Annotated in this window: 48 protein-coding genes and 2 other annotated features (1 of these 50 cut by a window edge); of the genes, 2 read left to right on the forward strand and 46 right to left on the reverse strand. The window is 35.5% G+C overall.

All coding sequences use genetic code 11. From position 1 onward, the window contains the following. Positions 1-88: 88 nt before the first annotated feature. From NiCM35_RS07860 to NiCM35_RS08045, 38 genes are all read right to left on the reverse strand, one after another. Positions 89-1,852, reverse strand: a complete 1,764-nt coding sequence (locus NiCM35_RS07860) for a peptidoglycan D,D-transpeptidase FtsI family protein (RefSeq protein ID WP_433779151.1) — start codon at positions 1,850-1,852, stop codon at positions 89-91. A gap of 95 nt (positions 1,853-1,947) precedes the next feature. Beyond that, positions 1,948-2,424 carry a transcription elongation factor GreA gene (greA, locus tag NiCM35_RS07865; RefSeq protein ID WP_047944032.1) on the reverse strand — a complete coding sequence of 159 codons (477 nt, stop codon included), beginning with the start codon at positions 2,422-2,424 and terminating at the stop codon, positions 1,948-1,950. A 411-nt stretch (positions 2,425-2,835) separates the two neighbouring features. Beyond that, positions 2,836-3,471, reverse strand: a complete 636-nt coding sequence (gene udk / locus NiCM35_RS07870) for a uridine kinase (protein ID WP_095331717.1) — start codon at positions 3,469-3,471, stop codon at positions 2,836-2,838. 5 nt (positions 3,472-3,476) lie between these two features. Beyond that, positions 3,477-4,745, reverse strand: a complete 1,269-nt coding sequence (locus NiCM35_RS07875; RefSeq protein WP_095331715.1) for a peptidase U32 family protein — start codon at positions 4,743-4,745, stop codon at positions 3,477-3,479. A gap of 21 nt (positions 4,746-4,766) precedes the next feature. Then, entirely contained in the window at positions 4,767-5,696 is a 930-nt protein-coding gene (locus tag NiCM35_RS07880) for a peptidase U32 family protein (protein WP_095331713.1), read from the reverse strand. Between the two features lie 2 nt (positions 5,697-5,698). After that, positions 5,699-6,340, reverse strand: a complete 642-nt coding sequence (locus tag NiCM35_RS07885; protein ID WP_235850302.1) for an O-methyltransferase — start codon at positions 6,338-6,340, stop codon at positions 5,699-5,701. Between the two features lie 309 nt (positions 6,341-6,649). Beyond that, positions 6,650-7,801, reverse strand: a complete 1,152-nt coding sequence (mltG, locus tag NiCM35_RS07890; protein WP_095331711.1) for an endolytic transglycosylase MltG — start codon at positions 7,799-7,801, stop codon at positions 6,650-6,652. 180 nt (positions 7,802-7,981) lie between these two features. Beyond that, positions 7,982-8,269 (reverse strand): DUF1292 domain-containing protein, encoded by a 288-nt coding sequence (locus NiCM35_RS07895; protein ID WP_047944340.1) that lies wholly within the window; start codon positions 8,267-8,269, stop codon positions 7,982-7,984. A gap of 12 nt (positions 8,270-8,281) precedes the next feature. Next, on the reverse strand, positions 8,282-8,698 hold the full coding sequence (gene ruvX / locus NiCM35_RS07900) for a Holliday junction resolvase RuvX (protein ID WP_095331709.1): 417 nt from the start codon (positions 8,696-8,698) through the stop codon (positions 8,282-8,284). A gap of 4 nt (positions 8,699-8,702) precedes the next feature. After that, positions 8,703-8,969 (reverse strand): IreB family regulatory phosphoprotein, encoded by a 267-nt coding sequence (locus tag NiCM35_RS07905; protein WP_047944338.1) that lies wholly within the window; start codon positions 8,967-8,969, stop codon positions 8,703-8,705. A gap of 74 nt (positions 8,970-9,043) precedes the next feature. Then, positions 9,044-11,671: an alanine--tRNA ligase gene (alaS, locus tag NiCM35_RS07910; protein ID WP_123260802.1), complete on the reverse strand. Its 2,628-nt coding sequence runs from the start codon at positions 11,669-11,671 to the stop codon at positions 9,044-9,046. Between the two features lie 85 nt (positions 11,672-11,756). Further along, positions 11,757-11,988, reverse strand: a binding site (T-box leader). A 59-nt stretch (positions 11,989-12,047) separates the two neighbouring features. Then, complete coding sequence (locus NiCM35_RS07915) at positions 12,048-13,127, reverse strand: AI-2E family transporter (protein ID WP_095331705.1); 1,080 nt, start codon at positions 13,125-13,127, stop codon at positions 12,048-12,050. Positions 13,128-13,428: 301 nt separating this feature from the next. Then, positions 13,429-13,560 carry a YrzQ family protein gene (locus tag NiCM35_RS07920; protein ID WP_082138431.1) on the reverse strand — a complete coding sequence of 44 codons (132 nt, stop codon included), beginning with the start codon at positions 13,558-13,560 and terminating at the stop codon, positions 13,429-13,431. A gap of 56 nt (positions 13,561-13,616) precedes the next feature. Continuing rightward, the gene (locus NiCM35_RS07925) at positions 13,617-13,805 is read right to left on the reverse strand and encodes a YrzR-like zinc ribbon domain (protein ID WP_047944344.1); all 189 of its coding nucleotides are present in this window, start codon (positions 13,803-13,805) and stop codon (positions 13,617-13,619) included. A gap of 298 nt (positions 13,806-14,103) precedes the next feature. Further along, positions 14,104-16,530 (reverse strand): SF1B family DNA helicase RecD2, encoded by a 2,427-nt coding sequence (recD2, locus tag NiCM35_RS07930; protein ID WP_433779155.1) that lies wholly within the window; start codon positions 16,528-16,530, stop codon positions 14,104-14,106. 43 nt (positions 16,531-16,573) lie between these two features. Beyond that, entirely contained in the window at positions 16,574-17,224 is a 651-nt protein-coding gene (locus NiCM35_RS07935) for a tetratricopeptide repeat protein (protein ID WP_095331701.1), read from the reverse strand. Positions 17,225-17,394: 170 nt separating this feature from the next. Next, positions 17,395-18,510, reverse strand: coding sequence for a tRNA 2-thiouridine(34) synthase MnmA (mnmA, locus tag NiCM35_RS07940; protein WP_095331699.1), 1,116 nt, complete (start codon positions 18,508-18,510; stop codon positions 17,395-17,397). A gap of 47 nt (positions 18,511-18,557) precedes the next feature. Further along, positions 18,558-19,700, reverse strand: a complete 1,143-nt coding sequence (locus NiCM35_RS07945) for a cysteine desulfurase family protein (RefSeq protein ID WP_123260800.1) — start codon at positions 19,698-19,700, stop codon at positions 18,558-18,560. Between the two features lie 142 nt (positions 19,701-19,842). Then, a complete protein-coding gene (cymR, locus tag NiCM35_RS07950) occupies positions 19,843-20,262 on the reverse strand; it encodes a cysteine metabolism transcriptional regulator CymR (RefSeq protein ID WP_095331695.1) in 420 nt (139 codons plus the stop codon). Continuing rightward, positions 20,262-20,945 (reverse strand): YczE/YyaS/YitT family protein, encoded by a 684-nt coding sequence (locus tag NiCM35_RS07955; protein WP_095331693.1) that lies wholly within the window; start codon positions 20,943-20,945, stop codon positions 20,262-20,264. The genes cymR and NiCM35_RS07955 overlap by 1 nt, the downstream gene beginning before the upstream one ends. A gap of 268 nt (positions 20,946-21,213) precedes the next feature. After that, on the reverse strand, positions 21,214-22,356 hold the full coding sequence (locus NiCM35_RS07960; protein WP_123260799.1) for a M20 peptidase aminoacylase family protein: 1,143 nt from the start codon (positions 22,354-22,356) through the stop codon (positions 21,214-21,216). Positions 22,357-22,397: 41 nt separating this feature from the next. Then, entirely contained in the window at positions 22,398-23,198 is an 801-nt protein-coding gene (locus NiCM35_RS07965; protein WP_164463667.1) for a GNAT family N-acetyltransferase, read from the reverse strand. Positions 23,199-23,217: 19 nt separating this feature from the next. Then, positions 23,218-24,339 carry an o-succinylbenzoate synthase gene (gene menC / locus NiCM35_RS07970; RefSeq protein WP_433779274.1) on the reverse strand — a complete coding sequence of 374 codons (1,122 nt, stop codon included), beginning with the start codon at positions 24,337-24,339 and terminating at the stop codon, positions 23,218-23,220. 719 nt (positions 24,340-25,058) lie between these two features. Beyond that, the gene (locus NiCM35_RS07975; RefSeq protein WP_123260798.1) at positions 25,059-27,290 is read right to left on the reverse strand and encodes a helix-turn-helix transcriptional regulator; all 2,232 of its coding nucleotides are present in this window, start codon (positions 27,288-27,290) and stop codon (positions 25,059-25,061) included. A gap of 151 nt (positions 27,291-27,441) precedes the next feature. After that, positions 27,442-30,549, reverse strand: coding sequence for an alpha-mannosidase (locus tag NiCM35_RS07980; protein ID WP_341123045.1), 3,108 nt, complete (start codon positions 30,547-30,549; stop codon positions 27,442-27,444). A gap of 6 nt (positions 30,550-30,555) precedes the next feature. Beyond that, the gene (locus tag NiCM35_RS07985; protein ID WP_095331683.1) at positions 30,556-31,386 is read right to left on the reverse strand and encodes a carbohydrate ABC transporter permease; all 831 of its coding nucleotides are present in this window, start codon (positions 31,384-31,386) and stop codon (positions 30,556-30,558) included. Positions 31,387-31,396: 10 nt separating this feature from the next. Continuing rightward, a complete protein-coding gene (locus NiCM35_RS07990; RefSeq protein ID WP_206426390.1) occupies positions 31,397-32,299 on the reverse strand; it encodes a carbohydrate ABC transporter permease in 903 nt (300 codons plus the stop codon). 106 nt (positions 32,300-32,405) lie between these two features. Next, positions 32,406-33,779 carry an extracellular solute-binding protein gene (locus tag NiCM35_RS07995; protein ID WP_123258035.1) on the reverse strand — a complete coding sequence of 458 codons (1,374 nt, stop codon included), beginning with the start codon at positions 33,777-33,779 and terminating at the stop codon, positions 32,406-32,408. A 313-nt stretch (positions 33,780-34,092) separates the two neighbouring features. Next, positions 34,093-35,376 carry a replication-associated recombination protein A gene (locus NiCM35_RS08000; protein WP_095331677.1) on the reverse strand — a complete coding sequence of 428 codons (1,284 nt, stop codon included), beginning with the start codon at positions 35,374-35,376 and terminating at the stop codon, positions 34,093-34,095. Between the two features lie 101 nt (positions 35,377-35,477). Further along, a complete protein-coding gene (locus NiCM35_RS08005; protein WP_433779160.1) occupies positions 35,478-36,428 on the reverse strand; it encodes an ABC transporter permease in 951 nt (316 codons plus the stop codon). After that, entirely contained in the window at positions 36,428-37,345 is a 918-nt protein-coding gene (locus NiCM35_RS08010) for an ABC transporter ATP-binding protein (RefSeq protein ID WP_095331673.1), read from the reverse strand. The genes NiCM35_RS08005 and NiCM35_RS08010 overlap by 1 nt, the downstream gene beginning before the upstream one ends. Before the next feature lie 17 nt (positions 37,346-37,362). Further along, complete coding sequence (locus NiCM35_RS08015; RefSeq protein WP_095331671.1) at positions 37,363-38,055, reverse strand: ABC transporter ATP-binding protein; 693 nt, start codon at positions 38,053-38,055, stop codon at positions 37,363-37,365. After that, entirely contained in the window at positions 38,056-38,433 is a 378-nt protein-coding gene (locus NiCM35_RS08020; RefSeq protein ID WP_095331669.1) for a GntR family transcriptional regulator, read from the reverse strand. A 6-nt stretch (positions 38,434-38,439) separates the two neighbouring features. Beyond that, positions 38,440-39,201 carry a hypothetical protein gene (locus NiCM35_RS08025; RefSeq protein ID WP_095331667.1) on the reverse strand — a complete coding sequence of 254 codons (762 nt, stop codon included), beginning with the start codon at positions 39,199-39,201 and terminating at the stop codon, positions 38,440-38,442. Positions 39,202-39,447: 246 nt separating this feature from the next. Then, on the reverse strand, positions 39,448-40,215 hold the full coding sequence (locus tag NiCM35_RS08030; RefSeq protein ID WP_095331665.1) for a tRNA threonylcarbamoyladenosine dehydratase: 768 nt from the start codon (positions 40,213-40,215) through the stop codon (positions 39,448-39,450). Between the two features lie 423 nt (positions 40,216-40,638). After that, entirely contained in the window at positions 40,639-42,408 is a 1,770-nt protein-coding gene (aspS, locus tag NiCM35_RS08035) for an aspartate--tRNA ligase (RefSeq protein WP_123260792.1), read from the reverse strand. A gap of 131 nt (positions 42,409-42,539) precedes the next feature. Continuing rightward, positions 42,540-43,814: a histidine--tRNA ligase gene (gene hisS / locus NiCM35_RS08040; protein WP_095331661.1), complete on the reverse strand. Its 1,275-nt coding sequence runs from the start codon at positions 43,812-43,814 to the stop codon at positions 42,540-42,542. Between the two features lie 98 nt (positions 43,815-43,912). Then, positions 43,913-44,147: a binding site (T-box leader), on the reverse strand. 82 nt (positions 44,148-44,229) lie between these two features. Continuing rightward, a complete protein-coding gene (locus tag NiCM35_RS08045) occupies positions 44,230-44,406 on the reverse strand; it encodes a hypothetical protein (protein WP_164463668.1) in 177 nt (58 codons plus the stop codon). Between the two features lie 203 nt (positions 44,407-44,609). On the opposite strand from NiCM35_RS08045, the gene NiCM35_RS08050 reads away from it, so the two are divergent. Beyond that, positions 44,610-46,154 carry an N-acetylmuramoyl-L-alanine amidase family protein gene (locus tag NiCM35_RS08050; RefSeq protein ID WP_095331659.1) on the forward strand — a complete coding sequence of 515 codons (1,545 nt, stop codon included), beginning with the start codon at positions 44,610-44,612 and terminating at the stop codon, positions 46,152-46,154. A 140-nt stretch (positions 46,155-46,294) separates the two neighbouring features. On the opposite strand, the gene dtd is transcribed toward NiCM35_RS08050, so the two are convergent. From dtd to NiCM35_RS08085, 7 genes are all read right to left on the reverse strand, one after another. Further along, positions 46,295-46,735 (reverse strand): D-aminoacyl-tRNA deacylase, encoded by a 441-nt coding sequence (gene dtd / locus NiCM35_RS08055; protein ID WP_095331657.1) that lies wholly within the window; start codon positions 46,733-46,735, stop codon positions 46,295-46,297. A 12-nt stretch (positions 46,736-46,747) separates the two neighbouring features. After that, the gene (locus tag NiCM35_RS08060) at positions 46,748-48,943 is read right to left on the reverse strand and encodes a RelA/SpoT family protein (protein ID WP_095331655.1); all 2,196 of its coding nucleotides are present in this window, start codon (positions 48,941-48,943) and stop codon (positions 46,748-46,750) included. 300 nt (positions 48,944-49,243) lie between these two features. Beyond that, positions 49,244-49,756, reverse strand: coding sequence for an adenine phosphoribosyltransferase (locus NiCM35_RS08065; protein WP_095331653.1), 513 nt, complete (start codon positions 49,754-49,756; stop codon positions 49,244-49,246). Next, on the reverse strand, positions 49,747-52,110 hold the full coding sequence (gene recJ / locus NiCM35_RS08070) for a single-stranded-DNA-specific exonuclease RecJ (protein WP_123258039.1): 2,364 nt from the start codon (positions 52,108-52,110) through the stop codon (positions 49,747-49,749). The genes NiCM35_RS08065 and recJ overlap by 10 nt, the downstream gene beginning before the upstream one ends. A gap of 218 nt (positions 52,111-52,328) precedes the next feature. Next, positions 52,329-52,628 (reverse strand): LapA family protein, encoded by a 300-nt coding sequence (locus tag NiCM35_RS08075; RefSeq protein ID WP_095331649.1) that lies wholly within the window; start codon positions 52,626-52,628, stop codon positions 52,329-52,331. Between the two features lie 137 nt (positions 52,629-52,765). Further along, on the reverse strand, positions 52,766-55,018 hold the full coding sequence (gene secDF / locus NiCM35_RS08080; RefSeq protein WP_095331647.1) for a protein translocase subunit SecDF: 2,253 nt from the start codon (positions 55,016-55,018) through the stop codon (positions 52,766-52,768). A 356-nt stretch (positions 55,019-55,374) separates the two neighbouring features. Next, positions 55,375-55,680 carry a post-transcriptional regulator gene (locus NiCM35_RS08085; protein WP_095331645.1) on the reverse strand — a complete coding sequence of 102 codons (306 nt, stop codon included), beginning with the start codon at positions 55,678-55,680 and terminating at the stop codon, positions 55,375-55,377. Positions 55,681-55,937: 257 nt separating this feature from the next. Here NiCM35_RS08085 and spoVB point away from each other — a divergent pair, with 257 nt between their 5' ends. Further along, complete coding sequence (gene spoVB, locus NiCM35_RS08090; RefSeq protein WP_123258040.1) at positions 55,938-57,482, forward strand: stage V sporulation protein B; 1,545 nt, start codon at positions 55,938-55,940, stop codon at positions 57,480-57,482. Positions 57,483-57,566: 84 nt separating this feature from the next. On the opposite strand, the gene NiCM35_RS08095 is transcribed toward spoVB, so the two are convergent. Continuing rightward, positions 57,567-57,671, reverse strand: the end of a protein-coding gene (locus NiCM35_RS08095) for a DUF421 domain-containing protein (protein ID WP_095331641.1). The gene runs 537 nt beyond the window's last position; only the last 105 of its 642 coding nucleotides appear in the window; its start codon lies beyond the right edge, outside the window; the stop codon is at positions 57,567-57,569.

A 57,671-nucleotide genomic window follows, 5' to 3' on the forward strand; every position in this document is an offset into this window, starting at 1 on the left:
AGTTGATTTAACTCTCACTTTTCTTCTTTCACTGTACATATTTTAACATGGCAGTACACTTTTAGAAAAGCAAGAACCTATTGGCGTACTAGCGAGCAGCATTTTGCTGCTTTTTATCGATTCCTTTAACTACCTCTGCAAATAGTTGGTTGACCCCGCCTTCGTCTGAATAAACATCTAAATTCACTGTTACTAAGGCATATTTAGGCTTCTCATAAGGAAAATAACCTGCAAACCATTTATTATGTAACTGCTTCTCCTCTTTATATACGCCTGTTTCTGCCGTTCCTGATTTTCCAGCAATTTCATAGGGAAGATCTTGAAACCATCTGCCAGTTCCTTTATTGTTTGTAACAACTTCTCTTAAAAGTTTTTGGAGCCTTGAGGCGGTATAAGGAGATATTTTTCCTCCATCTAACTCTTGCTTATCAAAGGAATAAAAGGTTGTGCCATTTTTGTATTGAATATCTGAAACAACTCTGACACTTTCCTTTTCTCCTCCTCTAGCAATAGTCGCCATCATATTTGCCACTTCTAATGGTGTAACCCGTACCTCATGCTGTCCGATTCCCGTTAATGCAACATAGTTCTTATCCTTTTTCGCCTCCTCATTCAAAAACACTCTTCCCATTTCTTCGCCACTAAATTGTTTAAAATCAGGAGAATGAAAAACACTGCCTCGCCACCCCACCAGGCTAGTCAATGATAATTTAGCTGCATATTCCTCGATTAAATTTTCATCTATATCACTTAACTTCTTCGCTATTGTCCCAAAGGTATTGTTGCAACTAACTGCAAAGCTATCTGTAAAATTTAACATTCCATGCTGATATGTTAAGTCCTCTTCGCCATTGATTTTCTTGCTGCAATCATATTGCTTATTGTTATCATCCAATTTATTGTCGATCGCAGCTGCTGCAATGACTGTTTTGAAGACAGAGCCGACAATCTGCTGTTTTAGCATATAGTTATTAACTCCATCTGTCTGATAAGGATCTTCTGCATTTATCTTCGGCCTAGAAACCATTGCAGCAATCGAATTATCCTCTAGATCTAACAGAACTAGTCCACCTTTCTTTATGCCTTGTTCATCTACTAAATCTTCTGCCATCTGCTGTAAATCTGTGTCTATGGTTGTGCGGACATTTACAGGATAAAACGGATTTGCAGGTTCTACATATTTGACATTTAAGCCAAAGAGTGGTCCTCCTTTTGCATCTACATGATAGACAAGCTTCGATTCGCCATCAGGCAAAAGAAATTCATCAAAGCTTCTTTCTAAGCCTGTTAAACCAATTAATGTAGAACCTCCTAGCTTTCTATCAGGATATCGCTTTCCTAATTGCTCTTCATTTTGACCAGTAATCCCTAGCAGTTGTTCGGCGATACTATTATTGATATGAAACTTTTTCTCTGCGGCAAAAACACCTGGAATCTTCAGCTGATTGATAGCAGACATTTGCCTGCTTGTTAATTCCAATGGTTTCTTTCCTCCAAAAACAACCGGATCTTTTGCATCGATAATACTATTCTTTACATTGTATTCACTTGTCCCAATAATATCCGCTACTTTTTTGCTATCCCAATCCATTTTTTTTAAAAAAGGAAATAATATTAAAACTGCTTTTGTCTGATGTGTTAGCGAATTTCCATTTTTATCAAGAAAGGTTCCCCGACCATTGTCCAAAAGCATTTCTTGTGATCTTTGTTTTACACTTGCTTCCACCAAATTAATATTATGCTTAGTGAAATGATTTGTCTCTATTAACTGCACTTGTATTAGCCTTCCTAGCAATATACATAAAGCAAATAAAAAAAGGATACCGATGCCAACTATTCTTTTTCTCCACATAAATAAAACACCTCATCAAAAGTGTTGACGAGGTGTCCCATTTATAAACAAGTCCATGATAACTTTTTATTCCGTTATCCATTCCATTAAATTACTTATTTAATTGTAACGATTTGTACATTCATTTCTCCGCCTGGAGTCTGTACAATTACTTTATCGCCAACTTTTTTGCCAATTAAGCTTTTAGCGATTGGAGAATCGTTTGAAATCTTCCCTTCGAATGGATCTGCTTCCGCACTACCAACGATTGTATATGTTTCTTCTTCACCGTCTGGAAGCTCGACGAATGTAACAGAACTACCAAGTGAAACAGTGTCGCGATCTAACTCATCTTCCGAGATAATTTTTGCATTTCGAATCATATTTTCGATCGTAGTGATACGACCCTCTACAAAAGCTTGTTCTTCTTTCGCAGAATCATACTCTGAGTTTTCGGATAAGTCACCGAAACTACGTGCAATTTTAATACGTTCTACAACTTCTTTACGTTTAACTGTTTTTAACTGTTCTAGTTCCTGTTCTAATTTTTCTTTACCTGCTAATGTCATTGGAAATTCTTTTTCGATTGCCAAAATCTTCACTCCTTCAAGTATGGGATTAATGAATAGCCATGAAACTATTTGTAAAATCCCTAATAATTATGTATTTAAAGATAATAGCACGACATCTTAGAAATGGACGCGCTTTTTTTTCTAATAGAATGAGTTTAATACGGATTGAAGAAAAAAGAAAGCATTTTCTATTAGATTGCCTGTAATGATTTAACATTTTTTCACTAATTAGCGATTTTTGTTAAAAGAATGATTATTTTTATGAAATTAACAATAGGATAAAAATTATCAAATATCATTACAGAGAGCTCTTTTATTTATCCCATTATTTTAACCCATTGGTTTCTTGCATAATCCATATTTGGAAAAATAGGCTGTCTATAATGGAACAGCCTATTTCCCAGAAATTTTTCATGAATACTTTCTATTGTTTCATAAAAGTGATTTTTGTTCAAGAATTGTTTGAATTTTTGTAACCATAAGATCAATGGCTACGTGATTATGACCGCCCTCAGGAATTATAATATCTGCATATCTTTTTGTTGGTTCAATAAATTGATTATGCATGGGACGAACTACATTAACATATTGTTCAATTACAGAGTCAATCGTTCTTCCTCTTTCTTTGATATCCCTCATTAATCTTCTGATAATACGTAAATCCGCATCTGTGTCAACAAATAACTTCATATCCATTAAATCACGAAGACTTTCATCCTCCAATATTAAGATACCTTCCACAATGATTACATCCTTAGGTTCAACTAGGATAGTTTCATCGGAGCGGGTATGCATGGCATAATTATATACTGGCTTTTCCACTGCTTCATAATTTAATAATTTTTGAATATGATCAATTAATAATTCTGTATCAAATGCTAACGGATGGTCATAATTCGTTTTTAATCTTTCCTCAAATGGTAAATGAGATTGATCTTTATAGTAATAATCTTGTTCGATCATTAAAATCGAATGTCCTTTAAAATGGTCAAATATAGCTTTGGTCACACTTGTTTTTCCAGATCCGGAGCCACCTGCGACACCAATAACTACTGGTTTCGGCTGCATGCTTATTAAAGCTCCTTTCGCATCATATTATTTGGATAAACAGGGTGGTCCACTTTGAATTTAACAATTTGTAAAGGATGTCTTGCAGCATCGATTTCTTTTCCGTCTGCATCCCAAATTTTATCAACAACCATTGTAAAATTATCAATTTCCGGACCAAAAAATTCCACTTCCTGCCCCTGTTTGAAGAAGTTTCTTTGTTGTAATGTTACTATTTTTGTCTCTTCATTATAATCGAGCACTAAACCAGCAAAGTCAAAAGTGGTCTTTTTGCTATGATTTCCAAACATTTGCTCTTTATACCCTGGCTGACCTTCAAAGAAAGCAGGTGCTGTATCTCGATTTGCACATTTATCTAGTTCTTTAAGCCATTCCTCTTGAATGACAAAATGATCTGGATCTGCACAATAGGCATCAATCACTTTTCGGTAAACACTAACAACTGTAGCAATATAATGAATGGATTTCATTCTACCTTCAATTTTTAAACTGTCTATGCCTAGTTCAATCATACGTGGAATAGATTCGATAAGCTTTAAATCTTTTGGACTCATCGCAAAAGGAGCATCACCTTCAGAGAATAAAGGCTTTTCCTCCGCACCATCTAGCTTGTACAAATCATAATCCCAGCGACATGATTGACAACAGCCGCCGCGGTTAGAATCTCGAGCCGTCATATGATTACTCAATGTACAACGACCAGAATATGCGATACACATTGCGCCATGAATGAATGTTTCGATTTCGATATCTACTTTTTCTTTCATTTCTTTTATCTCTTCTGCACTTGTTTCACGGGCAAGCACAACTCGTTCTAAACCTTCTTCCTTCCAATACTGAACTGCCTTCCAGTTAGAAAGAGATTGCTGTGTACTTAAATGCACTTCTATTTCGGGTGCTACTCTACGGCATGTCTCGATAATTAATGGGTCTGCCACAATAATTCCATGTACACCTGCTGACTTTAAGCCCAGTAAGTATTCTTCTAAACCGTCAATATTTTCATTATGTGCAAATATATTGGTAGTAACATATATTTTTGCTTGATATTTCTTAGCAAACTCCACTCCCTCTTTCATTTCTTCAAAAGTGAAGTTTCCAGCATTCGAACGAAGCCCATATTCTTGTCCACCAATAAAGACAGCATCTGCACCGTATGTAACAGCAATTTTTAATTTCTCTAAATTACCAGCAGGTGCTAGCAGTTCCGGTTTCTTTACAATTACTCTTTTTCCATCTCTTATTTCAGAAATAGGATCTTTAACTAATGTCATTTTCCCTTCTCCTCCACTTGTTTAGTAAACCGTTTCTTTAAAGAAAAATCCTGTGTCCAATGGTCTATTAGGTGGTTGAATTTTTTCTATCTCAGCAAGTAAATGGTCTTTTTCTTCTTCATATCGATCTGGATCATTTAAATACAAAGTTATTGCTTGATAATATAGTCCAGTAACGGCAATAATATAGCTTGGTTCTTTCAAAAGACCGTCGATTTTGAAAGAATCAATGCCAGCATCCAATAGATCTGCAAGCTCATCAATGATACAAATGTCATTTGGACTCATAATATGTGTCCCATTTTCATCCTGAAAAATTGGATATTTATTTTCTCTTTCTTTATCATGCAGAAAGAAGTTCTTATCTGATTTACTTGCTTCCAATTCCACTTCTTTCCCTTGATATTGAAAGTAATGTTCTAGTAAAGTACGTTTTGATTGAAACATCGTCGTCATTCCATGAACTTGGATTTCAATCTCCACTTCTGCATTTTCTTTTGTTTCAATGATGGCGTCCATGCTAATTTCTCTTGCTAGGACCGCTCTTTTTGCACCTTTGCGTCCCCAATAATTACATGTGTACCAGTTTGTCCCTGTTGTTTCTGTACTCCAATGCAATTTCATATTTGGCGCAACTTCTCTGGCAATCATTAAAACAGCTGGATCGCCATAATATATTGCATCCGCATTTACAGCCACTAAAAACCGCAGATATTCTGTTACATCCTCGATTTTATCATTATGAAAAATTGCATTTACAGCCACATATACTTTTTTCCCTCTTTGGTGTGCGATTTCAATCGCCTTTTTTACATCGTCCCGATTAAATTCACCGGCTAATCTCAAACCAAATTTTTGTTCTCCGATAACAAAAGCATCTGCTCCATTATCAATAAGCGGCTCTATATCGTTTATACTGGTTGGCGTTACTAGTAATTCCGGTTTTTTCATTCTTATCCCCTCTTTTTACTAATTGCAATACCGTCTCCCACAGGCAAGATTGCTGTGTGATAATCCTGATTTCCCATAAGCCATTGATTATAATTTCTTATTTTCCGTACTAATTGACGAAGATTTCTACTATCTATCTCTTCTGCTGCCACTAAACCATGAAATAATATATTATCTGTATACACGATTCCGTCATTCGATAACAAAGGGCTGTAAAGATCGAAAAACTTTTGATATTGTCCCTTTGCCGCATCGATAAAGATAGCATCAAACGGTCCATATTGCTCAACTATGGAACCTAATTCAAGGGCATCACCTTGTAAAAGGACAATTTGTGCTTCAAGCTTAAACTTTTCGACATTTTCCTTCGCTACTAAATACCTTTGTTCATCTCTTTCCAACGTAACTATTTGAGAAGATGGTAATGCTTCCGCCATTCTTATGGCAGAATATCCTATCGCCGTGCCAACTTCTAATATTTTTTTAGGCTGCTGAATTCGTAGTAATTGTAATAATGTTTCAATCCCTATTAACTCCATAATGGGAACTTCATTTTGTTTCGCATAATGTTCCATTTCACTAATCTGGTTATTTCTTTCTGGAATTAAATTTTCAATATACTCCAGGATTTGTTTATTTTGCAAGGATGAGTCCCTCCTAATTAATCCATAAAGCCCTATCCTTTTTTCTTCTACCTAAAAATAGTTAGCTTCTTATTAAGAACCTAACACATCAAAAAAGTGTATATAATTTGGGTATTTCATTAAATGTATACTCAAAAACACTTGTACCATTTTATCATAAAATATAGGAGAATGCTAATAAATCTTCAGATATCAACAGCAATCCATATAAAAGATGACAATTTTTCGAACAAAATAACGTAATTTCAAAAAAAGACTACAGTCCAAACATCTTTTTGTTTGACTGTAGTCTTTTTTTGTTGAAGAATGTTAGTCATTCTCTGTAATATATTTTGCTTTCAATTCATTATGTTCATTAAGCGATTTAGAAAAGTACACTTTCCCATCTTTTGAAGCTAAGAAATAGAGATAATCTGTATCATCCGGATGCAATGCCGCTTCCATAGAAACAGTTCCTGCATTGGCAATAGGTCCAGGTGGTAAGCCTACATTTTGATAGGTATTATAAGGTGAATCTACCTCTAGATCTTTATAATAAACTCTATCCTTATGCTCTCCTAAAGCATAAAGTACTGTCGGGTCTGTTTGCAATGGCATCCCTTGTTCGATACGATTATAGAACACACTGGCAATTTTCTTTCTATCCACATTTTTGGTTGCTTCTTCTTCAATTAACGAAGACATTGTTAAAAATTGATGGACGGTTAATTTATCTCGTTCAATTTCCGTTTCATATGCTTTTACTACACTTTCTGTTTTATCAAGCATTACGGAAATGATTGCTTCCAATGTTGGCTTTTCTTCATAATAAGAATAAGTTGCAGGAAATAAATAACCTTCTAGCGGATATTTGATATTTTTCGCCCAAATTTCTGTTGTTAATAAATCTGGATATTTGGCCATTAGCCCTTTGATAAATGCTTCATCGTTTAATTGTTTCCAAACCTCTTCTTCCTTTTGGTTTGTCTTCTTCGCGATAATAGCGGAAATTTCTTTTAATTGTCTTCCTTCAGGTATCGTCATGGTAAAGACCGGTTCTTGCATAATTTTTCCGGTTTTCAAGCTGTCAATAATCTCTTGAATCGACATGGATGGATTCATATGATATTCTCCAGCCATGAAATTCGACTCATTTTTAAATTTCACATAATATTTAAACACCTTTGCGTTTTTTACAAGCCCCTTATCTTCAAGCAATTGGGAAATAGTGCTTACACCAGACCCAATCGGGATTTCCACTACAATATCTTTATCACTATCTGGATTAACTGGTTTTAATGCTGATTTTATGTAAAAGTAACCAGACGTCCCTACAACTGCTACAATCATAATTAATACTAAGGCAACAATGACCACGACTCTTCTGACTAATTTTGCTTCTTGTTGTCTCTGATTTAAATTAGCTATAAATAACTCCTTCTTACTATTTATTGTATTGTTCTCGTCTTTATTATTCGTCAATCTTTTCCCTCCTTGACACACACCACTCCAACATTTTTTACATATCTCGACCTATTATACTATATTTTGCTAAGAAAGTTGTAGCTTTTAGTGAAATTTACATACTACTGAAAGCTGGACTAGTAGTTAACAAAAAATAAAAAAAGAGCCCAAAAGGACTCTCTTTTCTTCTATCCGTTATTACTCTTCTTCTTGTTCAGCAAGGAATGTATTTAACATTTCTTCGACTAAATCCCATTCTTCTTCAGTTTCAATCGGAGATAGTTCACCGTCGCCTGTTTCTTCATTTGGAATGAAGGAAGATGCGTGGATGTCGATTTCTTCATCATCGCTTTCATCTCCAAGAGGATAATATAATACATATGATTTTCCAAATTCATCTGATTCAAATGTAAATAGAATCTCACATAATTGTTCATTTCCTTGTTCGTCTACAACTGTAATTGTATTAGTCTCACCGTGTTCCATATTTCCACCTCATTATTTTTGACTGTCTAAATATCCTTGCAAAATGATAGATGCAGCCATTTTATCGATTACTTTTTTACGTTTTTTTCTACTAACATCTGCTTCCAATAGAATTCTTTCAGCAGCCATCGTTGTTAGTCGTTCATCCCAAAAAACAACCGGCAGTTCAAATCGTTCTTCTAAAAGCTGCCCGTACATTTGACTAGCTTCTCCACGAAAGCCTATGCTGCCATTCATATTTTTAGGAAGTCCAACCACTATTTTACCTATATCATACTCAACAATCAAGGACGCAATACGGTCAAGCCCAAATTGTTCTTTCTCTTCATCAATTTTAATTGTTTCAATTCCTTGTGCTGTCCATCCTAAAGCATCACTAACAGCAACACCTACTGTTTTTGAGCCAACATCTAAGCCCATTAATCGCATACGTCTATTCCTCTCGTTGCTGTTTTAAATAAAACTTTACAAGTTCCTCAATAATTTCATCTCGTTCTAATTTTCGGATGATATTGCGTGCATCCATGTGACGGGGAATATAAGCAGGATCCCCAGAAAGTAAATAACCAACAATTTGATTGATTGGATTATAGCCTTTTTCTTGAAGTGCATCGTAAACTTGATAAAGTACTTCTTTTACATCATGTTCATATGGTTCTTCTGGAAAATTGAATCTCATTGTTTTATCAAATGAGCTCATTTTGAACACCCCATTTCCTTTTCGAACAATTTCTGTTAAGAGTTATCTACATTTTACACTACTTGTCCTTAATATCAAACGGATTTCACATATTCTTGTACAAATTCTAATGCTTCATTTAGTTTAGAAGGATCTTTACCGCCTGCTTGAGCCATATCTGGACGGCCGCCTCCGCCGCCTCCACAAATGGAAGCTACTTCTTTTACTATCTTTCCTGCATGGAAACCTTTATCCATTAAATCCTTGGTTACACCAGCAATAATATTTACTTTTCCTTCATTGACACTTCCAAGTACTAATACGACAGAATCTATTTTTTGTTTTAATTCATCTGCCATTGTGCGAAGATTATTCATATCTACATTCGGGATAGAAGCCGCTAATACTGGGACTTCATTCACTAATTTCACTTGATCAACAAGATTGCCTGCTTCAATATTGCTTAGTTTTGCAGCAAGTGATTCATTTTCCCGTTGTAATTGCTTCACCTCTGTAAGAAGACTGTCTACGCGAGTAACGACATCTTTGGGACTAGTTTTTAACTTATTCGCCGCTTCTTTTAATAAGTGAATTTGATCTGTCAGTTGTTGGTATGCCGCTTGTCCAGTTACTGCTTCAATACGTCTTGTTCCTGCGCCAATTCCAGCTTCCGAAACAATTTTAAATAAACCAATTGCTGAAGTATTATCAACATGACACCCGCCGCATAGTTCTAAGCTATACTCACCAACTTGGACAACACGTACTACTTTTCCATATTTTTCACCAAATAAAGCCATTGCACCCATTGCTTTCGCCTCATCGATATCCTTGTAATCAATTTGAACTGCAATACTTTCCCATATCTTTTCGTTAACGATTCGTTCAATCTCATCTAATTCCTCTGCAGTAATTTGCCCAAAATGAGAAAAATCAAAACGTAAACGATCTGGTTGTACAAGAGATCCTGCTTGATTAACATGTGTTCCAAGAACATCTTTTAATGCCTGATGTAATAAATGAGTTGCTGTATGGTTCTTTATAATTTTGGAACGATTTTTACTATCCACTTTAGCTGCTAATCTATCATTTACCCTAACAGCTCCTGTTTCAATTATTCCTTTGTGTAAATTTTGACCATTTGGCGCTTTTTGAACATCTTCCACGCTAATTGTCACATGATCCGATTTTAACGTTCCTTTGTCAGCAATTTGACCGCCGCTTTCTGCATAGAATGGTGTTTTGTCTAATATAAACTGAATTTCATCCCCAGCTTCTGCAGTCTCTACTTCTTGACCATTTCTTAATAAAGCCACGATTTGCGCTTCATTTGACCACTGATCATAACCAATAAATTCACTTTCCACTTTAATATTGCCTAACACTCCACTTTGAACTTGCATGCTGTCAACTTCTTGACGTGCTTTTCGGGCGCGATCACGCTGACTTTCCATTTCTTTTTCGAAACCTTCATGATCAATAGCCAGACCTTGCTCCTCTGCATATTCCTCTGTAAGTTCAACTGGGAATCCATACGTATCGTACAAACGGAAAATATCTTCTCCAGCTATAACTCCATTGTCTTTTGCTTTCTCCATTACTTCGGAAAGGATAGCAAGACCTTCATTTAATGTTTCATGGAATCGTTCTTCTTCACTTTTCATGACTTTTTGAATAAATTCTGTCTTTTCCTTTACAGTAGGATAATAATCTACCATAATTTCAGCCACTACTGGAACTAATTCAAACATAAATGGTCTGTTGATATTAATTTTCTTTGCATAACGAACTGCTCTGCGCAACAAACGTCTTAACACATAACCTCTTCCTTCATTTGACGGAAGAGCCCCGTCACCTATTGCAAAAGCCACTGTACGTATATGGTCTGCGATTACTTTAAATGCTTCATCGCTTAAAGAGTCCTTGCCATACCGGACATCTGCTAATTGTTCAGTCGCGCGAATAATCGGCATAAATAAATCTGTATCAAAGTTTGTTGGAACATTTTGAACAACAGACGCCATACGCTCCAAGCCCATACCTGTATCAATATTCTTCTTTGGCAGAGGTGTATAAGTGCCGTCTGGATTATGGTTAAATTCAGAGAAAACAAGGTTCCATACTTCTAAGTAACGATCATTTTCTCCACCTGGATATAATTCTGGATCGTTGATATCATTGCCATATTCTGGACCACGATCATAGAATATTTCTGTATTAGGACCACTTGGACCTTCACCTATGTCCCAAAAGTTACCTTCTAAGCGAATGATGCGATTCTCTGGTATGCCAATTTTATCTCGCCATAAAACATATGCTTCTTCATCCTCTGGATGGATGGTTACAGAAAGCTTTTCTTTATCAAAGCCAATCCATTTTTCATCTGTCAAGAACTCCCAAGCCCATTCGATTGCTTCTTCTTTAAAATAATCCCCAATCGAAAAGTTACCAAGCATTTCAAAAAAAGTATGGTGACGCGCCGTTTTGCCCACATTTTCAATATCGTTTGTACGAATTGATTTTTGCGCATTTGTTATTCTTGGATTTTCAGGAATAACGCGACCATCAAAATATTTTTTTAAGGTAGCTACACCACTATTAATCCATAATAATGACGGATCATCATGAGGCACTAAAGAAGCACTTGGCTCAATCGCATGCCCTTTGCCCTGAAAAAATTCTAAAAATTTGCTTCTTATTTCTGCACCAGTTAAGTTTTTCATCACATATCCTCCTGTTTTTTCTTATGTATTTGCTACAACCACTAACGTTTACCGTTTTAAGGCATAAAAAAAACTCCCATCCCTGGACAGGGACGAAAGTATTGCTCGCGGTACCACCCTGATTATGGATAAAAGTATAAAAAAATAATAATAAATAATATCCATCTCTCAACATTCCTTAACGCGGAAAACGGCAGTGATTAGCTGCATTCAAGAATTAGCTTTCAATTATCCTTCACCTAGAACTCCTTTCAGCCAAAGGGAATTCCTCTCTTTAGAGTGGACTATAATCTACTTATTTCTTTCACCATTTTATCGATATATGCTTCATTCGAATTATACTGATTATTAGGCAGTATTGTCAATATTGGTCTATTTATATACGTTTTATTTCTCGTTCTTTTTTTCCAAAATGGGTTTTCATATGAATGATTGCTACTTTTACAATGGATAATAAAGGGACTGCCACAATCATTCCAATCATCCCGCCTATCTCCTCTCCTAGCAATAGCGCAAACATAATAAACAAGGGATGCATATGAGTACTTTTCCCTACTATATATGGCGATAATATATTTCCTTCGAGAAATTGCAGAATAATAATGATAATCACGACAATAATGATCATTTTCACAGAAACAGTACTTGCAACAATTAAAGCTGGAACAGCTCCAATTACCGGTCCAAAATACGGAATGACATTCGTTATTCCTATGATCATTCCTAATACAAGGGCAAATTTCATATGAAAAATCAAAAAAAGAAGCATAGAAATAACTCCAATAATTGTACAAACCAATAATTGTCCTCTTATATAGCTGCCTAATGATTCATTTACATCCTCTAAAAATAAGCGAGCACTATTGCGCCATTTATTAGGAATTAATCCATTAAAGCCTTTTCTTACCGCATTTATATCCTTTAACATATAAAAAGAGATAAAGGGAATAAGCATAATTATAATCGAATAATTGACAATCCCCATGGCACCATTAATTACTTTATTCAAAAGGGATTCCATTTTCCTTTCAAATATGTCAATTCCACGGTCAACTTTTTCCTGTAGGTTAAGCGGCCAAGATTCCATTTTATTTTGAATCGAATCAATTAAATCTTTATATCGCTCTGCAAGCTTTGGAGCACTAACTGTCAGCTCTTCCAGCTGCTCAATAAGAATGGGGATACCTTTATAGATCGCATACCCAATCCCGCCAAAAAATAAAATATAAATAAATGCAACAGACAACCCTCTATGTAAACCTTTTTTATGTAATAATTCTACTATTGGATGAAGTAAGTACGTAAAAAACGCACCAATAATAAAAGGAGTTATAACCTTTGTTATAAGACTTAAAATGGGTAACCATATCGGTGATAATTTTATAAAAATAAATAAAACGATAAAAAGTAATAAGGTAAATCCTAATCGATAATACCATTTTATTCTTATATCCATTTCCTTTCCTCCCTCTTTAATGTATTGTGAGAGATAATAGGAATTTTTATGCATTTTTTTATCTAGTATTAAATTGTAAAAACGGCTTAGCTATCTATGTAATCCCCCACAGACTTAGGCTTGCTTACCGACACATAGCGTGGCTGCATGGACAACGGAACGCCTGCTTGACTATAATTATCAACATAATAATAAAATGAAAAAACCCAAGCAATGATACGAATTTTTTGATTCCGGTATCATTGCTTGGGTTAAAATTTCGGCAAGAAGGTTCGTTCCAGCCTTGTCTTCTAACTCACAATTAAAACATCTTCATTACTTTCCTCTGCACTTTTTTCAGTTGTTTTTGACTCATCATATTATTTTTTTGCATATAGCTAAGTGCCACTACACCAGCCCCAATAGCTATTGCTGTATTTATCGCTTTACCCATTTACTTTGCACCCCTTTTTATATGGAAGTGAGCGCCAAGTTTACACGGAGAAAAACTTAGCTTAATCGACGCTCTTCTTCGTCAAATAAGTCGTCTAAAGAACTTAAGCTTCCATCTTCTTCTACTTGATGTGTATGAATAATCCCTTTCGTAAGCGATAATTCAATAAAGCAATTCCAGCAGTAATATTGATTTATTCCAATTTTCCCAATATCTTTGCTCTGGCAATTTGGACATTTGAGCATAGGAAACACCTCATCTTCATTCGTTTCATGAAATATTCCACCTAACATGGAAATTCCAGGTAAGTATTCCCATTATGCTCTTTAACCCATCCAAATATACCAGTATTTTTAGGAGTTGGCTGTTTTTATGGGAAAATTAGAATCCGACTGGATTTTTTCGAAGAAGATAGCATTACTATTTTTCACCTAGAACTTTAAAACATGTAGTACAAACATTGGCAAAAAAAATCCTCTAAAAAAGAGGAATTCTCCGTAAAAATAGAGGTTTTCTTAAAAAGTTTGTACTTAAGTAATTTTCTTAGGATTCAGATGCTTCCATAAAATCATATGGGGAGATATTTTCCATTCCAATCATTGGATCGATTTGATTGATTTTACCTTCATACAATAAATCAAATGAATTCTCTTTTGTTATTTCTATCGTCTCGTCTGGTTGATATACATCGGCAAATGCCTCTTTGATTTTTTCTTTTAAGGTTGTTTGCCGATTTAGTTCATCATTCCGGCTAACGCCTAATTCCATTGCTTCCACTTCTCCACAAAGAATCAAAAATTGTTTACTTCTAGTTATTCCGGTGTAAATTAAATTTCTTCTTAACATGCGATAATAACTTTTGACGACGGGCATAATGACGATTGGAAACTCACTGCCTTGTGATTTATGGACAGAACAGCAATAAGCCAGCGTAATTTGATTTAAATCCTGTCGCGTATAGGTTGCTTCTATTCCATCAAACGAAACAATAACCATATCTTGCTTTTCCGTATTTTCCTTCGCATAAAAGATCGATACAATCTCACCCATATCACCATTAAAAACATTGCTTTCTGGTTGATTGACTAGCTGAAGGACTTTATCACCGATCCGGTATGTAACATCTCCAAATTTCAGTTCTTTTCTGGTGCCATCTGGATTAGGATTTAAGATTTCCTGTAAGATGGCATTTAAGCGGTCAATTCCTGCTGGTCCTCTATACATCGGTGCCAATACTTGAATATCCATTGGCGCAAAGCCTTTGTTTTTCGCATTCAAAACAATTTTTTCAATTGCCTGCGGAATTTGACTGGAAGAGCATTTTATAAATGAACGATCCCCTTGAGGCACAAGAAGATTAGCCGGCAGCTGGCCTTTTTTCATTTCATGTGCCAGCTCGATTATCGATGATCCTTCCGCTTGTCGATAAATATCTTTCAACTTAACAGTAGGAATACATGCTGAATCAAGTAGATCTTTTAATACTTGGCCCGGTCCTACTGATGGCAGCTGGTCTTCATCTCCTACAATAATTACTTGAATATGTTCAGGTAAAGCCTTAAATAATTGATGGGCTAGCCAAATATCAACCATCGAGGTTTCATCGACGATGAGGATTTTTCCCTCCAAAGGATGATCCTCATCCCGTTCAAATGTTCCTGTCCCATTCCATCCCAGCAATCGATGAATAGTAACTGCTGGTAAACCTGTTGATTCAGCCATTCGTTTAGCCGCTCGGCCAGTTGGCGCCGCAAGAATAAATGGATAGGGTTCATCTTTTTTATAATCATTAGGCTCTAAGGAACAGCCGTGCAATTCACCATATAATTCAACAATTCCCTTTATGACAGTTGTTTTCCCCGTTCCGGGACCACCTGTCAAAATTAGCATCGGGGACATAAGCGCCGTTTGAATCGCTTCTCGTTGAGAGGGAGCATATTGAACACCGATACGGTCCTCTAAGTTTCCTAACGCCAGCAGAAACTCCGATTCTGGAAATTGGTCTTTATATTCAGATTGCTCCATTACTCGCTTTATATTTCGTACAAGTCCTTTTTCTGAAAAAAACAATGAAGGTAAATATATTTTTTTATCCTCCACTATAATTTTCCCTTCTTCCTCCAGTTGAATAACCTGATCTGCTATTTGCGAAAATTCTATCTCCTCTTTTTGATTTTCTTCAAGCAGGGCTTTTACTTTTTCTAGTAAAAATTCGGCATGGAGATAGACATGGCCTTCCTGATTACTGCTTAACTCTAAGATATACAAACAGCCAGCCTTTAATCGATCTGGATGATTCCCAGTAATTCCAATCTGTGAACCAAGGTCATCTGCTTTTCCAAAACCAATCCCTTCAATATCCTCCACTAATTTATATGGATTTGTCTGGACTATTTCTAGCGTATTTTCTTTATATACTTGATAAATTTTCATCGACAATTGCGGACCAAACCCATATTGATTTAGAGAAACCATTGCTTGCTCTAACCCTTGATTTTTCATTAATGTATCATAGAGGATTTTCGCTTTATCTGATGCAAGTTTGGGCACTGTCTCTAAAATCGATGGCTGATTCATGATTTTGGAGATTGCTTCTTCTCCTAAAGTATCCACAATATTCTCTGCTGTTTTTTCCCCAATCCCTTTAAATAAGTTGCTCGATAAATAAGCAATAACCCCTTGCTTTGTTTGTGGCATTTCTTTTCGAAAGGAAGTTGCCTGCAGCTGTAAACCGAATCTCGGATGCTCTTTAAAATCACCAAAGTATGTATACGTTTCTTCTTCGTTCATCTTTGGCAAATAGCCAGTAATAACCGCTTCTTTATCGTCATAATCATGATTCGTTTCATCGACTCTTATTCTTATCACAGAGTAAAGATTCTGTTCATTATGAAAAATGGTAACAAGATGTCGTCCCTTCACATACTTTTTTTCCTTTTCAAAAAGATCCAAAGAGTTCTGCTCGTTCAACTGAATTCCTCCTTTCTTCCCTTACATTTCATTTCTCTTTCCATTACTTTTCTTCGATAATTTGCTTTCCGTAACCAGCAAGAAGATGATCTGGCTGGATTTCTAGCGCCTTATTGAACATTTCGACTGCTTTCGCTGTTTCTTCTTTAAAACCATAGGCAACCCCTAAATTATAATAAGCATCTGCATGAGTGGCATCTAATGCTAGACAGGATTGAAATTGTGTAATTGCTTCTTCAATATATTCATTTTGTGCCAAACAGAGCCCTAGTTGAAAGAACGCCTCTGCATCTTGACTATTTAGTTCAACTGCTCTTTGAAAATAAGGGATTGCCAATTTCCCTTTATCTAAACCAACATAAGTAAGTCCAAGCATAAAGAAATTATCACTTGATTCTAGTCCCTTTTCTAATGCTAGTTCAAACATATTCTTTGCGGATTCTAAATTTTCTTTTTCATAATAAACGGTTCCTGCACTATAATAGGCTGCAGCCGTTGTATCATCTATTTCAATCGCCTTTTGGTAGAAAGATAATGCTCTTGTATCATCACCCAAAGCTGATAAAACATTGCCAAAATTAACGTAAGAAACTGCATTGTTCGGATTTTTCTCAATCTCTTCCATAAAAATTTTTGCCGCTTCTTCCCATTTGCCTTCTTGCATATATTGTATTCCTAATTGACTATTATCCATCTTAAAACACTCCATTTCTTATTGGTAGTATAGCATATTTTCTAATCAAAAATGAGAAAAGCAACTACACAAAAGAAACTAGCAAATCCTCCTATTACAGGAGAATTGCTAGCTGCTTTTTGCAGTATGTAAAAACTGTCGACCAACTAATGTTAGTCGACAGTTCATCCTTAACCTACATATGTTAATCTTTCATTATCACGGAACACTTTATCAATTGTTCCTCCGCCTAAGCATTCTTCTCCTTGATAGAATACAACTGCTTGTCCTGGCGTTACAGCACGAATTGGTTCGTGGAAGATAACTTTGACTGTATTTTCATCGATAACCTCTACCGTTACTTTATTATCTGGTTGACGGTAACGAAATTTAGCTGTACATTCAAATGATGTACCAATGCGATCTTTGGATACCCAGCTAACGTTGGTCGCAATAATGCTGTCAGAATAAAGCAACTCGTGATGGAATCCTTGACCTACATATAAGACATTCCGTTTTAAATCCTTGCCGATAACAAACCAAGGTTCTCCACTTCCGCCAATGCCAAGACCATGTCTTTGCCCGATTGTATAATACATAAGTCCATCATGACGGCCAATTACTTCTCCATCCATTGTTTCCATATTTCCTTTTTGCGCAGGAAGATATCCACTTAAGAATTCTTTGAAATTACGCTCTCCTATGAAACAGATACCTGTGCTGTCTTTTTTGGTTGCTGTCGCAAGATTTGCTTTAGCAGCAAGTTCACGAACCTTTGATTTTTCCATGCCGCCAATAGGGAACATTACTTTGCTTAATTGTTCTTCTGTTAGTTGATTTAAAAAATATGTTTGGTCTTTATTATCATCTTTCCCTCTAAGCATGCGCACTTGACCATCTTCTCTGACTACTTGTGCATAGTGCCCTGTTGCAAGATAATCAGCTCCAAGACTCATTGCATGCTCTAAGAAAGCTTTAAATTTAATTTCTTTATTACACATTACATCGGGATTAGGTGTTCTCCCCGCTTTATATTCATCAAGAAAATAAGTGAACACTTTATCCCAGTATTGTTTTTCAAAGTTCACCGCATAATAAGGAATCTCTAACTGATTGCAGACACGAATGACATCTTCATAATCCTCCGTTGCAGTGCAGACACCGAATTCGTCTGTATCGTCCCAGTTTTTCATGAATATACCGATAACATCATAGCCTTGTTCTTTTAAAAGTAACGCAGCAACTGATGAGTCAACTCCACCAGACATTCCTACTACTACCCGGGTATCTTTTGGTGCTTTTTCCATTTTCCATTTCCCCCTTAGCCCTTCCCTTTACATGGAAGGGAAGGTTATCATTTTGTCAGACGGTTAATGATTTTGACTAACTCATGACCGACCTTTTCTATTTGTTGTTCCGTATTATTTAATCCAAAGCTAAATCGAATGGAATTTTTTGTTCTTTCCGATTCTTTGCCAAACATGCTTACTAACACATGAGAAGGTTCGATTGATCCAGCAGTACATGCGGAACCACTAGAAGCAGCAATACCTGCTAAGTCAAGATTAACTAACATTGCTTCCACATTTGTACCGGGAAAGCTTAAGTTTAAAACATGTGGCAAGGTATTATCAACTAATCCGTTTTGTTTAAATGAAATATTATTATCTTTTAAGATACCAATTAGAATTTCTTTATACTTTTTAAACTGCTCTCTCTTTTGCAATCTATCCTGTTGAGAAATTTCTACTGCTAGCTGAAAGCCTGCTAAAGAAGGAACATTCTCAGTTCCAGCTCTTCTTTTTTTCTCTTGTTCGCCACCAAATAATTGAGGATTTAGTTTAATGCCGTTCTTAACATATAAAAAACCTATTCCTTTAGGACCATTAATCTTATGAGAAGAAACGGATAAAAGGTCGATGTGCTGTTCTTTTACATCCATATCTTCTAAACCATAGGCTTGTACCGCATCTGTGTGGAAGACAGCAGGATGATCTTTTAACAATAAGCCTATTTCTTTTATCGGTTGAATCGCACCCACTTCGTTATTGCCATACATAATCGTAACAAGAATAGTATCTTCTCTTAATGCTGCTTTGAATTCATTCAAATCTATTAGTCCGTATTCATTTACAGAAAGATAAGTAACCTCGTAGCCCTTTTTCTCTAATTCTTGGCAAGCATGCAATACAGCATGGTGTTCAATTTCCGTTGTAATAATATGTTTTCCTTTCGCTTCTTTGCCTTCTGCAATTCCAAAGATAGCGTAATTATCTGCCTCTGTACCACCGCTCGTAAAAATAATTTCATTTTCGTGTGCACCTATACTAGAAGCAACTACTGCTCTAGCATTATCCAATATATTTCTTGCCTGTCTTCCATAGGCATGAATACTTGAAGGATTGCCAAATTGATCTTTCATGACTTCATACATTCTATCGATTACTTTTGGATGCATGGGTGAAGTTGCCGCATGATCCACATAAATATGTTCCAAGTTATTCACCTACAATTAATTAGTTGTGATCATTTCAGGTTTCTATTTTTTGTCCAATATAAAAAAAATCATCCAAAGAGCTTTCTACATACTTGATTGCTATTATAAAGAAACAGCCATCGATTTTCCAAAAAACAGCTTATTAAATATAAAACATATAACCATCTGAGTTATCGTCTTCTTGATGGTTAGCTAGGTCTTCAATTGTGGTTGAATCTAATACATCTTTTACCGCATCTCTGATTTTCATCCATAAAGCTTTCTTAGCTGGTTCTTCATCTTCGATTCCCTCGACAGGACTTATAGGTCCTTCTAATATCCGAATAATATCTCCAGCAGTAATTTTATTCGGTTCATCACCTAATACATATCCACCATATGCTCCACGAATACTGCGCACATAACCAGCATTACGTAACGGAGCAACTAATTGTTCCAAGTAATGCTCGGATAAATTATTGGTTTGAGCAATTGATTTTAATGAAATCGGTCCCTCTCCGTGCTTTTTTGCTAACTCCATCATAATAGTTAATCCATATCTTCCTTTTGTAGATATTTTCATTATTTTGCCTCCCGCTCCATATTATGTTGGTGAATATTATTCACCGTTCTTTTATTTCGATCCAATATATAGTTCGTCCATTTTGTACACTGTGGGATACTCCATCCTGCAACTCTTCCTATTAAGGCAGCATAGATAATCGTTCCCCATGATACAGGTCCACCAAGTATCCATCCTATTATTAAAACAATTGCCTCCATTAATAATCTCGTTCTTGCTATGCCCCCGCCAAATTTTTCCGATAAGACAATCATAAGACTATCTCGCGGTCCTGCACCAAGTTTCGCAGAAATATAGAATCCCATTCCATAGCCCATTATAATCAATCCAATTAAAAACATAATCCATTTTTGATAAAGGGTCGAAGGGGTATTCATAAAGGGAAGTAGTAGGAAAAAATCAATAAATACTCCTACTAACACCATATTTAATAAAGCACCAAAAGGAGGAAGTTTTTTTGAAAGGATGGCAGCTATCAATAGGATTAAAAAACCAACTATTATTGCCCAGCTGCCGATGGTCAGACCAAACTGAATATGCAATCCAATATTCAAAACATCCCATGGGGCTGAACCTAAATTTGCAGTAATAATTAATACAATGCCTAATGACATAATCAAAAGCCCTATAATAAAAATAAAAAGTCGTTGAACTGGTTTATCTTGGCCTATTAATGATTTCATCTGCAGTCCCTTTTGCTTTCCCTATCGTAAGTGTTTTTTCTGTATAATTGCCATTATGCATTATAGCATAATTACTTTTATAATTGTTGCAGTAAAGACCTGATATTCATTCTTTATTCAGTATAATTAGTTTATATCCTATCTATTCAATAGGATATCATATTTTTTCGTTTTCGATAAACTTGCTTTTTTTATTGCTGTACATAGAAGCATCTACTAGATTAAAAAAAGGAATTCCTCCTATGCCAAAAGAAGAAATTCCTTCAATCTATTGTTTTTCTTCCATTAATTTTACTGTCGATAAAGCCATGATTTTTATCCCATGCAGTAGGCTTTCTAACTGAAAATACATGTCTGGGTGATGTAATCCGGGCTGTAAATCTGTGCCTAAGCCAATCATTGTTGTTTGCAGTTGTTCCTTTACTTTCGCATAATAATGAAAATCTTCTCCACCAGGTGTTACTGGAGGCTTCACAAGCCCTTTCGCTCCTAGTATTTCTTTAATGCTTTCAGCTGCTATTTCTTCCATCAATTTATTTGGTGTTGCTGCTGGCATATCGGATAGAAGTTCTAATTCAACTCGAGCACCATTCGCTTCACCTGCAAGTTTCACTTGGCTTTCAAGTCTGGAAATCAATTGTTCCATCTCTTCATTGGTTTGGGCACGAACATCGATGCCAAACTCCGCATAATCGGGGATAATATTAAAATTCTTTCCTCCCGCCTGGACAAAAGTCATTTTTGCAGAAGCAGGGATAATCGGGTTCAACGGAATAGAACGAATAGCCATATTAATAGCTGTAAGACTGTCGATAACGTTTATCCCTAAATGCGGTCTTGCGGCATGTGCCTGCATTCCATATAGTTTTCCTTTAAAGCTTGCCGCTGCTCCATGATAGATTGCAGGAGAACATTCTCCCATTCTCATTTCTTGAATTGGTCGCACATGTAATCCTAATAAATAATCAATATCGTCTAGAAGCCCTTTATTAATAAAGGAAATTGCCCCTGCACCAGTCTCTTCAGCAGGTTGGAACAGGCACTTTATTTTCCCATTTGGTTCTACGCCTAGTTCCTTCAGACATCTTAAGGTAAAAAGCAAAATCGTCGTGTGTGCATCATGACCACATGAATGATTGGCCTTCCATTCTCCATTCACTTGCTGCCATAATGCATCCATATCTGCTCGCAACCCTATAACAGGATTATTTCCTTTCCCCCATTCCCCAACAATCCCAGTTTGATCATCGAATAATTGATAGGGAATGGATAATTTCTCCAGCTCATTTTTTATAAATTTCGTTGTTTCGACTTCTTCCCAGCTTATTTCTGCATGATTATGAAGAAACTGATACATAGCTATTATCTCTTCCTTTTTCCCATCTACCCAGCTGTCTATTTGTTCGTGCATTTTTCCCCTCCTCGTTTATGTAATTCGTTATTCAAATAAGTTCATTCATTCTCTTTGTTTAAGCTTACAATATAATAATTCACTAGTTCATTTGTCTTGTGATAGCTGTGAATGATATATCCCCTTGAAAACAAATGAGTAAAAACATTCCTAAGCATCATACGCCACTTTTCGGCTGTGGCAAAATCTTTTTCTTTTATTGTATGTATATTTTTAGGAACAGGAACCTTGTAGGTATCCGCTTTTTTGGATAGGAGTTCAAAAGATAAAGGAATAGGGATTTCTTTTATCGTTTTCCATGTAACAAGTGATGGAATTTGCTCTCCTGCCGGATGAGGATTTACTGATAGTTTCCCAATATCCCACTCTAACAAAAACCTGTCTGAAGGAAGGCCTCCGTTTAATTCATCCTCCATGGATCCGTAATGATTAGGATAATATGTTTTCACTACCCCTCCTAGTTTCGCTATATTTAGATTGGCATTCCGTGATTCTAGCGGATCAAAAGTCCAAATAATTTTTGAATAGCCACGTTTCAAGGCCATTTCCTTTTGTTTTACTTTCATTTTAAAGCCCAATCCAGCATTTCTATCCTTTGCTTTCACTGCCATCATATGGGACACTAAATAGATTTCCTTTTGATGAAAACCAGGGAAACTATAGCAAAAGCCTACCAGTTCTTCTTTCAAAAAAGCCCCTATAATCATTCCACCATTATGAATAGAGGCAACTAAAAATGGATAGGGTGTAGTATTAGTCCTGCCCCAAATTGAATCTTGAAGGGAAACTACCAGTTGGATTTCAGCTTTTTCAGTTACTTCTCTTATTATATAAGGATCCACTGTCGTCGTTCCCCCCTTATTAAATGAATGGATTAGCATATTCCTTCTTTGAAATTAAATGCTGATTAATCACTGCTTCGTTTAAATCGAACCCAATACCGGCTCCTTTTGGTACTTCTATTTTGCCTGGCGTAGACAATGTGACCTCTGGACAAATAATATCTTTTTTCCAGTATCGATTCGATGCAGATGTATCCCCCGCAATTGTAAAAGCCGGAAGGGAGGTTATCGCGATATTATGCGCTCTTCCGATTCCGCCTTCCAGCATGCCGCCACACCATACAGGAATATCGTGTTTTTTACATACATCATGTATTTTCTTAGCTTCCGTCAAACCGCCGACACGGCCAATCTTAATATTTATTATTTTACAGCTTCCTAATTCAATCGCTTTTCGAGCATCTTCTACGGAATGAATACTTTCATCCAAACATATTGGTGTTGCGAGCTCACTTTGCAAAATAGAATGATCAATAATATCATCATATGCTAATGGCTGTTCAATCATCATCAACTTAAGTGGATCTAATTCTTTAATTCGCTCGATATCTGCTAACGTATAGGCAGAATTCGCATCTGCCATTAGTGGGATGTCATAACCAAAGGTTTGTCTTATTTTTGCTAAAGGCTCTAAGTCATAGCCAGGTTTAATTTTCACTTTAATCTTTTTATAGCCCTCATTCAAAAAGCGTTCCACTTTTGTTAAAAGCATGTCTGTAGTTGGTTCGATTCCAATACTTACCCCAACATCAATCGATGTTTGAATACCTCCAAGCGCTTTCGAAAGAGAAATACCTTGCTGTTTACTATATAAATCCCATATTGCGCCTTCTAAAGTTGCTTTTGCCATATTATTTCTTCTGATTGGAGCGAATCTTTTTGAAACTTCATCTGGGTGCGTTATCTCATCTTTAAACAAGAGTGGTATCAAAAACTCGTTTAGCATATAAATAACAGTTCCAGTTGTTTCCTCGCTATAAGTAGGATCAGGTAAAGCGACAGACTCTCCATACCCAATGTGCTCACCACTATATATTTTAATGATCAGAAAATCCTTTTCTAACAGTTCACCAAAACTTGTCTTAAACGGACTAACCAGCGGCATTTTCACATGTTGGACTTCAATTTTATCAATTTTCACCATTTCACGTCCCTCTCGTCTAGTATCTTTCTTCTATTTTAATAGTAATTTGGATTAATGGAATAAATTTATTTAAAAAATCGAAATATCTACTAAAATTTTTTCTTTAAAAACATAAATGAGACAAAACAAAATATATATTGGATAAAGACGAACAATCTCTAATTCAGTGGTGAAACCAATTCGTTCCATTACACTACAGACACACGATGCGCCGGGGAGCAACCTAAGTCTCCTCGGCTAAAGCCTGTGGGGTCTTAGGCTTTGCTCTGCTTCCCGCAGGAGTCGAGTATCCTCCGTTCCATTTCACTCCTTTTTTAAAGCTTATTTAGTTTTTAAGCAAACTAAAATTACTAGGAAAAAACAAAGCAGACTGAATACACGTAGACTCCTATGGGAGCTGCGAGAAAGTCCAAGACCCCGCAGGAACGAGGAGGCTTGGCGCTCGCCCCATGGAAAGCGAAGTGTATTCAGTCTGCGGGTGATTACCACAAACCTTTTTTCTTAAAATAAATAAAAACCGCCAAACAAATTATACGAACTTTCTCTAATATGTACATATAATTGTTCGGGGTTATATTGGGTTGAAATACTTATGTTCCACCCTCAAGATAAACACAAGCCAAAATACGAAGATAGTCAAAATATCTCCTATCATTGTTTTGGTTTTATTCATGTAAAAAAATTTGATGGATGTATTCCGTTCTCTGTGTAACTATTTATTTAGCCATTTTATTAATAACATATTTTCCTGGCGTTATTCCTTCCTGCTGCTTAAAAATCCTAATAAAAGTATTCACATTTTTACAGCCAACCATTTCACCAACCTCTGATACCATATATTTACCCGATTCCAATAAAATTTTTGATTTCTCTACTTTCAATTGATTTACATAATTTTTAAACGAGGATTTTAAATGATCTTTAATCAACTTGCTAACATAGGATTCACTTAATTGAAAATGATCTGCTACTTCGCCTAAAGATAGATCGCTTGTGTAATTTTCTTGAATATAACGAAGAACACTTTCAACTGTAGAAAGTTTAATGGAGTGCTTTTCTTCTAGAAGTAACATTAACTCATTGAATATATCGATGAAGGTATTTTTTAGTATCTCGATATCAGAACTGTTTAAATGAAAGAATAGCGCTTTATTATTCTTTAAAAAATCACTAAAAGACAGATTACATTTATTTAAAATTCTTTTTATCGTATTGATGAGAGCATTTCGAAAATCATATATATTATATATATCCATGCTTTCTTCTCTAAAATTTGTTTCAACTATCTCATTTATCAATTTCTTGGCATGCTTCAACTCTCTTTTCTGCATAAAATTTATTAAAATACTTTCCGTTTCTACACTATAGGAATAATCTTTCCCAGATGATAATGGAATATGGCTGCTGCATAGAGATTTTGTATCAATAAAAGAGTATTTCTGTTCCATAAGCTGAAAGGAAGATTTAAATATTTTTGGCAATTCGCTTAAAGATGGAAAGGCTTGTGAGAGGGTAAAAGTAATTTCTACTCCTAATTCTTGCTCTATCCTCCCAATCATTCGATGTAAAACATCTAAAATAAGATGCTGATTTTTTTCTGCAAAAAACAAACAAAAATGTTTATAATCAATGGGAAAAGAAATAAATTTTTGATTGGTTTCTTTTTCATTGCATAAAGCTAGTACTTTTTTCCTTAATGTTAAAATATTCCCTTCGCTTAAATTGGATTCCCATTCAGAAATCCCCTGCATGGTTATAATGGCAAGAATGCCGCCCTGACTGAATGGATCTAATTGCAGGAGTTTCAACCTTCTCTCCATATTCTGCTTATCATAATTTTCATAAATGATGTTTTTGAGAAAGTTTTCTTGCAAATCAACTAATGAGCTTTGTTGAAGCTGTACTAAGTTCTGATTGGTTTTATTGATAATATGAATTTTAGAGATAATATAATCCAACTCATTTTTTATATAACTGTCCGAACTATTTTTTTCCTCTCCACTTTTAATATTTTTGATAATTTCTTCAATGGGTGAATATGATTTTCTGCTTAAAGTGGTAGTTAGAACAAAACCTAACAAAAGAAGGACAATCAAAATTACTCCGATACTGGTAAGGGTATGAATTGGTAATCCAATTCCTGTATGTACATTCGTTATATATAAATAATGAATAGTTGGTATCGCATTGGAGCGCTTTTGATAGCCATCGTATTTATTAACCGAGCGATAGACAATTTGATTTTCATTGGTTTTTTTCACCGGTAAAAAACTAGCTAGTACGTTTTCTCCCATAATGGTTGTAGAGGCTAAGACAGACGAATCAACCATCGCAAGAATACTATTCGCATCTGGTAAATTGCTCATTAATAAGTCCTTTTTCTCCCACACAATGAAAAAATAGAGATATTGCTTTTCCTGCTGATAATAGATTTTATTGACAATAACTAGTTTATCTTTGGCGTCATAACACTGTAAATCATTGTTTCCCTTTAAATCCATAAAAGCTTCTAACTCTGTGATATTCTCATCCATATGGATAAATTTCATATAGTCTTTAAACAAAAAATAACCATCTGAACTAGTTACATCTGTCCCATAATCTTTTAAAACAGCAAGATTAAAACCTAACTGATCGTTTGAAAAATGATTGCCTGTTAACTCATTAAACATTTTACTATAGACACTATAATTAAACTGATTTTCCTTTAAAAATTCCGCAATAACATCTTGCTGGGATAACAGCTTGACCACATTTAAGGAAACATCTAGGCGATAGTCAATTATATTACTTTCTCTTTCCAAAAACATTTCATTTAATTTATTTATTTCAAGCCGATTTTGGGAATATTCTTGCGAGATAGTCACAAACAAAATAATAGAAGTATAGATAATGATAACCACGGAGAATGATAGAAATAGTTTCTTAAAAATAGTTTTCCGAAACATGTTATCCCCCTCTTTGTTATTATTCCAATTATATTTTTTCCGTTATAATAAAAACAATATTTAGAAAGAGGTATGTAAACTTATGGTATAAAGATGATTAATAGGTGGGAATAAACCCTCCACCTATTAATCGCTAAAAAAATGTTTAGCTTTATACAATTCGTATCGTCTTTATTTCATAGGGACTTAACTCCAATGTAATATTTCCCTCTATATCCACAGGAGGTTCCATATCTTCCTCCAGCAAATTTGTTTCATTCCATTGTCGACAATCAAATAATGGTTCTAAAGTTAGCACTCTATTACTTCCTAGGTGGTCATGCAGTCGTAATATAATCCCTTGACCATTTTCCGCCGCTTTCACAGCATCAATGTATACGCTTTCTGCTGTATGCAATTTAAATAGTCTCTGATTTACTCGTTTCCCTTGTAGTACGGATAATGGCTGATTTAGAGCCCAAGCTTCTTCAACCGTTCTTCCATTTACGAAATCTCCTTTATGTGGTAGAAGACTATACGTAAATTCATGCATTCCTATATCAGCTGTTGGGTCTGGATATATTCCCCCTTTTAATAAGGTAATCCGCATTGTTTGGTCTTTTATATCATGGCCGTACTTACAGTCATTAAGTATGCTGACTCCATAGTCCCTTTGCGAATAGTCCACCCACTGGTGTGCTACTGTCTCGAATTTCGCCATATCCCAGCTTGTATTCCAATGTGTAGGCCGCTGGACATTGCCATATTGAATATCATAGGTTGCGACAGTATTGCGAATATCGACATCAAATCCTGCTTTCAGTAATTGTTCCCTTTCTTTCCAATCTGTCTTTGTAATAAAATCTATTCGACGTGAATGTTTATAAACCTGCATATATTGAATAATTCTCGAAGTACCAAATGAATAAACAAATTCAACCTTTGCGTATAGGTTGTTTTGTTCTTTAATGATAATTGATTCTGCGGCTAACTCGTTATACTTTTCTTGATAAAATATGTCGATATCCCATGCATTAAAGTTCATTGGTTTATCTTCAAATAATTGAAGCCTGTTCCCCAAGCCATTTTCTTTAAGTACTTCGCGATGATACTGTTTATCATAAATACTAATTAACTGTCCTTTCTCATTCCAGCGAATTAGATAATAATTCGTATCTATACCGTTTTCTATTGCTTTCATAAAAGGAGCTTCCAGCCTTTTTGCTTCCATCGGTTCAAATTTCAGGATACAAGTTCCGAAAGCTGGTATGTTCGGTGTCTGGACAAGATATCCTGCTTCACACGGCACTGCTTCTAATTCTTCTCCAGAATCTGTTATGAATTTACCAGATTCTTTTTTATCAATTATTACTAATTCCTTTCTCACCCAGCCAGCCGAATTAAATATGGTCCATTGATTTATTGTTGCCTCATCTAACCGTGCTAAGAGTTGAGTAGAGCTTTCCATCGCCTCTCCTATTTCTACCTTATGATCTTGATAAACTTCTTTTATGGATGAACCAGGAATAATATCATGAAATTGGTTACGCAATAACACTTCCCATATGCTCATTATTTCTTCTTTTGGATAATGAACTCCTTTTGAGTCTTGTACAGCTGTATACAAAATTTCTAGTTCTCTTAAAGTTAACTCTAGTCTACGATTCATTTTTTTGACAAAGGCTTGAGATGTATAGGTTCCTCGATGATATTCTAAATATAATTCCCCATCCCACGTATGAACGTAATTTTCTGTAGAATCAATAGTGTCATGAAGCTGGTGAAAAAATTCATCCGCACGCCCTGTTTTCACATGTGGAAGACCTGGGATTTTATCCATACGACGGCGGTTTTCTAACATATCTCTTGTGACTCCACCGCCACCGTCTCCATATCCATACGAAATAAGCAGTTGTTTATTTACATCTTTATTCCGATAAGCTTTATAGCTGCCTAACACTGTTTCTGGTTCTAACTGTCCATTATACGTATAAAACCAGCGAGATGCCCATTGATTATCTACTATGTCTTTTCCTGGTTCTGGTGTAGTAATAAAATGGGTTAACACCTCTGATCCATCTATCCCCCGCCAGACAAAAGTATCATGTGGCATCCGATTGTATTGATTCCAGCTTATTTTTGTCGTCATAAATGTATCTATCCCACTCTTTTTTAAAATCTGAGGCAAAGCCCATGAATAACCAAAAACATCTGGCAGCCATAGATAGTGGACATCTTTATGGAATTCTTTTTTTATAAATTGTGTTCCATGGAGAATTTGCCGAGTTAGTGATTCGCCAGATGGTATATTACAATCCGCTTCCAGCCACATAGCACCATCTATTTCCCAACGGCCCTCTTCTATCCTATTTTTTATTTGTTCATAGATCTCCGGATAATCTTCTTTTATATATTGATAGAGTTGAGGCTGAGTTTGTAAAAAGATATAGTCTGGATATTGCTTCATTAACTGTAAAACAGTTGAAAAACTGCGAGCGGCTTTCTCTCTTGTATGCTTCAGTCTCCATAACCAAGCGACATCAATATGGGTATGACCAATCGCGGTGATTGTTACTAACTCTCGCTTGTCTAAAGCATCTATTCCTTTTTGTAAATTATCATTAGCTAACTTTATACTTTTATAAAAAGCAGGACTGCCTGGGTAGGACCAATCGATATATTTCATGGTTTTTTCTAATAAAGGCAAAAGTTCATATCGTTTTGAGTCATCCTCCTTTAATTGTTTAATCGTTTTTAAAACACAATCTGCGGTAAAATATAAATCATCACATTCTTCATTTAAAATGGTATATTCAGCCATCTTAAATGTATGTGATTGGATTTGCTCAGGACCACCGCCTTCTAATCCGGACCATAATTTCAAGGAAAGTGTTACTTCCTTTCCGTAATAGCCAGGGTCAAGAAAGACTTCTTTATGATTGGAGTCAACGCCTTGGTATGGTTGGCCGTCTACAAAAAGCAAGGATTCAAATCCGGAGTTATAGCCACCGCCTGTTCGACCAAAGTCCAATAGTAAGACTATCCTTCCATCTGATTTAGGAACTTTAAAGGTTGTTTGAATCCATAAATAATAGTCCCTTCCTTCCCAAATATCGCCTAACGAAAAGTCTTGCCAATCAGTAGTAATACTAGGTGGATATTTCTCTGCTCCTTCTATACTTTCTTTTGCTTTCCAATTGTTAAGACTTTGTCTTTCCATGTATCGGTAAGGATTTAATTCTTTCATTCTAGCTTCTAATTTTTCGATTATATAAAACATAGCACCCTATCCTTTCGTAGCTCCGCCTAAACTGAAGCCCTTTGACATAAAATTTTGTGAAATTGTATACAAAATAACGACAGGCAATGTATACATTACCGAAAATGCTGCCAATCTGCCGTAATTAACCATTCCAAAGTTACCGAAAAATTGAAAGATCGTTACAGAAGCCGGCAGCTTTTCTGGACTTTGAATGAGGATATAAGGAACAAAATAATTTCCCCAGCTGCCTGTAAAAGTAAAGATAGCAACTGTGAATATTCCGGGAAGCATTAATGGAGCAACAATTTTTTTTATTCCTTGAAAGATAGATGCTCCGTCCACCCATGCTGATTCTTCTAAATCCAAGGGAATAGAATCCATAAAATTCTTCATCATCCAAATACCATATGGCAAGGAAGAAGCTATTAAAAAAAGCGTCATCGCTATCAAAGAATCTTGAAATTTCAAATAAAGAAATAGCTGAAATACCGGTACAATAACAGCTGTCATTGGTAAGGAAGTCATGAACAAAATGGTCATCATAAAACTATTTTTATATTTTAATGTATACCTAGACAATGGATAAGCAGCCAGCACACATAAAATCACAACCAACAATGCCTGTGAAGTCGATATTCCTATTCCAATAAAAAACGAACGCAAAATCGCAGCTTCAGATAATATCGACTTAAAGTTGTCTAAGGTTATCTTTTCTGGCATCTTCAGTGCCTGAATTGCCCCTGGATCTACTGATGCAAATAGCATCCATAATAACGGCAGCAAAAACAAAATTGCCAGAATAGACAGGATTAAATAATGAATAAGTTTTTCCACTTTATATCCTTTTTGAACCAACTCACTTCACCTACACTTTCACTTTCAAGGTTTTCATATATATGAAGCTGGCAATTGCACCCAATACTAATAACACAAAAGAAATCGCTGTCCCATACCCTAACTGATAACTGACAAATGCTTGTTTATACATAAATACAGGAAGCGTTGCTGTACTTACCCCTGGACCGCCACCAGTCATTGTATAAATTAAAGCAAATACACCAAGTGTTTGCAGCGTAACTAACATCATATTTGTGGCGATTGTCCCTTTTACCATGGGGATGGTGATATAGCGAATAACCTGAAATCGACGGGCGCCATCCATTATGGCTGCCTCTTCTACATCTTTTGGAATATCGTCTAAAGCTGCTTGAAATACCATCATAGAGAAAGCAGTTCCTCTCCACATATTCGCGATCACAACACTCACCATTGGAAAAGTAAATAGCCAGGCAATCGGCTTCATATCAAAAAGACTCAACAGCCAATTAGCAGTTCCACTTTCGCCAAGAAATGCCACCCAGCAAAATGCTACCACGACTTCTGGAGTTACCCAGGCAGCAATTATAATTAGACCAACAATTCTTCTAAATGTTTTGTTTTTCTCTTTCATTAAAAAAGCGATCAAAAAGCCAAAGAAACATTGTCCGAGCACCGCTGAGAAAAAAACAAAAACAATTGTATTCCACACACTGACACGGAAGTCGGGATCTTGAAACATCCGGGTAAAGTTTTCAAATCCTACAAACCTTAGCTGACTAGCTTCCGCACCAGTCAGAGCTAAGTTTGTAAATGAAAAAAGTAATGTTAATAGCATCGGTCCAATGAAAAATATCAATAATAAAAGCCAGGTCGGAGCGAGAAAAATAGCTGCCTTAACATGATCCGACTTTCCTTTTCGTTTCGGCTTTTTTCCTAATACTGCTTCCAATTTCATCCCACCTTTAAAAAGGTTATCACTATAACAAAAGGTGATGACCATACAAGGAATAGGTAGTAAATTTCCCTGCTGGTCATGTGTTCAGCCTTTTGTACAGTTATTTAACTACGTTTCCTTCACCGACAATCCTGATTACATTGCTCGCATAATCCTCGGCAGCTTGTTTTGGTGTCTTGCTACCAGTTGCGACTGCCTCCACCATTGTTTGTATTTCTACGGAAACATTCGGATATTTGTCATTAGCAGGACGGAAATGAGCATTCTTCAAATACTCCGTTGCTTCCGAAATGAAATTTTGTTCTTTATAGGCGGGTACTTCCGCTGAATCATCACGTACTGTTAAGTTTCCTTCTGCAACAGCGCGAGCTGCCTGCTGTTCTTTCCCACCTAAAGCTTGGATAACCTTCCATGAAGCATCTGGATTTTTTGCTTTAGATGGAATTGCCCATGTCCATCCTCCAGACATAGTCGTAGTGCCAGGCTCTTGTCCATTTTGAGTCGGCATGGCCGCAAAACCAAATCGTTCTGTGACATTATCCATTGGAACTGCTCCTGTTTCTGTATAATTACCTGTATTCCAAAATCCATCTAATATAATTCCTGCTTCATCATTAGGGAACTTTTCTTGGAATAAAACGGAACTATAGTTGCTGTTAATGGCAATAGATAGTGGCGGACCTAATTTTTTCTGATTATAAACTTGATCAATAAATTGTAAGGATTCCTCGATTCCTTTAGTATTCACATGCCATTTCTTTGTATCAGCATCAAATAACACATCGTCTGTGCCATAGAGCAGCATTTCAAAAGTCTGCATCGATACGGATTCCCCGTTTGCTTTAGCCACTCCCATAGAAAGAGGAATAACATCCTTAGCTGAATCTTTTATTTTTTCAGCAGCTTCTATAATCTCATCCCAATTTTTAGGCTGCCAGTCTTCTGGCAAACCAGCTTTTTTGAAAACATTTTTGTTATACCATAACCCGCGAGAATCAGAAGTTCCTGGGATGGCATATAATTTTCCATCTTCTCCAATCGAGCCTGATTTTAAATTTTCTGTATAATATTTCCATTGATCCCAATCACGCACATAATCATCAAGGGGTAATAAATAGCCTGCATTCGCATCTGAATTTAACATAAAGGAGTCTTCTGCAACCACATCAGGTGCTGTACTTTCTGATTGCATCGATAAAGCCACTTTAGAGAAATAATCCCCCTCACTAGCTGTAATTGGCGATAAAACTATTTTTATGTCTGGGTTCTCCTTTTCAAATTCCGGGATAAATGTATTTGTTAAATATTTTTTTAATTTATCATGCTCTCCTACATCTCTCCATGTAATTTTAATCTGGGTTTTTCCATCAACCTTCCCATCATCAGATGTTGAATTACTTTCGCTTGAGCAACCAATTAATAAAAACGGAAAACATAAAAGAAGCAATAATACTTTTTTAATCGACTTTTTCATTTTTTCAACCCCTTGTTTTTAATTATTCGCTAGCGAAATAACCGCCTACCAAAATGTAAGCACTTTCAATTTAATCTCTAGCTGCCTCTTTTTCAATCTATAAAATAGAGGAAAGTCAGTATTTTTCTTAGATATTTGAAAAAATGAAGATTATAACAAAAAATATAGATTGGCGAAAACGATATTATCTACCATCTTTTGAGAATGTCCGTATAGATATTTCTAACAAGCCCTAAAAAAAGAAGCCTAGTTAAATGACTGCCATACATTTCTTGCATGCCATTTAACTAGACTCCATTATATAAGTCTATGCTTATTTATTTTTTTTAAATCCTTTAAGCCTATCGTATATCGCTCCCAGCTTCTTCTCCTCACCAGCTTCAGTTGGGTGGTAATACTGAGTTCCTTTTAGTTTTTCCGGGAAATATTCTTGATCAACCCATCCACCAAACGTTCCAATTGGATAGTCATGTGGATAAATATATCCGACATGTCCTAACTTTTTGCTTCCTTCATAATGACCATCCCTTAAATGCATAGGGATATCCCCGACTCTCCCATTGCGGACATCTGCTATGGCAGCATCTAATGCTTTATAGGCTGCGTTAGATTTAGAGGATAAACACATTTCCACAACCGCTACAGATAAAGGAATTCGCGCTTCTGGTAAACCAAGTCGCTCACTCGCCGTCACTGCTGCTAAAACATTATTGCCGACAGATGTATTGGCAAGGCCAACATCTTCATAGGCAATAACTAGCAATCTCCTGTTTACGGCAACTAAATCTCCAGTTTCTAATAAATGAGCAAGGTAATATAGAGCGGCATCTACATCACTGCCTCGGATACTTTTCTGTAGACTAGATAATAAATTATAGAAATGCGAGCCTTTTTTATCCCCAAAAACACCGACTTTTTCAATCATTTGGTCAATGGTATCATCCTTGATAATAAAAACGTCGTCCTCTTTATCAGATGAATAGACAATAGACTCTAAAAGAGTTAATGATTTTCTTGCATCTCCATTAGTGCCTTTTGCAATTTTTGCAATCTGTTCCTTTGAAATTTGAATGGACAGATTCGCAAGTCCTTTTTCATCTTGTAATGCTCGATGCAATAATTCTTCAATATCATCATCCGTTAATCTTTTTAACTGCTTGATTTGTCCACATCTACTGCGAATCGCAGGATTTACATCATGGTAGGGATTTTCCGTAGTAGCACCTATTAAAACAATATCCCCTCTCTCCACATGAGGAAGTAAATAATCCTGCTGCGCTTTATTAAAACGATGAATTTCGTCTAAAAAAAGAATGACTTTCCCTGTCAATCTTGCTTCATCCACTACAGCTTCCACATCCTTCTTTCCTGATGTAGTCGCATTTAGTGCAATAAAAGGTAATTTTGTTGTACCAGCAATAGCAAAGGCAATCGAGGTTTTCCCAATGCCAGGCTCTCCATACAATAACATCGATGGAACATGACCATTTTTAATCATTTTATATAAACTGGTTGTTTTTCCGATAATATCCTTTTGCCCGACTACTTCATCAAGATTCGTCGGGCGCATTCGATAAGCAAGTGGTTCCCCGTTCATTTATACACCTTCTTGTTTAACTTCTTACTTCCATTATAACGTAAAGATAGGAAAGAAGAAAAATAGAATGAAGTCCATAAAAGACCTCATTCTATGAAAAATTACGCCGCAACATCTCTCTTCCTAAACACCCAAAAAGCTAAGCCAATGAATACGACAAAATAAATAACGAGCATAGTAATGGAGAAAGACAAAGTCATGCCGCTCACTAAAGGAGTTCCTTCCAAATACTGCGTTAAATCGGTGTTGGCAAATAATAAATATTTCGCCCAATCAAACCATTTCGCTAATAATAAAGTGACTGTATTCCCCATAAACATTAAGAAAATCGATATCCCAATTGCGAGTGAACTATTCCGAAAAACGGAAGAAATCATAAATGCCATAGTAGTGAGCATAAATAAACTGATCGAATTTAATCCATAATAGCTTATTAAATGCATGAGAATGCTTTGTTCCTTCACTACCCCATTGTAATAAAATAAATATGGATACACTTCTTTCGGCAGTCCAAACAGAATGGCACCTAATATAAAAGAAAAGGCAAAGATGATAAAAATAGTTAATAACCCGAAAAGTAATACCGTTAAATATTTTGATAATAGAATCTTTATTCTGCTTAATGGACGAATAAGGAGAAGTTTTATCGTACCCCAATTAAACTCGTTTGCTACGATTCCAGCTGCAATAATAATTGTAAATAAGCCTGCAAGACTAAGCAGTTGGATACTATCAGCAACAAAATCCCATGCAGAGTATTCTACATTTGTACTAAAATTATGTGTAATTCGATACTCGTTTATAGCTATTTCTTTTGTATAATAATTCCTTGTTTCTTCAGGAGGGTGTTCATCTTCCAGCTGTTCATTATAGCGCTTATTTTCTAATTCAAGTCCATGTTTCCAGTTCTCATTATCAGGGACAGAAAATCCACTTGATTGATATTTATTAAAAGCACCAAGCAATAAAACAGCAATTAATAAGAGCACGATCATTACTAATGTTGCTGGACGTTTCCATATCTTCATCCATTCATTTCTTATTAGCTGCATTAATTCAGATCCTCCCTGTGGTTAGTCAATTCTAAAAATCGATCTTCTAATGTTTTTGATACTTCTTTTATGCCAAAAATCTGAACGTCCTGTAAAGCAAGTGCTTTTATTATTCCAGGTATTTGTTCTTTTGTTACCGTAATATGAACTCCCTGCTCTCTTGGCATAACTTGCACTTCCGGCATCATTCCCTGTATATGACTTATGGCCTTATCAACAGGATAAAGCTCCATTTCAAATACTTGCTCTACTGCAACAAAGTCCTTTACTAACTGTACATCGACCAGTTTACCTTCTTGAATAATGCCGATGCGATCACACATCATTTCCATCTCTGCTAACAAGTGACTGGAAACAATAACTGCCATGTTTCTCTCTCTAGCTAGCATTCTTAAATGGTCTCTTATCTCTCTTATCCCTGCAGGATCTAATCCATTCGTTGGCTCATCTAAGATTAATACCTTAGGATCATGCAAAAGGCTTTGCGCAAGGCCTAAACGTTGTCGCATTCCAAGTGAATAAGTGCGAACTTTATCATGAATTCGATCTTTTAAACCAACTAATTCAACTGTCTCCATTATTTTTTGCTTTGATATACCTTTCACCATTCGAGCATAGTGCAGAAGATTTTCATACCCACTCAAAAATTTGTACATTTCCGGGTTCTCTACAATGGCTCCAACATGCTGGATTGCTTTCTCAAACTGATCGCGAACACTCTCCTTGCAAATAGTGATATCCCCATCACTCATATTAATGAGACCAACAATCATCCGGATTGTCGTTGTTTTCCCTGCACCATTTGGACCAAGAAAACCAAATACTTCTCCTGCTTTTACTTGGAAACTCAACGAATCAATTATTTTTCTTCCATTGATTATTTTTGAGACATTTTTTAATTCCACTACGGATGTCACTATTATTTACCAGCCTTTCATTTGTTTATATTTGCCTTCATCCACTCGATAATGGATTGACCTTTTTCTTCCCTTAAATCCTCTACTGAAAGATTGGCGATTACATTCCCATTATTTAAAACAACTATATTATCTAAAATGGATTCAACCTCTACTATCTCATGTGTTGCTATCACAACGGTCTGTTTTTCAAAATCAATATAGTTTAATAATCCTTTAACAATTGATTCCCGCACCAGTGGATCTAAACCTGAAAAAGGTTCATCCAGTAATAAAATTGGCGCTGTCCGAGCTAAACAAAGAACAAGCTTCAGTCTTCCTCTGTTTCCCTTCGAAAGATTCTTTATTTTTTTATTTTGCTCTAACTGCATAAAATCTAGTAATTCTTGCGCTTTACCAAGCTGAAAATCATGAAACTGCGATGCTGTATATCGTATCATTTCTTGAATAGTAAAAGATTCATAAAAACGGTCTAGCTCCGTTAAATAGGAAACATCCTCTGCAATTCTACGTGTAGCATTTTTTCCATTGACTAACACCTCGCCATTAGTCGGCTGGACAAGACCAGCAATCATTTTCAACGTGGTTGATTTTCCACTTCCATTTGTACCAAGAAGACCATAAATTTTTCCCTCTTCTAAGGTTAAATTTACATTTTCCACTGCATACTCTCTACCATATCTTTTGGTTACATTGCGAAATTGTATCATTTACTTTTCACCCTTCTTCTCTTGAAGATAGATTTCTAATAACTGAACCATTTCTTCTCTTTTGATTCCTAGCTCTTGCATATTACGAATAAACTGTTCCAGTAAATCATGTTGAAGCTTTGTTCTTAGCTCCTCTATAATATCTTCTGATTCGGTTATAAATGTACCCTGACCTCTTCTCGTTTCCACAATCTTCATCCTTTCCAATTCACCGTACGTCCGTTGAATTGTATTTGGATTAACTCCAGATGCAATAGCCATTTCTCGAACAGATGGCAATTTATCTCCTGGCATCCGTTCATAGCGCGCAATTTGCTGTGTAATTTTTTCTACGATCTGCATGTAAATTGGTCTGGATGATTCAAATTCATCTGCCATGGTAATCTACACCTCCACTTTCTTTTCCAATAACCAAGAAGCTATTAGAAATAGGAAGAATAGTGTTAGAATATATCCGCATAATGAAAGAATAGATATCTCTGTTGTTTCTATAGAAGCCTTAAAAAAATTCCGACGTGCTTCAAAAGCAAGTGTATTGTCTACAGAAATTACTGATTTTCTTTTAAGAGCATCAATAACCGGGATTCTATTAAACCAATAGACAGCAATATTCCAAATATTCCAAAGAAGGATTAAAACGACCCAGCGTATTTTATTTAACCATACGATTTTTTTCATGCTGTGATAAAGTGTCCATGAGAAAAAGACCCAGCTGCTGAGGTATATGGATATTCCTAACAGGATTAAACACATAAAAAATAAATTTGTTTGATTGAAAGCTAGTTTCAATTCTCCAACATTCATACTAATCACTGCCACACTAAACATTAAAAACAATGATATTATCGAATACAGGATTCCTGCAATCCATTTTGATAAAAGGAGTTTTATGCTGCTGTTAGGATTATGAAGCCATAATTGTGTTTTCCCTTCTATATTTAAAGAAGTTAACAAAAAAGATGGAAGGTAAAACACATGCGCAAAACAGAAAGTGATGGCAAAAATTGCGACCAACATAATTGTTTTGTAATAACTAGATAGTACAATAGACGTTATCAATCCCAAACTGACAATAATAATACTCGTATACAGAAAAGGAAGACCAAGTTTTAAATCTTTTTTTAATAGCCCATTAAACGAATTCATTTAAATCACCTCATTGTATTAGTGTATTATCTACATAGTACACTAATACTCCAATACTAGTCAATAGGCTTCAGCTAGTTTTTCTAACAATTATATAAATAGTCGGCAAAACACTATGTAAAAAAAACCAAAACAATTATACGTAGCTTTTCCCAGCATTTTCGTATAATTGTTTTGGTTTAAATGAAGCTAGACACTTGTTCCAATCTTTTTCAATCAAGAAATATTTACCGTCATTTTATATGATTATTTCTCGTCTTTTACACGTGTGATTTTTATCTCTTTTAGTAACTCTTTTACGACATGGCTAGCCATTATTAACCCAGCCACAGAAGGAACAAATGCGTTTGAAGATGGTGGCATTTTCGCCTTCCGAATCGGCGCATTATCTTTTCCGACCACTTTACGAACGTCTTCACGAATTACAATGGGACTTTCATCTGAAAATACGACGTTAATCCCTTTTCTAATTCCTTCTTTACGAAGTCTTGTACGAATAACTTTTGCAATTGGATCTGTATGTGTTTTACTAATATCTGCAATTTGGAAACGAGTAGGATCCATTTTATTTGCTGCGCCCATGCTTGAAATGATTGGGATATTTCGGTTTAAACACTCTTTCATTAAGTGAATTTTATAAGCTATCGTATCAGATGCATCTATGATAAAATCTAAGCCATAAGCAAAAATTTCTTCATATGTTTCTTCGGTATAGAACATTTTCAATGCAATTACTTCACAGTCTGGATTAATATCTGCAATACGTTCTTTCATAATATCTACTTTAGGACGGCCAACTGTAGATAATAATGCAATTACCTGTCTATTGACATTCGTAATATCCACATCATCCTTATCAATTAAGATTAATTTTCCTACGCCTGAACGAGCTAACGCTTCGGCAGCAAAGGAACCAACGCCTCCGATTCCTAGAACAGCAACCGTACTGTTTTTCATTGTCTCTAGCCCTTCTTTGCCAATGGCTAGCTCATTTCTCGAAAATTGATGCAACATCTGTTTTCAACTCCATTTAATTTTTCCTACCAACTAATTATGTTTACATATTCCCTTATCAGGAATTTTCATTCTGAAAGAATAAAATTATTACTTAAGAAATATAACATAAATTTTTATCAGCTACCACTACCCTTTCCTTGTTTCCCGATAAGAATTAAAATTTTCCAATTAAATGATAGTTGTAAATATTGCAAGTACTAAAGAACAAAATATGTAATGAGTAAAGAGGATCGATCTCTATTCATAGCTAAATGCTCTGGTAGCCAGTATAAAGCGATACATATTTAACTCCAGTAAATAAACACAAAACGTCTTTTTCGACATAAAAAAACGAACAATCATACGAAATATTGTTGATATCTCCGCATAATTGTTCGGGTCTATATTTGGTGAAATACTTCTATTCCAGTCTCTTAATCATTATTTATTCAGTTTCAAAGATAAATGTAAATCTGTTAATTGGTTTTCACTTACTTCACTTGGAGCATTTGTCAAAAGACAGCTTGCACTTGCTGTTTTAGGAAATGCAATCGTATCACGAAGATTCGTACGTCCAGATAGCAGCATAATTAAGCGATCTAAACCAATTGCAATTCCTCCATGTGGTGGAGTTCCATATTCAAATGCTTCTAACAAGAAACCAAATTGAGCATAAGCCTCTTCCTTAGTAAATCCTAATAAGCTAAACATTTTTTCTTGAATTTCTTTTTCAAATATACGTAGAGAACCACCGCCTAGCTCATAACCATTTAACACAATGTCATAAGCTTGTGCTTTCACTGCTTCAGGATTCGTATCAAGTAATTCTAAATCCGCTCTTTGAGGCATTGTGAATGGATGATGTGCTGCATAAAAACGGCCTTCTTCTTCGTCATATTCAAATAATGGCCAATCTGTCACCCATAAGAAATTGAATTTACTTTGATCAATTAAATCTAGCTCTTTTGCTAATTTTAAACGCAGTGCTCCTAATGCATCGGCAACGACATTCTTTTTATCAGCGACGAATAAAAGCAGGTCTCCTGCTTCAATATTTAACGCTTGCTCAAAGCCTTTTTGCTCTGTCTCGGAAATAAACTTAGAAATAGGCCCTTTTAAGCCGTCTTCTTCAGCTTTTAACCAAGCAAGACCTTTTGCTCCATACACTTTTACGAACTCTGTCAATGCATCAATATCTTTACGAGAATAGTTTCCACTAGCATTCTTTACATTTATTGCTTTTACTTGACCACCTGTTTCAACTGCTGAAGCAAATACTTTAAAGCTAGAGTCTTTCACTATTTCAGAAAGGTCAACTAATTCCATCTCAAAACGAGTATCTGGTTTATCTGAACCATATCTACTCATTGCTTCATCATAAGGCATTCTTGGAAATGGGAGTGTAACATCAATATTCTTAACTTCTTTCATGATTTTTGCCATCATTGCTTCCATCATACTCATAATATCTTCCTGACTCATAAAGCTTGTTTCCAAATCAAGCTGTGTGAATTCTGGCTGACGATCTGCACGTAAATCTTCATCACGGAAACAGCGAGCAATCTGATAGTATCTCTCTACTCCACCGACCATTAATAATTGCTTGAAAATTTGCGGTGACTGAGGCAATGCATAGAATTCACCTGGATGAACTCGGCTAGGTACTAAATAATCTCTTGCCCCTTCTGGCGTACTTTTTGTTAAGATTGGTGTTTCAATATCCAAAAACCCCTCACTATCAAGAAAATCTCTCATCACTTTTGTGACTTGATGACGCATTTTTAAGGTTTCAAACATAACAGGTCTTCTAACATCTAAATAGCGATATTTTAAACGTACATCTTCTGTAACATCTGTTTGATCAGAAATAACGAATGGAGGAGTTTTTGCTTCATTAATGATTTTAATTTCATCCGCAATTATTTCAATTTTTCCTGTTTTAAGGTTTTCATTAACTGTACCTTCTTGGCGTGCAACTACTTTTCCTTTTATATCTAGTACAAATTCATTTCTAACCTTATCAGCAATTTCGATTGCCTCTTTATTTATCTCTGGATTAAATACTACCTGAACGATACCTGTACGGTCACGTAAATCAATGAAAATCAGCCCGCCTAGATCTCGTCTTTTTTGCACCCAGCCTTTTAAAACAATACTCTCACCAATCGATTTTTCTGTTACTTCACCACAAAAATATGTTCTTCCAAACATGAAGTATCCTCCCTATAATCAACATTTGTTTATTCACATTTTTATATTCCTAACGACTCATTCATATGTTTTATTTTCTTTATTTCCATATTGAAAACAAAGAAAATAGCCCTACCCTTCATCCCCCTTGCTCAGAATGCACTAAAATCCTTTAGGGCACTTACAAGCTCGGTTAGCGGAATTTCTTTTTGTTCTCCTGTTTCTAACAGCTTTAAGTTAATTTTGTTATTTTGCAATTCATTTTCTCCTAAAACAGCGACATATTTAGCGTGAAGACGATCAGCTGCTTTAAATTGGGCCTTTACTTTGCGATCAAGATAATCCCTTTCAGCAGAGAAACCAGCCTGTCTAAGCTCATTTACTAATCCTACCGTGTAATCCTTCGCTTCTTCTCCTAACGAAACTAAATAGCAATCCACTTTCTTTTCAATAGGTAATTCGATTTTTTCTGCTTCAAGGGCAGAAAGTAATCGTTCTAAACTCATAGCAAAGCCGATTCCAGGAGCTTCAGGACCGCCTAATTCTTCTGTTAAGCCATTGTATCTGCCTCCACCACATAATGTAGTAATAGCCCCAAACCCTTCTGCTTCACTCATTATTTCAAAAGCTGTGTGGTTATAGTAATCCAAACCTCTAACTAGATTGGAATCAACAAAAAAGGGAATATTTAAAGCCGTTAAATATTTTTGTACCTTTGTAAAGTATGTTTTTGACTCTTCATTTAAGTACTCTAGGATAGATGGTGCAGACTTCATTAATGGATGATCATGATCCTTTTTGCAATCTAGGATTCTCATTGGGTTTTTCTCTAGTCTTGTTTGGCAATCATGACAAAATTCCCCGATGCTCGGTTGAAAATGTGCAATTAGCGCTTCTCGGTGAGCTTGTCTACTTTCTTTATCACCTAAACTGTTAACAACTACTTTTAACTTTGATAATCCCATTGTTTGATAAACGGAATATGCAAGTGCAATTACTTCCGCATCAATAGCAGGATCTTTACTCCCAATTGCTTCCACACCAAACTGAACAAACTGACGAAAACGTCCAGCTTGTGGTCTCTCATAGCGGAACATTTGCCCTAAATAAAAGAGCTTAATTGGCTGAGATGCATATCCATGCATTTTATTCTCCACAAATGAACGAACAACCGCCGCTGTTCCTTCTGGTCTTAATGTTAAGCTTCTTTTTCCTCGATCCTCAAAAGTATACATTTCTTTTGTAACAATATCCGTTGTGTCTCCAACACTTCGTAAAAATAATTCTGTATGTTCAAATATAGGAGTGCGAATTTCGCTATATTGATATCGATCACAAAGTTGTTTAATTTTCCCTTCAATATATTGCCACTTTTCTACGGTACCTGGCAAAATATCTTGGGTTCCTCTTGGAATATTAATATGCATTTTATGTATCCTCCCTGCTATTAGAAAAACGCTGATATCCGCGCTTAATTCGTAATATTTTCAAATAAAAAAATCTCGTCCCTTGCATCCATCTGAATACAAGGGACGAGATTTTTCCCGTGGTACCACCCTAATTGAAGATTTTTTCTTAAATCTCCCACTTTGCAGTTAACGCCTGCGCACGTTTCTACCTACTAATGAAGAATATTTTCAGAAGAAAGCCTCCCTGAGTGTTCTTTCTCTAAGTCATCATGTAGAAATGCTTGCAGCCTTCATGACATTTCCTCTCTGTTCATGTGTCTCTTAGATACTCTTCTCGATCAATGGCTTTACTAGATTATTTATTATTATTTAATTAATAATAAATAGGAAAGATTGTATTGTCAATAGGATATGAAAATGATTTCCCGCTCTATTATAATTTTCCTAGCTGTTTCTTTAGTTTTTTTACTTCGCCTAATGAAAGACCGAATTCAGAAGCTAGCTCAACCGCATTTGAATTTCCTTCTCTTTGAATAAAATCGTGAAAATCGACACCTAGTAATTTTGAATCAATTTCACTAGTTGATGAACTTTTTTCACCAAATCTCATGCATTTCACCCTTTTTTCTGTTATTTTTTTATAGTATTACCATGAGTGGCTAAAAAATTTCATCAAAAAAATAGTTTCTTGTCTAAATTTGATTAAAAAAAATAAGAGTAGCATAAAGGAATATACCTTCAAAAAGAAGAATCTTATTCTATGTGAAATTATACTAGTCAGCTTTAGACAATTACGGAAGGAGTGCAGCTTGTTTGAAGAATATAAGATGGATGCTATTACTTTTAGTCAGCATCTTCTTCATTCCTACACAGTATCAACATGTATCAGCAGAAAATCAATCAACTGTTCAAGCTAATACGGTCGTAAACGTTAGAGAAAATCCTGGGCTTGATCAAAATGTTATTGGGAAAATGGAGATAGGAAAAGCATATCCTTTAATAAAGGAAGAAAAGGATTGGATTGAAATTCAATATACCTCTTCTTCTACTGGATGGGTAGCCGCTTATTTAGTAACCAAAAATGGACAAAGTACAACTGACGACCAAATGGAAAAAGAAGAAGAAGCAATTACTTCCCATTCAAACAAAGCCACAATTACAGAGAATGGCCTTCGTCTAAGAAAAGGACCAGGTACAAATTATGAAGTGATTACCACTTTAGGTAAAGGAATTGAAGTTACCGTCCTTTCCGTAAATTACGATTGGTACCAAATCAGAACAGCTTTAGGAACTGGATGGGTCCACAATGATTATCTTCTGTTTGAAGATTCTTCTAATCATACAGAAACAGGAGTACAAAAAAAGTCTAAACAGGAAATAGCTACTGTTGCAGAAGATCAGATTAATCTTCGCAGCAATCCATCTACTAGTGCAGAAATCATCGGGAAAATCAGCATTGGCACTGTAATTACTATAATAGAAGAAGAATCTAATTGGGCAAAAATTCAATACTCTGGTAATATCGGCTGGGTTCATAAAGATCTGTTAAAGAGTAGTGATATAGAAAGTAGAAAAGGAAAAACAATCGATAAGAAAGTTAAACTGCTCTATGATAGAACAAATATTAGAAGCGATGCAACCGTCAATTCAAAAATCTTACTTGTCGCAGATAGCGGCGAAACCTTTCAAGCAGTAGAAATAATTGATGATTGGTATAAAATTAAACTTGCAGACGGCGAATTTGGATACATTGCGGAATGGCTGGTTGAAGATTCGGCATCAAATGATCTCCAAATTACTAATGCTACAGCTACAAAGGATTTAAAGGGAAAAACAATCGTTATAGATCCTGGGCACGGCGGAAAGGATAGTGGCACAATAGGCATTATCGGTACACTTGAAAAGACATTAAATCTTCGTACCGCAAAGTTACTTGCTAATAAACTCGAAGCCTCTGGTGCAAAGGTAATCCTAACTAGAAAAAACGATTTTTTTATCCCGTTACAAACAAGGGTCGATATAAGCCATTTCTATCATGCAGATGCTTTTATAAGCCTTCATTATGATAGCATAAGTGATCGTTCCGTAAATGGTGTTACAAGCTATTACTACACATCTAATCAGAAAAAATTAGCAACCAGCTTACATAAAAGTATCATTGAAGCAACCGATCGAAAGGACAGAGGTGTTAAACAAAATTCATATGTCGTCCTTAAGCAAAATAGACAACCTGCCTCTCTTTTAGAGTTGGGATACCTAAGTAGTCCCGCTGAAGAACAAACGTTACTTTCTAACAAGTATCAAGAGACCATTACAACAGCTATCCATAATGGCTTAGAGAATTATTTTAGCTATTAAAGCCTGTTTAGTGAATAGTCATATAAAAAGAAATGAAAAGCCAAACAATCATCCGAGCTTTCGTGATTGTTTGGCTTTTTTTCTGTCTAGATTACTTATGGTTCTAACCTTTTTTAATTGTATAGGAATCAATCATTTAATTATTTACTATCTAATATTAATGTTACCGGTCCATCGTTTATTAGCTGAACATCCATCATCGCACCAAAAATACCTGTTTCAACAGTTAGGCCATGGCTACGTAAAAGCGTATTGAATTGATCATATAACACCTTTGCCTGCTCTGGCTTTGCGGCATCCATAAAGTTAGGTCTTCTTCCTTTACGTGTATCTCCATATAGGGTAAACTGGGAAATCGATAAAACGGCTCCCTCCCTATCTAAAATACTATGATTCATTTTCCCATTCTCGTCTTCAAAAACGCGAAGATGGATAATTTTATCTGCAAGGTATTTAGCCTCTTCCAATGTATCGCTATGTGTAATACCTACAAGAAGAACGAACCCTTTCTCAATAGCGCCAACTATCTCTCCGTCTACTTCCACTTTTGCTTCTTTTGATCTTTGTAATACTACACGCACACTAAAGACTCCTTAGTTCATTATTCTTCGTACAGAATAGACATCTGGAATTTGTTTAATTCGATCGACAACTTTTTGAAGATGATTGACATTTAGAATCATAATACTCATGTTAATCGTCGCAACTTTATTACGGTCAGACTTACCAGATACGGCTGATATATTAGTTTTCGATTCATTAACGGCCTGGAGAACCTCATTTAATAAACCTCTTCTGTCATAGCCACTTATTTCAATTTCAACATTATATTCTTTGCGGTTATTTAAATTCGTTTCCCATTCCACAGGAATTAGTCGAGCCTTTGCATCTTCAGTGTCAATATTGGTACAGTCTGCCCGATGAACGGAAACTCCTCTTCCTTTTGTGATAAAACCAACTATCTCATCACCTGGCACTGGATTACAGCAGCGAGATAAACGAATTAATAAGTTATCAATCCCTGTTACTCGAACACCAGAAGCACTCTTTTTATTATTGGAAAAAGACTTTAATTCAGCAACTGCATTTGAGATAGTTGAAATCTGTTCTGCATCTCTTTTCTTCCGCCATTTTTCCGTTAACCTATTGGCAACTTGTAGTGCTGTAATTCCGTTGTAGCCTACAGCAGCATACATATCTTCTTCTGTCATAAAATTAAATTTTTCAATTACTGCCTTCACATTCTCCGGTGTAAGAATTTCTTTTAAATCAAATTCCATATTACGAATTTCTTTTTCAACTAATTCTTTCCCTTTTTCGACATTTTCTTCCCTACGTTGTTTCTTGAAAAATTGTCTAATTTTATTTTTCGCTTGGGATGTTTGCGCTATTTTTAACCAATCTTGACTTGGTCCATACGAATGTTTACTCGTATGGATTTCAACAATATCACCTGTTTTTAACTTGTAATCAAGAGTGACCATCTTGCCATTCACTTTTGCTCCAATCGTTTTATTTCCGATTTCTGAATGGATACGATAAGCAAAATCAATTGGTACAGAGCCAGAAGGTAACTCAAACACATCTCCCTTTGGTGTAAAAACAAACACCATATCTGAAAATAAATCAATTTTCAGACTTTCCATAAACTCTTCTGCATTTACGATATCATCTTGGAATTCTAATATTTCTCTAAACCAAGTTAATTTTTCTTCCAATGAGGATCCTTCATTTACGGATTTTCCCTCTTTGTAGGCCCAATGAGCTGCAATCCCGTATTCAGCAATTCGATGCATGTCCTGTGTACGAATTTGCACTTCTAAAGGATCACCCTTAGGACCGATAACAGTTGTATGGAGAGACTGATACATATTAGCCTTGGGCATCGCTATATAGTCTTTAAAGCGGCCAGGCATTGGTTTCCATCGCGTGTGTATAATCCCTAGTATGGCATAGCAATCTTTAATACTGTTGACAACAATTCTTACTGCTAATAAGTCATATATTTCATTAAACTGTTTATTCTGTAAAACCATTTTGCGATAAATGCTGTATATATGTTTTGGTCTTCCCGAAATATCTGCTTGAATCTTTACTTCTGCCGTACCTTCACGAATTTCAGTAACTACTTCATCTAGGTATTGTTCTCGTTCTGCTCTTTTCTTTTTCATTAAATTTACGATACGATAATATTGCTGTGGATTCATATAGCGTAATGCAGTATCTTCTAGTTCCCATTTAATTGTAGAGATTCCTAGACGATGAGCAAGTGGGGCAAAAATCTCCAATGTTTCATTTGAAATACGACGCTGCTTTTCTGCAGGTAAATGCTTCAATGTTCTCATATTATGAAGTCTGTCTGCTAATTTAATTAGGATAACACGAATGTCCTGCGCCATCGCTACAAACATTTTGCGATGATTTTCTGCTTGCTGTTCTTCATGTGATTTATATTTAATTTTACCGAGCTTCGTTACACCGTCAACGAGCATGGCCACTTCACTGTTAAATACTTTACTTATATCTTGTAAAGTAATTTCCGTATCTTCAACAACGTCATGGAGAAAACCTGCTGCTACTGTTGCTGGATCCATTTCTAAATCAGCCAAAATTCCTGCTACTTGGATTGGATGAATAATATATGGTTCCCCAGATTTCCTATATTGTTCACGATGAGCTTCTCTTGCATAGTCATAAGCTTTTTCAATAAAAGCTACGTGCTCTTCGTTTAAATATCCTCTAGTCTTATCGATGACTTGTTCGGCGGTTAACACTTGATCGTTCGCCATGTAATCACCTTTCATATTACAATTATATTATTTAAATTTAGCATATTTTAGACATTCTTTCTATCCTACTACTTTTATGCAAGATTACAAAAAAGAATAAAATTTATTTTAGAATGATTATTACTATTATCGAAAAAAAAAGGGAGATTGTAAAGGGATTGGAAGTAATTTTTATATGGAAAGAAAGAAAAATGTCGAATGAAGGCGATTTCTGCCTAAACATAGCAATTTTTTCTTTCTTTTTCTTTTCGATTATGAAAAAGAGCGCTTGATCAGCGCTCTTTTTTTCATGTATACGGATTAATATTCCATTAATGTTAAAATATCATATCCATCTAAATTTTTACGTCCTTCAAGATAAGACAATTCAATTAAAAATGCAATACCAGCGACAACCCCACCTAGTTCTTCAACTAATTTAATTGTCGCCTCAATTGTACCGCCTGTCGCTAATAAATCATCTGTAATTAAAACACGTTGGCCCGGTTTAATCGCATCTTTATGGATTGTTAATACGTCTTTTCCATATTCCAAGCCATATTCTACTTTAATCGTTTCTCTCGGTAATTTGCCTTCTTTACGAACTGGAGCAAAGCCAACTCCAAGCGAATAAGCAACAGGACAGCCAATGATAAAGCCTCTTGCTTCTGGTCCTACAACAAGATCAATTTCTTTTTCTTTTGCATACGTTACAATTTGATCTGTTGCATATCTATATGCATCACCATTATCCATTAATGTTGTTATATCCTTGAATCTGATCCCTTCTTTTGGCCAATCTTCAACGATCGTAACATATTGTTTTAAATCCATTCTTTTACTTCCTCCTCATTATTGACGGATTTCTTTAGAATAAGATCAAACCAATTTTTAAGTTGTTCATAAGATGAATAAATTAATTCATTTTCCAGCTCAAATTGCGCTTGTTTTTGTTGAAAAGAGATAGATTCTGTTAAATCTCTTTTTGGAACATTCTTATTCAGTGAAATAAATCCATCCTTCATTGTAACAAAATTTAATTCAAAAAACACCTTTGACATAAAATCTACCGTTTCTTTACTCCAACCTTTTCTTCTAGCGAGCTCTCCGCCGAATTTTTGCAGGTGAAAATTCCCCTGTTTTGCTAAAAAAGCATAGAACCATTTAAAATGATCACGAGTTGGCATGGTACTAAAAAAGTCACTTTGTTGTTTATAAAAAACAGCATAGATTCTTTCAGGAGCATTGTTAGATAACAATGTTTTTAGCATATCCAAACTAGGGGGATAATCTGCCAGTACCATAGTATTATTCATCGATTCTAGGAATGCTGCTTGCTCTATTGATTCAATCACCTGATAAGAGACTTGTTCATCCATATCCTTAGGAACAGAATCTTGATGAAAAAAAATCCACTGTGCATTTTTAGGCACTACTTCGTATAATTGATTCACTTTTCTTAAACTTCGATAGTCAAACAGCTGCCAATGAGGAACCTCCATATCTTGAATAAAGATTTGTGGTTTTTTACGATTATTCCATTCGTTTATCGAAAGCTCCCCTAATACAGACACTTTTGCACTTGGAGAGATATGATCACATAAGTCACCAATTCCAAATCCTATTCCATCTAATTCAAACTCATTATCTTTTAATACAATCTTTAAATGGTTTTGATTGGAACCTATTTTCCGCATATTGTCGATTTCTAGATCACAGAAGGTTAATTTAGGCTTGGGATTATCGACTCCAAATGGGGCGAGCATTTGCATTTCCTCTATTGATTTAATAGATATATCACTTATTGAAAAGCTGCCATCCACCTTTGTTAATGGAATGAGATTTTCTTCTGTTAATTGTTCAAAGGCTAATCTATTTAAACTATCTCTAAGAACATCTACATCTTCTATTTTCAAAGACATTCCTGCAGCCATTGGATGCCCACCAAAATGAGGCAGAATATCTCTACACGTCGATAAATTTTTATATAAATCAAATCCCTCAATACTGCGAGCAGATCCTTTTGCTATTCCCGTTTCCTTGTCATAACTTAATACAATCGTTGGTCGATAGTACTTTTCTACCAATCGAGAAGCAACGATCCCCACAACGCCAGGGTTCCAGCCCTCTTTCCCTACAATTAGAACACGATTTTCATTTAATGGATAGAGCTCGTCCACTTGTTCCATCGCTTCCACTGTTATCTGATTTACAATCGCTTGTCTTTCTTTATTTGTTTCTTCCATTTCTAATGCTAGTTCTTTTGCAATCTCTGGATCATCTGTTAATAATAAGTCAACAGCCGGATCCGCATCTCCTAATCTGCCAATAGCATTAATACGTGGTGCAAGCATAAATCCTATTGTTTCTTCATTAATCGTATTTTTGTCGATATTCATTTGACGATATAATGCATTTAAACCGATATTATCTGTTTCTTGCAGTGCCCTGATGCCTTTTTTCGCAAGAAGGCGATTTTCTCCTGTTAAGGAGACAAGATCAGCGATTGTTCCAATTGCCGCAAATGGCAATAAATGATGGGGAACTTTTCCATAAAGAGCGTGAGATAACTTGAAAGAAACGCCTACCCCTGCTAACTCACGGAACGGATACTCGCTACCTTCTATCTTGGGGTGAATGATCGCAAGTGCCTCTGGCAATATTGGTCCTGGCTCATGGTGATCGGTAATGATTAAGTCTATTTCCAATTCTTTTGCCACTTCCGCTTCATGAACAGCAGCAATACCCGTATCGACTGTAATAATCAATTGAACACCAATGCTTTTAGCATAGCGAAAAGCCCTCTCATTAGGGCCATATCCTTCGGTAAATCGGTTTGGAATATAAAATTGCACATTGGCTCCAAGACCCTCTAACGTTTTCATCATAACGGTCGTGCTAGTTACTCCATCGGCATCATAATCTCCAAAAATAAGAATTAATTCTTTGTTAGTAATTGCCTTTTGTATTCGATCTACAGCTATATCCATTCCTAAAAGCAGGAAAGGATCATGAAAATCATTATTATCATCAAATAAAAAAGCTTTTGCTTCCTCTGATGTATGATAACCTCTTTTCATTAAAAGAGAGGCTACAATTGGTGCTAGTTTTAGCTCTTCTGCTAATAGTGAAATAGTTTCTTGATTAGAAGTTTCTTCTTGTATCCATCTTTTTTTGGAACGTAACATTCAATCACCTCAATCTAACTATTATACAAGTTAAAAGAAGTCGTTTCAATGCAGGAAGAATGGAAAAACGAATAGTCATTTTTTTCATAATAACTTTAAATATAAAAAAATTATTTAAGAAATCATTTCCGATGAAAAAATAGAAAAAAAAGATGTCTGAAAAGAAATTAATCGAAGTAAACACTCCCCAACGAATTTCTTCTTGCAGACATCCCTTTTTATTTTAGATCTGTTAGAACCTTTTCCTTCTCTTTTTTATCATCCGTTTTTTGTTCTAATGCCTTTTTTTCTTTTTCCAATGTTTTAATTTTACGTTGCAATGAATAAATACGAATAATTCCAGCAGAGCCAATAATTAATCCACCAAGAAGAACAGAAATTAATATGACTAAAATAAGCGGCCAGTCCCCTTCGCCAAATAAGTAATTAACAGAAACCGGTTCGACATTAATAACAGCAAAGACCGCAACAATTAAAGCAAAAATAATTCCCAAAAGCATATTCCATTGAAATTTCATTTACTTCTCTCCCTTTGTATTTTTGGTTCTATTATTTCCTATTTTCCATCTTTCCACTATCATAAACAAGTATTTTTTTAGCGAACATACAAAAACCTGCTCCTTCTGCTTTAGGAGACAGGTTTTTGAAGTGTTTCTTATACTTGTGGTTCGTCTGAAATTGGGCGTTTTTCTTTATACGTAATTAAGACACCTTTTCTCTTTAACTCTCTCTTCTTCCAAACATACCAAAGCTGGGATGCAATAAAGATAGAAGAATAGGCACCGCCGATTAAACCAATTAATAACGCTAAAGAGAAGTTTGTGATGGCACTGCTTCCGAATATTAATAAAGCCACTACACAAATCACAACCGTTATTACAGTATTTATCGAACGAGCGAATGTCTGTCGAATACTTCTATTGATAATATCTTTAATTTCTTGTGGTGTTTTGATACGCTTTTTCTTCGCTAAATTTTCTCTTATACGATCAAAGGTAACAATCGTATCGTTAATCGAGTAACCGACAATTGTCAACACGGCTGCGATAAAAGTAATATCTACTTCTAGTCGTGTGAGACTGAAGATCACGATAATAAAGAAGGCATCATGCAGTAATGCTATTACAGCTGCAAGACCCATATATACTTCAAAGCGAATTGCCACATAAATAATGATTCCGATAGAGGCAAAAATTATCGCTTTAAAGGCATTTTTAGCTAATTCTTTCCCAATTGTTGGTGATACACTGCTGACGTTTGGATCATGCCCATACGTCTTATTAAACTCTGATTTTATCGTATTAATTTTAGTTTGACTTAAATCACCTTTAATACGAATAGCAGCAGTCTCTTGCTTATCACCTGAAATGATGATATCGTCTGCTTTTACATTCAGCTTATCTAAGTGATCTTCAATTTCAGCAGTTGTTAATGCTTTATCTGCCATAACTTCTATACGAGATCCACTTGCAAAATCAATTCCAAGATTAAGCTTGAATATAAACATAATCACAATCCCTGCCACAATTAAAACACTAGAAATTGTAAAAAATATATTCTTATATTTTACAAAATCAAGACGATCAAATTTGGTTGGCAATGTTAAAGTATCGTAATTTTCGCTAATATGCTTAATGTCTTTACGATTGACTCCAAACCACGTAATTTTTTTATCAAACAATTTACTTTTCACTAGTAAACCGAGTAATAATCTAGAACCATAAACAGCAGTAATAAAACTTACTAATATACTAACAATTAAGAGTGTAGCAAACCCTTTTACTGAACTTGTCCCATAAATAAATAAAACAATCGAAGCTATAATGGTAGTTAAGTTTGCATCAAGAATGGTTCCAATGGAGTTTTTATTTCCTGCATGAAATGCAGCTCGCAGCGACTTTCCTACCCTCAGTTCATCCTTGATTCGTTCATAGGTAATAATATTTGCATCTACAGCCATTCCAACACCGAGAATAAGTGCCGCAATTCCTGGAAGCGTTAATACCCCTTGCATTAAATCAAGAACCAACAGATTTAGATAAACATAGATGGACAATGTAATGATAGCAACTAATCCAGGCAGACGGTAATAGAGAAGCATAAATAAAAATACTAGGCCTACACCAATTATGCCCGCATATACTGTATCTTTTAACGCTTGATCTCCAAACTGTGCACCAACACTTGTTGAATATTCTTCCGTTAATTTAACCGGCAACGCCCCAGCATTTAATAATTCAGCTAATCTGGTCGCCTCATCTACGGTAAAATTACCAGTTATAGATACAGTATCCGAATTAATCACTTCACTTACCATCGGTGCGGATAAGTATTTTGGTTCTTCTTTGGCTGCTTCCGCGTTATAAGAATCTCCTTCTTCAAAGTCTAACCAGATGACTAAAGGACTACCTAAAACTGATTGCGTTACTTCTTTAAACTTATTTGCATCTTTTAGTTTTAAAGAAACACTAGGCTTTCCATACTGGTCAAATTCTTGACTTGCTCCTCCCTGCACTAAATCAGAGCCATCTAGCAATTTCTTATCGTGGATATCTCTGAATGTTAGGTTAGCTTCTGTTGAAAGCATTTCTCTTGCTTCATTTTGATCTGTTATACCAGCAAGTTGAACTCTTATTCGGTCTTTTCCCTCTATTTGAATAACAGGCTCGCTTACTCCTAAAACATTTATCCTTTTATCTAGAGCTTGAGCTGTACTTTTTAAAGCCGCTTCATCAATTTTTGCTTTGCCCTTTTCCAGCGGTTCTACTTTATAAAGAACTTCAAATCCACCTTGAAGGTCTAATCCAAGCTTAATATTGTCTAAAATTTTATTTGTTGTTCCTCCCATTAATCCTGCCGCCAAGACAATGATTAACAAAAAAGCAACAATTCTACTGCGTTTAACCATTATGTATTAATCCTCCTCATGAAATACAAAGCAGAAACTTCCCCAACTAATACTAGCCATATTCATTGTTATTTATCAAAAATGATGTCCTCTTTTAATATGAACCTTATAATTAGGTGTTATTCTATTTTTGCGGTTCACTTCTTTCCAGTAAATTAAACTAGCGATTTCTTCTGTTACTTAGAATAAACTCATTATGGAACAGTTTATCATGACTGTCAATTTGTATAGAAAAATATACTAGTAAAGTTATTCTAATTGTCACATAAAGTTAACGACTTGGCTTTTAATACCACCATCCCAGACCATCATCAATTAAAAAACTACCAGAAGAAGTTTTGATTAATAAAACTCCATTATTTCAATAATTCTTTTTTCTCTTCTTCTGATAAGACAGAGAAAAGATCTGCCGTTTTATATGCCTCGATAGTGGCAAAGTTCATATAATCTGCCACCTTAACATTCAGTATATCTTGTACTAGCTCCGAAATTCTAATTTCTTGAGCGGGCTTTCTCCATTTTTTATTCGTTAAAAATACCCATAGCTCGTCTTCCTTAATAGTCTCATAGCCTAGTAAGTGAAACTCTTCTATCTTGCTATTTAATACAGGCTTAACTTGTGAACGATATTGGTCATATATGTGTGTTGATGTTGACGACATTCCTATTCACTCCATTACAGTCATTTTATGTTTCCTTTTAAACATGAGCTATCTGCTTTTACTTCTATACCTCCATAATGCTAAGCAAACCAATTTACATAGAAAAAATATGATTCCATTTTCATCCTAACAATAAAATATCGTCTCTTCCTTACAACAAACGTACTTTTATAAAAAACCTTGTCATGCTTTGTCCACTCTGTTGCATATAGATAATTGTATAGTATTATTCGCTATTTGAGAAGGCAGGGAATAGAATGTCTAAGTTTTTAAAGGGAACAATGATTTTACTTATAGCAGGATTTATTACTAGAGTCCTCGGATTTATAAATCGAATTGTTATTGCACGATTTATCGGAGATGATGGGGTTGGACTCTACATGATGGTTTATCCGACAATGATATTAGTTGTGACCATCACTCAGCTTGGACTGCCTGTAGCTATCTCTAAGAATGTTGCCGAAGCAGAAGCTGCAGGGAATTTACGAAAAGTCAAGAGCATCTTAATCATTTCATTAAGTACAACATTAGGTCTAACAGTAATCTTCACTCCAGCTTTATTTCTTTTAGCACCTTATCTTTCCCAAACACTATTTACAGATGAAAGAACTCTTTTGCCACTTCTTGCGATTACACCAATTATCCCAATAATCGCTGTTTCATCTGTTTTAAGAGGGTATTTTCAAGGTAGACAAAATATGAAGCCAGCTGCAATTTCTCAAGTGATTGAACAAATCGTTCGGATTGCGTTAATTGCGACTTTAACAAAAGCTTTTCTACCTCTTGGAGTCGAATATGCTGCTGCAGGGGCAATGTTAGCTTCTGTTCTGGGAGAACTTGCGTCTTTATTCTATTTACTGGCATCATTTAAATGGAAAAAGAAATTTCACTTACGGAAAAAATTCTTCCAATATGTACATAATGGAAAAAATACTTTCCAAGAATTAATGACAATAGCTTTACCAACAACGGGGAGTCGTATGATTGGTAGCATTGCCTGGTTTATTGAACCTATTGTTGTAGCCCATAGTTTATCATTAGCTGGTCTTTCTGCTATCAATGCAACAAAACAATATGGAGTATTAACTGGATTCGCACTCCCACTCTTAATGCTGCCATCCTTCTTCACTCAATCATTATCAACATCTCTTGTGCCTGCTATTAGTGAAGCAAAGGCTAATAATCAACTAAAGCTAATCGAACATTTATTACAGCAAGCACTTAAATTCACCTTTATGACAGGTGGACTTGCCATTGTAGTGCTGTATGTTTTGGCTGAGCCTTTAATGACCATTATGTACGGAAGCACAAGAGGCACTTCCTTTATTCAGCTTATGGCACCGTTCTTTATTCTTAATTATTACCAAGGCCCACTCCAGGCTACTTTGCAAGCCTTAAATTTTGCTAGAGCAGCAATGATTAACAGCTTTATCGGCGCAGCCGTTAAAACAGCGTTAATTTTTATTCTTGCAAGTCGACCAGAGTTTGGAATTTTCGGCGTAGCTATTGCTCTAATTGTTGGATTTGTTTTAGTAACGATCCTTCATTTTGCTACAATATTAAAAACAATCAGTTTCTCGATTATTGTGAAAGATTATGTAAAAATGCTGCTTGTTATCATGCTAACTGCCTATCTTGGCTCTCTTTTAGTCAAATCAATAACATTCCCTTCCATTCTGATACAAATCATTAGTATTACTAGTTTAATCTGTATCTTTTATATCGTATTGCTTTTCCTTTTCCGTTTAATGAACAAAAGAGATTTAGCAAAAATCCCTTGGATTGGTCCATTTTTTTCTTAAAACTACTTAAACTGTAGCAACCAATGAGCATTCCGCTTCTCACTGGTTGCTTTTTTACTGAAAGATTTCATTGTTGTTCTTTCTTTAATGATCAATCAAATCAATATAAAATTCACCTTCTTGATAACTGCAAAAGGAGATATTTTTTATATTAACATATCCTCTATCTTTCAATTGCTGTCTTAACCA

Source organism: Niallia sp. M35 (assembly GCF_050971705.1).
Classification (GTDB): domain Bacteria; phylum Bacillota; class Bacilli; order Bacillales; family Cytobacillaceae; genus Niallia; species Niallia circulans_A.

Coding starts and splice junctions, on each gene's coding strand:
- NiCM35_RS07860 (WP_433779151.1), bottom strand. CDS start 1,852: ATGTGGAGAAAAAGAATAGTTGGCATCGGTATCCTTTTTTTATTTGCT.
- udk (WP_095331717.1), bottom strand. CDS start 3,471: ATGCAGCCGAAACCAGTAGTTATTGGTGTCGCAGGTGGCTCCGGATCT.
- NiCM35_RS07875 (WP_095331715.1), bottom strand. CDS start 4,745: ATGACATTAGTTAAAGATCCTATTTCTGAAATAAGAGATGGAAAAAGA.
- NiCM35_RS07880 (WP_095331713.1), bottom strand. CDS start 5,696: ATGAAAAAACCGGAATTACTAGTAACGCCAACCAGTATAAACGATATA.
- NiCM35_RS07895 (WP_047944340.1), bottom strand. CDS start 8,269: ATGGAACACGGTGAGACTAATACAATTACAGTTGTAGACGAACAAGGA.
- ruvX (WP_095331709.1), bottom strand. CDS start 8,698: ATGCGATTAATGGGCTTAGATGTTGGCTCAAAAACAGTAGGTGTTGCT.
- NiCM35_RS07905 (WP_047944338.1), bottom strand. CDS start 8,969: ATGAGCTCATTTGATAAAACAATGAGATTCAATTTTCCAGAAGAACCA.
- alaS (WP_123260802.1), bottom strand. CDS start 11,671: ATGAAAAACTTAACTGGTGCAGAAATAAGAAGCAAATTTTTAGAATTT.
- NiCM35_RS07915 (WP_095331705.1), bottom strand. CDS start 13,127: ATGGATATAAGAATAAAATGGTATTATCGATTAGGATTTACCTTATTA.
- NiCM35_RS07920 (WP_082138431.1), bottom strand. CDS start 13,560: ATGGGTAAAGCGATAAATACAGCAATAGCTATTGGGGCTGGTGTAGTG.
- NiCM35_RS07925 (WP_047944344.1), bottom strand. CDS start 13,805: ATGCTCAAATGTCCAAATTGCCAGAGCAAAGATATTGGGAAAATTGGA.
- NiCM35_RS07935 (WP_095331701.1), bottom strand. CDS start 17,224: ATGGATAATAGTCAATTAGGAATACAATATATGCAAGAAGGCAAATGG.
- mnmA (WP_095331699.1), bottom strand. CDS start 18,510: ATGGAAAAAGCACCAAAAGATACCCGGGTAGTAGTAGGAATGTCTGGT.
- cymR (WP_095331695.1), bottom strand. CDS start 20,262: ATGAAAATATCTACAAAAGGAAGATATGGATTAACTATTATGATGGAG.
- NiCM35_RS07955 (WP_095331693.1), bottom strand. CDS start 20,945: ATGAAATCATTAATAGGCCAAGATAAACCAGTTCAACGACTTTTTATT.
- NiCM35_RS07960 (WP_123260799.1), bottom strand. CDS start 22,356: ATGCACGAACAAATAGACAGCTGGGTAGATGGGAAAAAGGAAGAGATA.
- NiCM35_RS07975 (WP_123260798.1), bottom strand. CDS start 27,290: ATGTTTCGGAAAACTATTTTTAAGAAACTATTTCTATCATTCTCCGTG.
- NiCM35_RS07980 (WP_341123045.1), bottom strand. CDS start 30,549: ATGTTTTATATAATCGAAAAATTAGAAGCTAGAATGAAAGAATTAAAT.
- NiCM35_RS07995 (WP_123258035.1), bottom strand. CDS start 33,779: ATGAAAAAGTCGATTAAAAAAGTATTATTGCTTCTTTTATGTTTTCCG.
- NiCM35_RS08000 (WP_095331677.1), bottom strand. CDS start 35,376: ATGAACGGGGAACCACTTGCTTATCGAATGCGCCCGACGAATCTTGAT.
- NiCM35_RS08005 (WP_433779160.1), bottom strand. CDS start 36,428: ATGCAGCTAATAAGAAATGAATGGATGAAGATATGGAAACGTCCAGCA.
- NiCM35_RS08015 (WP_095331671.1), bottom strand. CDS start 38,055: ATGATACAATTTCGCAATGTAACCAAAAGATATGGTAGAGAGTATGCA.
- NiCM35_RS08020 (WP_095331669.1), bottom strand. CDS start 38,433: ATGGCAGATGAATTTGAATCATCCAGACCAATTTACATGCAGATCGTA.
- NiCM35_RS08025 (WP_095331667.1), bottom strand. CDS start 39,201: ATGAATTCGTTTAATGGGCTATTAAAAAAAGATTTAAAACTTGGTCTT.
- NiCM35_RS08030 (WP_095331665.1), bottom strand. CDS start 40,215: ATGTTGCATCAATTTTCGAGAAATGAGCTAGCCATTGGCAAAGAAGGG.
- aspS (WP_123260792.1), bottom strand. CDS start 42,408: ATGTTTGGAAGAACATATTTTTGTGGTGAAGTAACAGAAAAATCGATT.
- hisS (WP_095331661.1), bottom strand. CDS start 43,814: ATGCATATTAATATTCCAAGAGGAACCCAAGATATTTTGCCAGGTACC.
- NiCM35_RS08045 (WP_164463668.1), bottom strand. CDS start 44,406: ATGAGATTTGGTGAAAAAAGTTCATCAACTAGTGAAATTGATTCAAAA.
- NiCM35_RS08060 (WP_095331655.1), bottom strand. CDS start 48,943: ATGGCGAACGATCAAGTGTTAACCGCCGAACAAGTCATCGATAAGACT.
- NiCM35_RS08065 (WP_095331653.1), bottom strand. CDS start 49,756: ATGGATTTAAAACAATATGTTACGATCGTTGAAGATTGGCCAAAAGAA.
- recJ (WP_123258039.1), bottom strand. CDS start 52,110: ATGTTACGTTCCAAAAAAAGATGGATACAAGAAGAAACTTCTAATCAA.
- NiCM35_RS08075 (WP_095331649.1), bottom strand. CDS start 52,628: ATGAAATTTCAATGGAATATGCTTTTGGGAATTATTTTTGCTTTAATT.
- secDF (WP_095331647.1), bottom strand. CDS start 55,018: ATGGTTAAACGCAGTAGAATTGTTGCTTTTTTGTTAATCATTGTCTTG.
- NiCM35_RS08085 (WP_095331645.1), bottom strand. CDS start 55,680: ATGTCGTCAACATCAACACACATATATGACCAATATCGTTCACAAGTT.
- spoVB (WP_123258040.1), top strand. CDS start 55,938: ATGTCTAAGTTTTTAAAGGGAACAATGATTTTACTTATAGCAGGATTT.